Origin of the sequence: Sphaerisporangium aureirubrum, from assembly GCF_042658925.1 — a bacterium.
GTDB classification, from domain to species: Bacteria; Actinomycetota; Actinomycetes; order Streptosporangiales; family Streptosporangiaceae; genus Sphaerisporangium; species Sphaerisporangium aureirubrum.
In genome coordinates, this window is record NZ_JBHSRF010000011.1 from 117,084 (window position 1) to 160,047 (window position 42,964).

General features: G+C 71.4%; 38 protein-coding genes. 20 read left to right on the top strand and 18 right to left on the bottom strand.

The features are described 5' to 3' along the window. Positions 1-59 precede the first annotated feature (59 nt). On the bottom strand, positions 60-908 hold the full coding sequence (locus ACFP1K_RS11300) for a carbohydrate ABC transporter permease (RefSeq protein WP_380750407.1): 849 nt from the start codon (positions 906-908) through the stop codon (positions 60-62). A gap of 19 nt (positions 909-927) precedes the next feature. After that, positions 928-1,809: a carbohydrate ABC transporter permease gene (locus tag ACFP1K_RS11305; RefSeq protein ID WP_380750411.1), complete on the bottom strand. Its 882-nt coding sequence runs from the start codon at positions 1,807-1,809 to the stop codon at positions 928-930. A 417-nt stretch (positions 1,810-2,226) separates the two neighbouring features. Here ACFP1K_RS11305 and ACFP1K_RS11310 point away from each other — a divergent pair, with 417 nt between their 5' ends. From ACFP1K_RS11310 to ACFP1K_RS11320, 3 genes are all read left to right on the top strand, one after another. Beyond that, on the top strand, positions 2,227-3,324 hold the full coding sequence (locus ACFP1K_RS11310) for a LacI family DNA-binding transcriptional regulator (protein WP_380750278.1): 1,098 nt from the start codon (positions 2,227-2,229) through the stop codon (positions 3,322-3,324). 327 nt (positions 3,325-3,651) lie between these two features. Then, entirely contained in the window at positions 3,652-3,807 is a 156-nt protein-coding gene (locus ACFP1K_RS11315) for a hypothetical protein (RefSeq protein WP_380750281.1), read from the top strand. 34 nt (positions 3,808-3,841) lie between these two features. Continuing rightward, positions 3,842-5,182, top strand: coding sequence for a Gfo/Idh/MocA family protein (locus ACFP1K_RS11320; protein ID WP_380750284.1), 1,341 nt, complete (start codon positions 3,842-3,844; stop codon positions 5,180-5,182). Positions 5,183-5,319: 137 nt separating this feature from the next. Here the strand turns inward: ACFP1K_RS11320 and ACFP1K_RS11325 are convergent, their stop codons facing one another. Further along, positions 5,320-6,549, bottom strand: a complete 1,230-nt coding sequence (locus ACFP1K_RS11325) for an acyltransferase family protein (protein ID WP_380750287.1) — start codon at positions 6,547-6,549, stop codon at positions 5,320-5,322. A gap of 171 nt (positions 6,550-6,720) precedes the next feature. On the opposite strand from ACFP1K_RS11325, the gene ACFP1K_RS11330 reads away from it, so the two are divergent. Both ACFP1K_RS11330 and ACFP1K_RS11335 read left to right on the top strand, forming a co-directional pair. Then, the gene (locus ACFP1K_RS11330) at positions 6,721-7,707 is read left to right on the top strand and encodes an FAD-dependent oxidoreductase (RefSeq protein WP_380750290.1); all 987 of its coding nucleotides are present in this window, start codon (positions 6,721-6,723) and stop codon (positions 7,705-7,707) included. Between the two features lie 399 nt (positions 7,708-8,106). Continuing rightward, positions 8,107-8,550 (top strand): universal stress protein, encoded by a 444-nt coding sequence (locus tag ACFP1K_RS11335; RefSeq protein ID WP_380750293.1) that lies wholly within the window; start codon positions 8,107-8,109, stop codon positions 8,548-8,550. Positions 8,551-8,554: 4 nt separating this feature from the next. Here the strand turns inward: ACFP1K_RS11335 and ACFP1K_RS11340 are convergent, their stop codons facing one another. Continuing rightward, entirely contained in the window at positions 8,555-9,409 is an 855-nt protein-coding gene (locus tag ACFP1K_RS11340) for a universal stress protein (RefSeq protein ID WP_380750296.1), read from the bottom strand. Positions 9,410-9,510: 101 nt separating this feature from the next. After that, positions 9,511-10,335 (bottom strand): SAM-dependent methyltransferase, encoded by an 825-nt coding sequence (locus tag ACFP1K_RS11345; protein WP_380750299.1) that lies wholly within the window; start codon positions 10,333-10,335, stop codon positions 9,511-9,513. Positions 10,336-10,448: 113 nt separating this feature from the next. Here ACFP1K_RS11345 and ACFP1K_RS11350 point away from each other — a divergent pair, with 113 nt between their 5' ends. The 6 genes from ACFP1K_RS11350 (at position 10,449) to ACFP1K_RS11375 (ending at position 18,866) form a co-directional block, all read left to right on the top strand. Beyond that, positions 10,449-11,777 carry an MFS transporter gene (locus ACFP1K_RS11350; protein WP_380750302.1) on the top strand — a complete coding sequence of 443 codons (1,329 nt, stop codon included), beginning with the start codon at positions 10,449-10,451 and terminating at the stop codon, positions 11,775-11,777. 425 nt (positions 11,778-12,202) lie between these two features. Beyond that, positions 12,203-12,790, top strand: coding sequence for a GNAT family N-acetyltransferase (locus tag ACFP1K_RS11355; RefSeq protein ID WP_380750305.1), 588 nt, complete (start codon positions 12,203-12,205; stop codon positions 12,788-12,790). Continuing rightward, positions 12,787-13,809, top strand: a complete 1,023-nt coding sequence (locus ACFP1K_RS11360) for a sigma-70 family RNA polymerase sigma factor (protein WP_380750308.1) — start codon at positions 12,787-12,789, stop codon at positions 13,807-13,809. Before ACFP1K_RS11355 ends, ACFP1K_RS11360 begins: the two co-directional genes overlap by 4 nt. Before the next feature lie 75 nt (positions 13,810-13,884). After that, the gene (locus ACFP1K_RS11365) at positions 13,885-14,385 is read left to right on the top strand and encodes a GyrI-like domain-containing protein (RefSeq protein WP_380750311.1); all 501 of its coding nucleotides are present in this window, start codon (positions 13,885-13,887) and stop codon (positions 14,383-14,385) included. Between the two features lie 70 nt (positions 14,386-14,455). After that, positions 14,456-14,896, top strand: a complete 441-nt coding sequence (locus ACFP1K_RS11370) for a hypothetical protein (RefSeq protein WP_380750314.1) — start codon at positions 14,456-14,458, stop codon at positions 14,894-14,896. 40 nt (positions 14,897-14,936) lie between these two features. After that, positions 14,937-18,866 carry an nSTAND1 domain-containing NTPase gene (locus ACFP1K_RS11375; protein WP_380750317.1) on the top strand — a complete coding sequence of 1,310 codons (3,930 nt, stop codon included), beginning with the start codon at positions 14,937-14,939 and terminating at the stop codon, positions 18,864-18,866. Between the two features lie 19 nt (positions 18,867-18,885). Here ACFP1K_RS11375 and ACFP1K_RS11380 read toward each other — a convergent pair whose 3' ends face one another. From ACFP1K_RS11380 to ACFP1K_RS11400, 5 genes are all read right to left on the bottom strand, one after another. Continuing rightward, positions 18,886-19,875 carry a LacI family DNA-binding transcriptional regulator gene (locus tag ACFP1K_RS11380; protein WP_380750320.1) on the bottom strand — a complete coding sequence of 330 codons (990 nt, stop codon included), beginning with the start codon at positions 19,873-19,875 and terminating at the stop codon, positions 18,886-18,888. Next, a complete protein-coding gene (locus ACFP1K_RS11385) occupies positions 19,872-21,308 on the bottom strand; it encodes a GH1 family beta-glucosidase (RefSeq protein ID WP_380750414.1) in 1,437 nt (478 codons plus the stop codon). The genes ACFP1K_RS11380 and ACFP1K_RS11385 overlap by 4 nt, the downstream gene beginning before the upstream one ends. Positions 21,309-21,310: 2 nt before the next feature. Continuing rightward, the gene (locus ACFP1K_RS11390; RefSeq protein ID WP_380750323.1) at positions 21,311-22,141 is read right to left on the bottom strand and encodes a carbohydrate ABC transporter permease; all 831 of its coding nucleotides are present in this window, start codon (positions 22,139-22,141) and stop codon (positions 21,311-21,313) included. Next, positions 22,141-23,115 (bottom strand): carbohydrate ABC transporter permease, encoded by a 975-nt coding sequence (locus ACFP1K_RS11395; protein WP_380750326.1) that lies wholly within the window; start codon positions 23,113-23,115, stop codon positions 22,141-22,143. Before ACFP1K_RS11395 ends, ACFP1K_RS11390 begins: the two co-directional genes overlap by 1 nt. 75 nt (positions 23,116-23,190) lie before the next feature. Beyond that, the gene (locus ACFP1K_RS11400; RefSeq protein WP_380750329.1) at positions 23,191-24,489 is read right to left on the bottom strand and encodes an ABC transporter substrate-binding protein; all 1,299 of its coding nucleotides are present in this window, start codon (positions 24,487-24,489) and stop codon (positions 23,191-23,193) included. 488 nt (positions 24,490-24,977) lie between these two features. On the opposite strand from ACFP1K_RS11400, the gene ACFP1K_RS11405 reads away from it, so the two are divergent. Both ACFP1K_RS11405 and ACFP1K_RS11410 read left to right on the top strand, forming a co-directional pair. Next, the gene (locus ACFP1K_RS11405) at positions 24,978-26,750 is read left to right on the top strand and encodes a bifunctional metallophosphatase/5'-nucleotidase (protein ID WP_380750332.1); all 1,773 of its coding nucleotides are present in this window, start codon (positions 24,978-24,980) and stop codon (positions 26,748-26,750) included. 381 nt (positions 26,751-27,131) lie between these two features. Then, positions 27,132-27,590: a DUF5990 family protein gene (locus ACFP1K_RS11410; RefSeq protein WP_380750338.1), complete on the top strand. Its 459-nt coding sequence runs from the start codon at positions 27,132-27,134 to the stop codon at positions 27,588-27,590. A gap of 451 nt (positions 27,591-28,041) precedes the next feature. On the opposite strand, the gene ACFP1K_RS11415 is transcribed toward ACFP1K_RS11410, so the two are convergent. Further along, positions 28,042-28,464, bottom strand: a complete 423-nt coding sequence (locus ACFP1K_RS11415) for an ATP-binding protein (RefSeq protein WP_380750345.1) — start codon at positions 28,462-28,464, stop codon at positions 28,042-28,044. A gap of 462 nt (positions 28,465-28,926) precedes the next feature. On the opposite strand from ACFP1K_RS11415, the gene ACFP1K_RS11420 reads away from it, so the two are divergent. From ACFP1K_RS11420 to ACFP1K_RS11430, 3 genes are all read left to right on the top strand, one after another. Continuing rightward, positions 28,927-29,748, top strand: coding sequence for a helix-turn-helix domain-containing protein (locus tag ACFP1K_RS11420; RefSeq protein ID WP_380750350.1), 822 nt, complete (start codon positions 28,927-28,929; stop codon positions 29,746-29,748). Further along, positions 29,739-29,951, top strand: coding sequence for a DUF397 domain-containing protein (locus ACFP1K_RS11425; RefSeq protein WP_380750355.1), 213 nt, complete (start codon positions 29,739-29,741; stop codon positions 29,949-29,951). Before ACFP1K_RS11420 ends, ACFP1K_RS11425 begins: the two co-directional genes overlap by 10 nt. 119 nt (positions 29,952-30,070) lie before the next feature. Continuing rightward, complete coding sequence (locus ACFP1K_RS11430; RefSeq protein WP_380750359.1) at positions 30,071-30,616, top strand: GNAT family N-acetyltransferase; 546 nt, start codon at positions 30,071-30,073, stop codon at positions 30,614-30,616. A gap of 55 nt (positions 30,617-30,671) precedes the next feature. On the opposite strand, the gene ACFP1K_RS11435 is transcribed toward ACFP1K_RS11430, so the two are convergent. Beyond that, positions 30,672-31,619 (bottom strand): SDR family NAD(P)-dependent oxidoreductase, encoded by a 948-nt coding sequence (locus ACFP1K_RS11435; RefSeq protein WP_380750362.1) that lies wholly within the window; start codon positions 31,617-31,619, stop codon positions 30,672-30,674. A 110-nt stretch (positions 31,620-31,729) separates the two neighbouring features. Between ACFP1K_RS11435 and ACFP1K_RS11440 the strand changes: the two genes are divergently transcribed. After that, positions 31,730-32,395: a TetR/AcrR family transcriptional regulator gene (locus tag ACFP1K_RS11440; protein ID WP_380750365.1), complete on the top strand. Its 666-nt coding sequence runs from the start codon at positions 31,730-31,732 to the stop codon at positions 32,393-32,395. 32 nt (positions 32,396-32,427) lie between these two features. Here the strand turns inward: ACFP1K_RS11440 and ACFP1K_RS11445 are convergent, their stop codons facing one another. Next, entirely contained in the window at positions 32,428-33,174 is a 747-nt protein-coding gene (locus ACFP1K_RS11445) for a hemerythrin domain-containing protein (protein ID WP_380750370.1), read from the bottom strand. A 338-nt stretch (positions 33,175-33,512) separates the two neighbouring features. Here ACFP1K_RS11445 and ACFP1K_RS11450 point away from each other — a divergent pair, with 338 nt between their 5' ends. Both ACFP1K_RS11450 and ACFP1K_RS11455 read left to right on the top strand, forming a co-directional pair. Beyond that, on the top strand, positions 33,513-35,987 hold the full coding sequence (locus ACFP1K_RS11450) for a glycoside hydrolase family 3 C-terminal domain-containing protein (RefSeq protein ID WP_380750374.1): 2,475 nt from the start codon (positions 33,513-33,515) through the stop codon (positions 35,985-35,987). Between the two features lie 46 nt (positions 35,988-36,033). Beyond that, entirely contained in the window at positions 36,034-37,086 is a 1,053-nt protein-coding gene (locus ACFP1K_RS11455) for a LacI family DNA-binding transcriptional regulator (RefSeq protein WP_380750377.1), read from the top strand. 76 nt (positions 37,087-37,162) lie between these two features. Here the strand turns inward: ACFP1K_RS11455 and ACFP1K_RS11460 are convergent, their stop codons facing one another. The 4 genes from ACFP1K_RS11460 to ACFP1K_RS11475 form a co-directional block, all read right to left on the bottom strand. Beyond that, complete coding sequence (locus tag ACFP1K_RS11460; protein WP_380750380.1) at positions 37,163-38,002, bottom strand: carbohydrate ABC transporter permease; 840 nt, start codon at positions 38,000-38,002, stop codon at positions 37,163-37,165. Further along, on the bottom strand, positions 37,995-38,987 hold the full coding sequence (locus ACFP1K_RS11465) for a carbohydrate ABC transporter permease (RefSeq protein WP_380750383.1): 993 nt from the start codon (positions 38,985-38,987) through the stop codon (positions 37,995-37,997). The genes ACFP1K_RS11460 and ACFP1K_RS11465 overlap by 8 nt, the downstream gene beginning before the upstream one ends. A 102-nt stretch (positions 38,988-39,089) precedes the next feature. Then, a complete protein-coding gene (locus ACFP1K_RS11470) occupies positions 39,090-40,409 on the bottom strand; it encodes an ABC transporter substrate-binding protein (protein ID WP_380750386.1) in 1,320 nt (439 codons plus the stop codon). 210 nt (positions 40,410-40,619) lie between these two features. Further along, positions 40,620-41,351: a sulfotransferase family protein gene (locus ACFP1K_RS11475; RefSeq protein WP_380750389.1), complete on the bottom strand. Its 732-nt coding sequence runs from the start codon at positions 41,349-41,351 to the stop codon at positions 40,620-40,622. Between the two features lie 121 nt (positions 41,352-41,472). Here ACFP1K_RS11475 and ACFP1K_RS11480 point away from each other — a divergent pair, with 121 nt between their 5' ends. Further along, the gene (locus ACFP1K_RS11480) at positions 41,473-41,844 is read left to right on the top strand and encodes an STAS domain-containing protein (RefSeq protein ID WP_380750392.1); all 372 of its coding nucleotides are present in this window, start codon (positions 41,473-41,475) and stop codon (positions 41,842-41,844) included. Positions 41,845-41,864: 20 nt separating this feature from the next. Here the strand turns inward: ACFP1K_RS11480 and ACFP1K_RS11485 are convergent. Beyond that, positions 41,865-42,964 (bottom strand): cryptochrome/photolyase family protein (locus ACFP1K_RS11485; RefSeq protein WP_380750395.1); only part of this gene is annotated, 1,100 nt, incomplete at its 5' end.

Here is a 42,964-nt window from a genome sequence, read left to right on the forward strand (position 1 = left end):
AAACGTTTTAACCACAACTGCGCGAGCAAGACCGGCTCGTGCTTGTAACTCGGGGGGTGCTACTTGAAGCCGGTCGTCGCCACCCCTTGGGTCAGATAGCGCTGCCCTGCCAGGAAGAAGCCGAAGATGGGGACCAGTCCCACGATGGACATGGCGAACAACTGGCCCCACGCGGTCTCGCCCTGACCGTCCATGAACGACCGCAGCGCGACGGGCATGGTGTAGATGTCGGGATCGGTGAGGAAGATGAGCTGGCTGAAGAAGTCGTTCCAGGTCCAGATGAAGGTGAACAACGCGGAGGTCGCCAGCGCCGGCAGGGCCAGCGGCATGATGATCCGCGAGTAGATCCGGAAGTGGCCGCAGCCGTCGATCCTGGCCGCCTCGCCGAGCTCACGGGGCAGCGAACGGATGAACTGCACCATCAGGAAGATGAAGAACGCGTCGTGCGCGAGGAACTTCGGCACGATGAGCGGCAGGTCGGTGTTGATCCAGTCGAGCTGGGCGAACAGGATGTACTGCGGGATGATCAGCACCTGGATCGGCAGCATCAGCGTGGACAGCATCAGCGCGAAGAAGAGCTTGCGGCCGGGGAACTCCAGCCGGGCGAACGCGTACGCCGCCAGCGAGCAGGACAGCAGGTTGCCGATCACCGCCGCGACCGCGATCACCGCGGAGTTGAACAGGTAGAAGTGGAACGGGTGCCGCAGCGCCGTCCAGCCGTCCACGTAGTTGCGCAGGTCGAGCTCGGTCGGCCAGATGGACGGGTCGCGGAAGATGAGCTCGGTCGGCTTGACCGAGCTGGACACCATCCACAGCAGCGGGTAGAGCATCGCCACGCCGAACGCGATGAGCAGGACGTGCTTGCCCAGCCGCCGGGACCGGCCGCCGCCGTCCCGCTCCCGCGCCATCGCGCCGGTCGCCGTCGTCTCAGTCACCGTAGAACACCCACCGCTTGGCCAGGAGGAAGTTGAGCCCGGTCAGCAGGGCGATGACGGCGAGGAGGACCCAGGCCATCGCCGAGGCGTAACCCATGTCGAAGGACCGGAAGCCACGCTGGTAGAGGTACAGCGTGTAGAGCAGGGTGGAGTCGGCCGGGCCGCCTTCGCCGCCGCTCACCACGAACGCCTGCGTGAAGCTCTGGAAGGCGCCGATCATCTGCAGCACCAGGTTGAAGAAGATGATCGGGGTGAGCAGCGGGACGGTGATGTGGAAGAACTTGGACATCGTGCCCGCGCCGTCCACCTCGGCCGCCTCGTAGTAGGAGACCGGTATCTGTCTCAGGCCCGCCAGGAAGATCACCATGGGCGCGCCGAACGTCCAGGCGTTCAGCACGATCAGCGTGCCGAGCGCGAAGTCGGGGTGGGAGACCCAGCTGACCCCCTCGATGCCGATCAGGGCCAGGAACTGGTTGATCAGGCCGTCGGCGCCGAAGATCTGCCGCCACAGGATCGCGATGGAGACGCTCCCGGCGAGCAGCGACGGCAGGTAGTAGACGGAGCGGTAGAAGCTGAGCCCGCGCACGCCCCGGTTGAGGACGATCGCCAGCGCCAGCGCGAGGCCCAGCTGGACGGGCACCGAGACGAACACGTACTTGAAGGTGACCAGCAGCGACTGGTGCAGCCGCGGGTCCTCCAGCATGCGCCGGTAATTGTCCAGGCCTAACCAGACCGGCGGCTTCACCAGCGAATACTTCGTGAAAGAGAGATAGAGGGAGCCGAGGATCGGCCCGATGGTGAATACCGCCATCCCGATGAACCACGGGGCGAGGAACAGATACCCGGCCCGGCCCTCCCGCCGCACCACCGACATCCGCTCGCGCCGGGGGCGGCGCGCCGCCGCCGGCGGCCCGGACGGCCCGTCCGGGAGGGGGGTGATGGTGGTGACACCGGCCGTGGAGGGTGGCGGTACGCCGACGCGTTCGCTCATCAAGTCACCCTTCGCCGGACATGGATCTGACGTTCTTTTTCGTATCGCCGCAAGCCCCCGCCCGGCGGGTAACCAGTTTCTAACAGAGCCAACATCCACTGTCAACGATTCGTTAGCAAGACACTGAAGTGCGGAAATGTCCGGCGGGATTGCCGGGAACTGGTCCGAGAAACCGGTTGCCGAAACTTATCGGAAACCGGTATCTTCAGGGCGGCGACCGCCTGGGCCAGGCCCTGAGCAGCCACGGCGCCGCCCCACATTCCAACGCGAAGCGCACCTGACGTGCCGGGAGAGTCGAAGATGAGCCTGGGGACCGGAGACCGCGGCACTGGCGACGACGCGGCGCAGCCACTCGCGCGCCCGGTCCGCAGGCGCGGCGGGCGCCCCGACCACACCAAGGCCACCATCAGCAGGGTCGCCGACGCCGCCGGGGTCTCCCGGGCGACCGTCTCCCGCGTGATGAACGGCACCGCCACCGTCGCCCCCGAGCTGGCCGCCCGCGTGCGCGCCGCCGCCGAGGCCCTGAACTACGAGCCGAGCCCCGTGGCGCGCAGCCTCGCGCTCGGCCGCACCAGCGCCGTCTCGCTCGTCGTGCCGGACCTCGCCAACCCCATGTTCCAGGACGTGCTGCGGGGGCTGAGCCACGCCGCCGCCCTGGCGGGCCACCGGCTGCTGGTCGCCGAGTCCAACGAGATCGTCGAGGAGGAGTCCATCCTGGCGATCGAGGCGCGGCGCCGCTCCGACGGCCTGGTGCTGGCCTCGCCGAGGGTGCCGGAGCCGCAGCTGAGGGCCCTCGCCGAGCGGCTCGCGCCGCTGGTGCTGCTCAACCGGGAGATCCCCGGGTCCACCGTGCCGTCGCTGTCGGTCGACTACGCGGCCGGCATCCGCGAGATCGTGCACCACCTGCTCTCGCTGGGCCACCGCCACCTGGCGTACCTGTCGGGGCCGGGGGGCAGCGCGTCCAACCGGGACCGCCTGGCCGCGCTGCGCATCGCGGCGGCCACCGGGGCCGGGTTCACGCTGACCGAGCTGCCGTGCGGGGCGACCTTCGACGACGGCTACGCCGCGGCCCGCGCGGCGGTGGCGACCGGCGCGAGCGCCATCGTGGCGTACAACGACATGGTGGCCTTCGGGGCGCTGAGCGGCCTGCACGAGCTGGGTGTCGCCGTGCCGGGGGACGTCTCGGTCACCGGGTTCGACGACATACCGTTCGCGCGGTACACCCACCCGCCGCTGACCACCGCGTCCATCCCGCGCAACGAGCTCGGGCGGCAGGCGTGGGGCCGGCTGTGGGGCCTGATGAACGGCGAGCCCGGCGGGCACAACGTCCACTTCCAGCCGCGGCTTCTGGTCCGCGAGAGCACCGGCCCGGCGGCCGGGACCAGGAGGGTCCTTTGAGCGGGGGGTCGTGGATCGGCGTCCGCGGGGACCGGCTCACCGACGAGTCCGGCGCGGCGGTGACGCTCGCCGGGGTCGGCCTGGGCGGGTGGATGAACATGGAGAACTTCATCACCGGCTACCCCGGCACCGAGTCCGCGCACCGCGCGGCGCTGCGGGCGGTGCTCGGCGAGGAGGGGTACACCCGCTTCTTCGACCGGTTCCTCACCGACTTCTTCGACGCCGCCGACGCCCGCTACCTGGCCTCCCTCGGGCTGAACGTTCCCCGGCTTCGAGCCCTTCCCCTGGGGGCGGCGCGACTACGTCAACCTGCTGGTCCGGCACATCTTGCTGGCAGAGCCGCTGGTGCGGGACTTCGCCCGGTGCTTCGAAGGGGTCACCCCGGACGAGGCCGGACGGCTGGCGGGCGGTTTCGCGTTCGCCGAGTGCGCCCGCCGCGAAGGGCTCGCCGAGGTGCTGCGCGAGCACCTCGCCCAGGGCTAGCCGTCCCCCACACCCCCGTTCACAAGGAGGCAGCATGTCCAGCGGCTCACCGTCCCGGACGCGGTACGCCATCGTCGGCACCGGCGCGCGGGCCGAGATGTTCGTCCGGGCGCTCACCGGCGACCACGCCGACCACAGCGAGCTGGTGGCGCTGGCCGACACCAACCCGGCCCGCACGCGGTACCACAACGAGGCGCTGGCCGCCCGCGGGCTGCCCCCGGTGGCCGCCTACGACGCGGCGGACTTCCTGCGAATGCTGGACAAGGAGCGCGTCGACGTCGCCCTAGTCGCCACCGTCGACCGGACGCACGACGCGTACATCGTGGCGGCGCTGGACGCCGGGCGGGACGTCGTCACCGAGAAGCCGATGACCGTGGACGCCGAGCGCTGCCGCGCCATCCTGGACGCGGTGGAGCGCAGCGGGCGGCGGGTCACCGTGACGTTCAACTACCGCTACAACCCGGTGCACGAGGCGGTGCGCCGGGTGCTCGCGGGCGGCGAGATCGGCGAGGTCGGGTCGGTCCACTTCGAGTGGCTGCTCGACACCCGGCACGGCGCCGACTACTTCCGCCGCTGGCACCGCGACAAGGCCAACTCCGGCGGGCTGCTCGTGCACAAGGCGACCCACCACTTCGACCTGGTCAACTGGTGGCTCGGCGCGGTCCCCGAGCGGGTGTACGCCGAGGGGCGGCTGTTCTTCTACGGCGAGCAGGGACGGCGGCACGGCTACGCGCGCGACTACGACCGGGCGCACGGGTCGGCCGAGGCCGCGGGCGACCCGTTCGCGCTGCATCTCGCCGATGCCGAGGGGCTGCGGAAGCTGTACCTGGAGGCCGAGGAGCACGACGGCTACCACCGCGACCAGAACGTCTTCGCGCCGGGCGTCACCATCGAGGACGACCTGGCGGTGGTGGTGCGCTACTCCACCGGCGCCACCATGAGCTACCACCTGACGGCCTACTCCCCCTGGGAGGGCTACCGGGTGATGTTCAACGGCAGCAGGGGACGGCTGGAGCTGGAGGTCGTGGAGAACGACCACGTCGAGCCGCGCGACCACGGCCCGAAGGGCGCGTCGCTGCACGGCGCGGAGGCCGCCGCCGAGCAGGGCTGGGCGAAGCTGCGGGTGCACCCGTTCTGGCGGCAGGGATACGACGTCGACCTCGGCGACCAGACGCGCGACGGCCACGGTGGCGCCGACGGGCGGATGACGGCGGCGCTGTTCTCCCCCGTGACCGCGCCCGACCCGCTCGGGCGGGGCGCCACCGAGCGCGACGGGGCGCTGTCCCTGCTCACGGGCCTCGCGGCGAACGCGTCGCTGGCCACGGGGGCGGCCGTGCGGGTGCCGGACATCCTCGACCTCGGCGACCGCCTCTGAAGTGCTCCGGTCACCCGCGGGTTCCGGGCCGTCCCCACTCCTGACGGCCCGGGGCCACGCGGGTGACCGGTCATCCGGTCCCGGCGGCCGGTCTTCGGACGGCCCCGCCCCGGCTGTGCGGTCCCGTGGACGGCCGCCTATTCGGTCCCGGCCGTCACCGGTGACGGCACGGCCCGCGCGGCACGGCGGCGGGCGATCAGGCGGCGGCCGAGCGCCTGGCCGGGCAGTTCGACCAGCCGGTAGGTGACGGTGGCGGCCAGCAGGACGGCGGCGGTGAACAGTACGGCCGTCAGCACCTGGGTGGGCAGCGGCGCCCGGCGGAGGTCGCCGGTGATCTCGACGAAGTACTTCAGCAGCGGGTGGTGCACCAGGTAGAGCGAGTAGCTGATCGCCCCCAGCCACACCAGGACCCGGGGCAGGCGCCGCCGCCGCAGCGCCATGCCGCCCGCGAACGTCGCCGCCGCCAGGGCGATCGTGAGGATCCACACACCCGGCTGGACCCACCACCACCCGGCCTGGGGCGCGTTCACCGGCGCGAGCACCACCAGCGCGGCGCTCAGCGCGACCGGCCAGAGCCCGCCCCGCCCCTCCTCCCAGCGCCGCAGGGCCGTGCCGGTGAACATCACGGCCACCACCGCCAGCCCGAACCACGGCACCCTGCTGCTCAGCACCAGCAGCGCCAGCGCCATGAGCCCGAGCGCGTAGGCCGCCACCACCTGGAACCGGCCCGCGATCAGGCAGGCCAGCCCGGCGGCGAACACCGCGCCCGCCGCCCACGGCAGCCACGTGCCGGACAGCGGCGGCCCCGAAAGGACCAGCCCGGCCACGACGGCCGCGGCGGCGAACGGCACGGCCGGCGCGGGGAAGCGCCCGCCGGCGCGGCCCGGGGCGGCGTACAGCGCGGTGACCAGCAGGTAGAAGACCATCTCGTACGACAGCGTCCACATGGTGTCGGCCAGCCCGCCGACGCCGAGGACGTCCAGCAGCATCGTGGCGTGCGCGGGGACGGCGGAGGGGTCCGCCACCACGCTCGGCCGGGGCGGCACCCACGGTCCCACGGCGAGCACCAGGGCGCACACCGCGAGGTACAGCGGGTAGAGCCGCGACAGCCGCCCGATCCAGAAGGCGCCGGGGTCGGCGTGCCGTTCCAGCGAGGTCGGGATGATGTAGCCGCTGACCAGGAAGAACACCAGCACGCCGTAGATGCCGAGGCTGAACTGGTAGGACCGCAGGGAGGGGATCACCCAGGGGACGAGGTGCTCGGCGAACACCGCCATGGCACCCACCCCGCGCAGCGCGTCCAGCCACATCAGCCGCGCTCCGCCGGTGGTCACCCGCGCCGTCGCTCCACCCTCTTCACTCGGCACACGCGCCAATGTACTAGGGCCTCGCGCCGCTCCGCCGCCGGGCGGGACCGATCACGGCAGGGGGCTCGTAGGGGTACCCCTGGGCAGGCACGGGGGTGTTGAACCCGGGCGGCGGCGGCACGATGCTGGCGGGTGGGGCCCGCGCCGGGTGCCCCAGCGAGGAGGAGTCCCGTGACGCAGTGCCCGGACGTACTGGTCGTCGGTGCCGGGGTGACCGGGCTGACCACGGCGGTGTGCCTTGCCGAGCAGGGCCTGCCGGTGCTGGTGCGGGCGGCCGAGGCGCCGCGGGACACCACGTCCGCCGTCGCGCTGGCCGTGCTCATGGGGCCGTCGCTGGCCCCGCCGGAGGAGGCGGACAGCTGGCCGCCCATCGAGACGACGATGCGGTGGCACCGGGAGGGCGTGGCCGAGTTCACCGCCCTGGCGGGGCGTCCCGGCACCGGGGTGAGCGTCATGCCCGGCCGCTGGGCGAGCCACCGCGAGGGGGAGGACATCGCCTGGGCGCGCGACACCCCCGGGTACCGGCCGTGCACCCCCGAGGAGCACGCGGGTTTCGCCGCCGCGTTCTGGATGTCCGCCCCCGTGGTGGACATGCGCGCCTACCTGGACCATCTCGCCGCCCGGCTGGCCGCCGCCGGGGGCGTGCTGGAGATCGCCCGCGTCGCGTCCCTCGCCGAGGCAGCGGAGCAGGCCCCCGTGGTCGTCAACTGCACCGGCGCCGAGGCGCGGCACCTGGCGGACGACCCCGAGGTCCACGCCGTGCGCGGGCAGCACGTCGTGGTGGAGAACCCCGGGCTGGACAGCTACTTCTTCCAGTTCAGCCGGGCCAAGGCGATGACGATGTTCATGCCGCACGGCGACCGGCTGGTCCTCGGCGGCAACGCCGGGCGCGACGACTGGTCCCGTGAGCCCGATCCCGTGCAGACCGAGGAGATCATCGCCCGCTGCGCCGCGGTGGAGCCCCGCATCGCCGCCGCCCGCGTGCTCGGCGTGGAGGTCGGCTTCCGCGCCTCCCGCTCCGCCATCCGCCTCGCGGAGGAGCGGCTCGGCGACACCCGCGTCGTGCACAACTACGGCCACAGCGGCGCCGCCGTCGCCTTCTCCTGGCCCTGCGCCCGCGCGGTGGCACGTCAGGTCCTCCAGCCGGCCCGCGTCTAGGACGTCCGCCACAGGAGATCCCCGCCGGCGCCACCCGGCGGCCTCCCTGTCTCCACCCGGTGGCACCGGTCCCCGTCGGGGGGAGATCCCTGCCGGAGCCGTTCGGCGGCCCGCATGGCGCTGGCATATGACCGAATTAAGGGGAACTGTCCGGAAATAGCGGGGCAGTTAGCTGAGCATTCAACCGGTCTTGACGCGACTTATTTGGTTTTATCAGTACATGCCTCTTGCGGGACCTAGGGCCTTTCGGTTCCGGTCCTCCGCCCCTGGCTGCGAGTACGCCGTCCCGGCAATGTGATGGCCGTTCGCCGCCATGCGGGGAAATAGCCCCCGGCGTCCCGCCAGAAAACCTATATCACCCTGAACTCCCACATTTACCCCAGGAAACGGAGAGACCGCATGTCTCACCCCGAACACGTCGTCGTGGGGATGGACGACACCCCCCACGCCATCGCCGCCCTGCGCCGCGCCGCGGACGAGGCGCGGCTGCGGGCGGCCAGGCTCGACGTCGTCCGGGTGGCCAGGGAGGGCGAGCCGGTGACCGACGCGGCGCGCATCGCCCTGGACGACCTGGTGGCCTCGGTGCTCGGCGCCCCGACCGCCGGCCCCGTCCGCTGCCTGATCACGCCCGGGAGGCCGGGCGAGGTGCTCACCCGGCACGCGGCGGACGCCGGGCTGCTGGTGATCGGCGCGGGATACGGCGACCGGCCGCTGGAGGGCTCGACGGTCAGCACGGTGCTGCGCGACGCCACGTGCCCGGTGCTGGTGTGCACCGCCCCCGACCTGCCCGGCAGGATGTCCTACACCGTGCGCTTCCTCGCCCCCGCCCCGGCGGCGGTGTGATCCTTCATGCCTCCTCGGGCGGGCGCACGACGGCCACCGGGCAGTGCGCGTGATGCAGCACGCCGTGGCTCACCGAGCCGAGCAACGACGCCAGCGGGCCCTTGCCGCGCGAGCCGACCACGACCAGGTCCGCCTCGCGTGAGGCGTCGGTCAGGGCGGGGACGGGGTGGCCGATGACCACCTCGTCGAGGATCTCGACGTCCGGGAACTCGTCGCGCCAGTCGGCGACGCGCTCGCGCACGCGGTTCGCCTCGGCGTCGAACGCCTCCTGCACCAGGTCGCCGTAGGCGATGGCGTACGGCGGCATCGGCGGGGCCGGCCAGGCGAACACCACCCGCACCCTGGCCCCGCGCCCGGCCGCCTGCTCCAGGGCGAACCGCATGGCGGCCTCGGCGTGCGGAGACCCGTCGTACCCGGCCACGATCTCGCCGCGCCGCGCACCGGGCTCCCGGACCACCACGACCGGCCCGCGGGCGTGCCCGGCCAGGCCCATGCCGACCGAGCCGAGCAGCAGCTCGGCGAAGCCGCCCAGCCCCCGGCTGCCGATGACGACCATGGCCGCGGTCTCGGACTCCGCGCGCAGGCTCGCGACCACCGTGCCGTTGAGCAGGGCGGTGGTGACCTCGACGCCGGGCGCCCGCTTGCGCGCCACACCGGCAGCCTCGGCCAGCACGTCCGTGCTGGGCTCGTCGCCCCCGGCCGGGACGTCCCGGTGAGGCTCGTCCTCGCCGGTCCACGGCTCACGCACGTGCACGATGCGCAGCGGCAGTCCCTGACGGGCGGCCTCGTCGGCGGCCCACTCGGCAGCGGCGGCGGCCGGGGCGGAACCGTCGACCCCGGCCACGATGGATCTGGACATGATGACCTCCTCCGTCAAGTCCATCACATCGCGGCGCCCGGCCCCGCGCGCCGGGCGGAGGTCACCGGGACGCCGGACCTCGGTCCCGGCGGAACGTGGACCTACGACCCGGACGGCCGCTCGGGGACACGTCCGACCCCGCACAGGAAGTACGCCCCGACCTGCTCCAGGCGCGGGGTGAAGTGGTGGATGTCCGGCCGCCACTCGTGCAGGTTGACGACGCCGGGATCGGCCAGCTCCAGCCCGTCGAAGAACGGCGTGACCTGGTCCGACATCCGGGCCACGAACGGCGCCGAGGCGCTCTGGTAGACGCGCTCCACCCCGGGCGCGGCCTGCGGGCGCTCGTCGATCACCACGTGGGACAGGGCGATGTGGCTGCCCGGGACCAGCGAGTCCCTGATGCGCGCGATGATCCCCTTGGGGTCGTCGGAGTCGGGGATGAAGTGGACGATGGCGAGGAGCAGGACGGCGATCGGCTGGTCGAAGTCCAGGTGGCGGCGGATGTCGGGGTCCCGCATGATCTCCTCCGGCCGCCGCAGGTCGCCCTCGGCGACGAGCACCAGCGGGCTGTCCTGGAGCAGCGCGCGGGCGTGCGCGAGCACCTGCAGGTCGTTGTCGACGTACACGGTGCGGGCGCCGGGGGCGTACTCGGCGGCCACCTGGTGAACGTTGCGCTGCGTGGGCAGGCCGGCGCCGATGTCCAGGAACTGGCGGATGCCCTGGCCCGCGAGGTAGCGCACGGCCCGCTGGAGGAACCCGCGGTTCTCCCGGATGCCGATGGGGACCTCGGGCACGTAGCGGAGCACCTGCTGCGCGGCCTCCCGGTCAACTGGAAGGTTGTCCTTGCCACCAAGGAAATAGTCATACATCCGCGCCGCATTAGGGATATTGGGGTTGAAACCGCCCCCGATCGCGGCCGGATTCATCGTGTCCTCCAGGGTGTCAACGTCTTCCGGTCGGATCTTAGCCCGCGGTGGTGAAAAACCGTATCTGTCGGGAAAAGCGTTGCACTCTCCGTGCGGAATGTCATGATCCTCCCATGGCCGCAGACCGCACGCGCCGGGTACTCGGCGCGCAGCTCGCCGACGGGATCACCAAGGGAAACATGTGGGCGCTGCTGTCGATGGCGACGGCCGGCACCGCGGTGATCTCGTTCCTCCCGTCGACGCAACCGCACATCCTGACCACGATCCTCGGCGTGCCCGAGTCGGCGCAGGGCCGGGTGGTCGGGCTGCTCGGATTCGCCGCCGAGCTGGCGATGATCCTCAGCCTGGCCTGGTACGGCGCGCTCGCCGACCGGTTCGGCCGGCGGATCGTCGTGGTCGCCGGGCTGGCGCTGTGCGCGATCGGCGTCGCGCTGTTCCCGTTCGCGGGCAACACCGCCGTCCTGGTCGCGCTGCGCGTGGTGTTCGGCCTCGGCGTCGCCGCCGTCACCGCGATGTTGTCCACCGTCGCCATCGACTACGTGCGCACCCGCTCGCGCGGCAAGTCCTACGGCCTGGTCGGCGTGTTCGGCGGGCTCGGCGCGGTGGTGGCGGTACTGCTGCTGGCCCGGCTGCCGCAGATCATGGAGTCGCGCGGGCTGGCGCCGGTCGAGGCGACCCGGCTGTCGTTCCTGCTCATCGCCGCCGGGATCGTGGTCCTGGCCGGTCTGCTGTGGCTGACCCTGGCCAAGGCGGGCGCCGCGCCCGCCGCCGAGCACCCGCCGCTGACCCGCCTGGTGCGCGAGGGCGTCGTGCTGGCCCGCGACCCCGGGGTGGCGCTGTCGTACGCCGCGTCGTTCGTCGCGCGGGCGGACCTCGCGATCGTGGTGGGCTTCATGACGCTGTGGATCACCGACTTCGCGGTCGCCCAGCGCGGCATGTCCAGCGCCGAGGCGCTGGCCAGGGCGGGCTCGGTGGTCGCCATCTCGCAGACCGTGGCGCTGGTGTGCGCGCCGCTGTTCGGCTGGCTGGGCGACCGGATGCCGCGGCAGAACCTCGTCATCCTCGCCCAGGTGGTGGCCGCCGCCGCGTACCTGTCGACGCTGCTGGTGAGCGATCCGCTGGGGCCGGGCATGATGGTCGTCGCGGTGCTCATCGGGGTGGGCGAGATCGCGGGCATCACCACCGCCGGCCCCCTGCTGGCCCAGCAGGTGCCCGCCGCGGTGCGCGGCTCGGCGTTCGGGGTGCACACCCTGTGCGGCGCCGCCGGGATCATGATCGTCTCCGGGCTCGGCGGCGTGCTGTACGACGCGTGGCGCCCCGCCGGGCCGTTCGTGCTGTCGGGGGTGGCGGGGCTTCTGGTCGCGGCCTTCGGGCTCGCCGTACGGAGCCGGGTGCGCCCGCGGGCCGACGCCGACACCGTCCGCGAGTCCATGTCCGCATGAGCATATGCACGTGCACGGCTGAGTGATCAGAAACTATCTGATCTGGCCCCGAAAGTTTTTGCCCCCTCATCCGCACTGGACACCAGGGGTGATCAGGGGGAACGATCCATGTAGACGACATTAGGGTCTTGCGTGCCGAAACATTTCCACTAGAGTCTCTCAATGTTTCGACTGCACCAACCGCTTGCTCGTGCAACCGGATCCGAAGGAAGACTCATGCCCGAGGACTCCCCCGTACTCCGATGCCCCATGGTCGCCGTGAACGCCTCGCCCCGGGGCGCCGGCCGCGCGCGTGCCCGGCGGTCGCGGTGAGCGCCCCGCGCCGGGTCACCAGCGGCGCGCCGCTGCTGTCCTGCTCCGGCCGCACACGGGTTCCTACTGGGAACGACTGGGACCTGCCTCATGAAGTGGGCGATACTTCCCGGGTGCTGCTCTCGACGGCCCGGCTGACCATCCGCCGGTTCCACGCCCGCGACGCCGCCGCGCTCGCCGAGTACCGCTCGGACGTGGAGGTGGCCCGCTACCAGGCGTGGGACGCACCCTTCCCGCTGGAGCGCGCCCGCGTCCTGGTCGCGTCGTTCGCCTCCGGCGACCCCTGCGAGCCCGGCTGGTTCCAGTACGCCATCGACCTGAACGGGGCCCTGATCGGGGACATCGGCGTCAAGCTCCACCAGAACCGGCTCCAGGCGAAGATCGGCTACACCCTGGCGGCCCCCCACCAGGGCCGGGGCTACGCCACCGAGGCCCTGACCGCCTTCCTGCGGCACCTGTTCACCGAACGCCGCCTGCACCGCGTCTCCGCCGCCTGCGACAGCCGCAACCACCGGTCCGCCCGCCTGCTGGAACGCCTCGGCTTCCGGCGCGAGGGCCTGCGCCGCAAGCACATCTGGATCAAGGGCGAGTGGACCGACGACCTGCTCTACGGCCTCCTGTCCGCCGACTGGCGCCCGCCGCCCGCCCCGGACTCCGGCCCACCCGGCCACGACGGACACCACCAGGGCGAACCCGCGTGACCGTCCGCCCCGCCGCGCCCGCGACCCGGGACGCCGAGCCCGAGATCGCGCTGGAGGCGCACCGGGTGGAGCTCACCGGGTACTGCTATCGCATGCTCGGGTCGGCCGCGGACGCCGAGGACGCGGCGCAGGAGACGATGGTGCGGGCCTGGCGGGGCCGGGAGCGGTACGACGCGGGACGGGCGAGCGTGCGGACGTGGCTGTTCGCCATCGCCACCAACATCTGCACGGACATGCTGCGCGGCCGGGCGCGGCGGGCGATCGCCGTGGACCTCGGCCCGGCGGCGCGGCCCGGCACCCCGCTCGGGGAGCCGCTGCCGCCCGGGGCGTGGGTGACGCCGGTGCCCGACGACCGCGTGATCGCCACCGGGGGCGACCCCGCCGAGGTGGCGGTCGCGCGCGAGACGATCCGGCTGGCGTTCGTGGCCGCGCTCCAGCACCTGCCGCCCCGGCAGCGGGCCGTGCTGATCCTGCGCGACGTGCTCGCCTGGACGGCCGCCGAGGTCGCCGCCCTGCTCGGCACCACCGTCGTGTCGGTGAACAGCGCGCTGCGCCGCGCCCGCGCCACCCTGGACCAGCGCTCCCCCGCCGGGCCGCCGGGCCCGCTGGACGCCGCGCGGCGCGACCTCCTTTCCCGCTACGCCGCCGCCTTCGAGCGCTACGACGTCGCGGCGCTGGTCGCGCTGCTGCACGAGGACGCCACGACGTCCATGCCGCCGTTCCCGTGGTGGCTGCGCGGCCCGGCCGACATCGCGCGGTCGCTGAGCCATTCCGACTTCTGCCGCGGCTCCCGGCTCCTCCCCACCACCGCCAACGGCCGCCCCGCCTTCGGCCACTACATCCCCGCCGGCCGCGTCCCCGGCGACCCGGCGCCCGGCCCCGCGGGCACGCCGGGCGGGTACCGGCCGTGGGCGCTGATCGTGGTGGAACCGCGCGGGGACCGCATCGCCGCGCTCACCACCTTCCTGGACGCCGCCACCGACCTCCCCCGCTTCGGGCTGCCGGCCTTTCTTCCGTGACACCGGTGAGTTCCGGCCGCCTGTTTCGTATCCCTAGGCGAGAGACCGGCCTACCGATCCCGAGGTGATCGACACATGAACGTGAACCCTGTGCTGGAGGACCGCGCGGCGCGGCCGTACGCCGCCATCCCGATCAGCGCGCCGATGTCGCGGTGGGGCGAGGTCAACGCCCTGGTGCCCGAGATGTTCGCCTGGCTCGCCGGGCGAGGGATCCTCCCGGCGGGGCCGCCCTTCTACCGCTATTGGGTGGCGGGCGACTGGGAGCGGGAGTTCCGGCTGGAGGTGGGCGTCCCGGTCGCCGCGCCCGTCGAGGGGGACGGCCGGGTCGTGCCCGGGACGATCCCGGCGGGCCGGTACCTCGTCGCCGTGCACCAGGGCCATCCCGACCGGCTGATCCACACCATCCACGCGGTGGACAAGTGGGCGGCGGACCACGGCGTGCGGTGGGACACCCGGCTGGCGGACGGCGAGGAGGTCTGGCAGGGGCGCTTCGACTTCTGGCTGACCGACCCGGCCCACTCGCCCGACCCGGAGACCTGGTCCACCGAGCTGGCGTACCTCACCCGGTCCACCTGACCATGTGATCGCGTTTTTCCCTGGTGGTGATCGGGGTTCACGTTCTACCGTGTTCCAGGGCTAAAGGAATATGAGGGACGAGATGGATCCGATCGTGCTGGCCGCGGGATCGGCCCTGATCACCGCCATCGCCACGGACGCATGGGAGCAGGCCAGGACCGGGGTGGTCTCCCTGTGGCGCCGGGCCCGGCCGGAGGAGGCGCTCGCGGTGGAGCGGGAGCTGACCGAGGCGCGCGCCGAGATGCTGGCGTCCCGCGCGGAGGGCACCCCCGAGATCGAGGTGACGCTCGCCGAGGCCTGGCAGATACGCCTCCAGCGGCTCGTGCGCCAGGACCCCGCCCTCGCCGCCGAACTCCGCCGCCTGCTCGACGACGTGCTCGTCCCCGCGCCGCCCGCCGAGCCGCCCCCCGCCGCCCCCGCCACCACGATCGTGCTCAACGCCACCGCCACCGCCAGCGGCAACGCGAGGGTGTACCAGTCCGCCGGCGACCAGCACATCACCGAACGGTGACCCGCCGCACCCCACCCGTCTTACCCCTCGGTACGACCGGATGAGCACCCCCACCGGCCCGCCCACCCCGGACCCGGAACCCCCGCCCCCCACCACACCCGGGCCATCGGCACCCGAGCTCGACACCCCGGAGCGCGCCCCGGCGATCCCGCACGACCCCCGGGCGAGCGGTGCCGAGGAGGTCGAGCGGCAGGCCCCCGGACCGGCGGGGAGCGCCGGGCCGGAGGTGCGGCTGGAGGCGTACGCGTCCGGGGACGCGCGGATCCATCAGGCGGCCCGGGACCAGCACTTCCACTACGGGGAGGCGGGGGACGCGCGGCGGCGGGCCGCCGCGGGCGGGACGGTGGCGGAGTGCCCGTATCCGGGGCTGGCCGCGTTCGGGCCGGACCAGGCGCGGTGGTTCTTCGGGCGGGACGGGCTGATCGCCGACCTGGTCGCCCGGCTGGACCGGAGGCTGGGTGACGGCGGCATCCAGATGGTGGTGGCCCCGTCCGGCGCCGGGAAGTCGTCGCTGCTGCGGGCCGGGCTGCTCCCCCGGCTGGAACAGGGCACCCTGCCGGGGTCGCACCGCTGGCCCCGGATGCTGTTCACCCCCACCGCCACTCCCCTGCGCGCCCTCGCCGTCCAGCTCTGTGCCCTCACCCGCGACGACCCCGGCCAGGTGGCCGCCGAGCTCAGGACCGCGCCGGGCAGGGGGGCGGCCATGCTCCGCGCCAGGGCCACCGGCCCGGACGACAGGGTCGCGGTGGTGGTGGACCAGTTCGAGGAGCTGTTCACCCTGTGCGCCGACGACGAGGAGCGCCGCGCGTTCATCGACGCCCTCGCCCACCTGGCCGGCCCCGGCCAGGACGGCTCCGCCGAGCCCCCGCCCGCGGTGGTCGTGGCCGGGATCCGGGGCGACTTCTACAGCGCGTGCGCCGGATACCCGAGGATGCGCTCCGCGCTGGAGGGCGGCCCCCTGGTGTTCGGCGCGATGTCGGCGGCCGAGATCCGCGAGGCCATCACCCATCCCGCCCGGGACGTGGGCCTCGACATCGAGCCCGGCCTGGTCGAGCTGCTCCTGCGCGACCTCGGCGTGACGGGCGGCACCGGCGAGCGCGGCGCGGCGTACGAGGCGGGACGGCTGCCGCTGCTGGCGCACGCGCTGCGGGCCACCTGGCAGCAGCGGCACGGCTCCACCCTCACCGTGGAGGGCTACCGGCTCACCGGCGGCATCCAGCGGGCCGTCGCCACCACCGCCGACAGCGCCTTCAGCCTCCTGGACAGCACCGGGCAGCGGGTCGCCAGAGCGTCGTTCCTGCGCCTGGTCCGGATCGGCGAGGCCAGCGACGACACCCGCCGCCGCCTGTCCCGCGACGAACTGGTGGGAGCCAGCGCCGACCCCGCCACCGCCGCCGCGGTCGTCGACGCCTTCGCCCGCGCCCGGCTGCTCAGCCTCCACGAGGGCACCGTCGAGATCACCCACGAGGCCCTGCTGCGCAGCTGGCCCCGGCTGCGCCGCTGGATCGACGACGACCGCACCGGCAGGCTGACCCACCAGGACCTGGAGGACGCCGCACTGGACTGGGAGCGCGGCGGCCGCGACCCGTCCCTGCCGTTCCGAGGCAACCGCCTCGCGGTGACCAGGGCCTGGGCCGCGACCGCGCCGCCGGAGGAGCTGAGCCCGGCCGCGCGGGCGTTCCTCGCCGCGGGCGTCCACCAGGAGGGACGCGCCGCGCGGCTGCGCACCGGTGTGATCGCCGTGCTTACCGTGCTCGCCGTCGTCGCCGCCACCGGCGCGGTCTACGCCTTCCAGACCCGGGCTGAGGCCCTGCGCCAGCGCGACCTCGCGGTGTACAACCGCGTGCTGGCCGAGGCCGACCGGGCCGCCCCCGCCGACGTGTCGCTGGCCGCCCGGCTCACCCTGGTGGCACACCGGATGCGGCCCGGCGACGAGACCTACACCCGGCTGCTCGCCCTCGGGCAGGCCGCGCTGTCCACGACCCTGGACGAACCCACCGCCCCCGTCGCCTCGGTGGCCGTCAGCGCCCGCCGGGGCCTGCTCGCCGCCGTGGGAAAGGACGAGCGGCTGTGGCTGTGGGACATCGCCGACCCGGCCCGGCCGCGCCTCGCCGGCCAGGCGCCCACCGACACCGACCCCCGCACCTACGCGGAGCTGCGGACGGTGGCGTTCCGCCCCGACGGCCGCCTGCTGGCGGTCGCGGGTCACGACGCGGAGGTACGGCTGTGGGACGTCGCCGACCCCGCCAGGCCCGTCCCGCTGGAACGCCGCCTGCCCCAGGGCGACATCGTGCACGCGCTGGCGTTCAGCCCCGACGGGCACACTTTGGCCGTCGCGGGCAACGACGGGACGATCCCCCTGTGGGACCTGACCGACCCGGCCCGGCCCGAGCCCCTCGGCGCTCCCCTGCGGCACCCCGGCGCGGTCCTGTCGGTGGCGTTCCGCCCGGACGGCCGCCTGCTGGCCGGCGCGGGCAACGACGGCACGGTGCTGCTGTGGCACACCGCCGACCCGGCCCGGCCGGTCCTGGCGGGCCCGGGGGTCCGGCGGAACACCTCGATCACGTCGGTGGCGTTCAGCCCCGACGGGCGCACCCTGGCCGGGGGCGGCGCGGACCACGCGGTGCATCTGTGGGACGTCAAAGACCCCGGCCGGCCGTGGCCCGCCGCCCAGTCCTTCTCCGGCCACACCGACGGTGTCAACGCGGTGGCGTTCAGCCCCGACGGGCGCACCCTGGCCACCGCGTCCGGCGACCGCACCGTCCGGCTGTGGAACGTCGCCGAACCGTTCGACCCCTCGCTCGGGCAGCCGCTCACCGGCCACACCGACCACGTGTCCGGGCTCGCCTTCGGCGCCGACGGCCGCACCCTCGTCAGCGGCGGCGAGGACGGGACGGTGCGGCTGTGGAACCTGCCCTCCGCGCACGTGACCGGCGCCGACGCCAGGGCCGTGGCCTTCGCGCCGGACGGACGCGCGCTGGCCGTCGCGGCCGGCGGCGCGGTCGAGCTGTGGGACGCGGACGCGCCGGGCCGGGCGCCGCTCGGCCGGATCGCCGCGCCCGACGAGGTCACCGCCCTGGCGTTCGGCCCGGACCGGCGGACGCTGGCGGGCACCGGCGACGGGTCCACCGAGGGCAAGGAGTCGATGTGGCTGTGGGACGCCACCGATCCGGCCCGCCCCCGCGCCCTCAACCGGCCGCGGCTGAAGGGACTCAACGGCCATGGCTCCTACTACACGGTGGCGGTGCGGCCGGACGGGCGCGTCGCCGCCAACGCCGACGGCTACGGCCGGCTGTGGTTGTGGGACATCACCGACCCCGCCCGCCCGAAGGTGCTCGGCCGCCCGCTGAGCAACGGCGGCAGCACGGTCGCCTCGGTGGCGTTCAGCCCGGACGGGCACACCGTCGCCGCCGCCAACAGCGACGGCGTCCGCCTGTGGGACGTGCGCGACCCGGCCCGCGGCAGGCTGATCGGCCGGCCGTTCCGCGACACCGTCAACGCGGTGGCGTTCAGCCCGGACGGCCGCACGCTCGCCGGAGGCGGCCAGGAGCGGACGGTCATGCTGAGCGACGTCACCGACCCGGCCCGGCCGCGCGAGCTCGGCGAGCCGCTCACCGGCCACACCGGCTCCGTCGACGTCGTGGCGTTCGCCCCCGGCGGGCGCACCCTCGCCACCGGCGGCGGCGTCGGCGACGGCACGGTCCGACTGTGGGACCTCACCGACCGCGCCAAGGCCCGTCCGCTCGGCGGGCCCCTCACCGCGCACGCCGGTCCGGTGCTCGCCATGGCGTTCAGCCCCGGCGGGCGCGTCCTCGTCACCTCGGGCATGGAGGGGACGGTGCGGTTCTGGCCGCTGGACGAGCGGGTGTCCGTCCGGCGGATCTGCGCGGTCACCGGGTCCGCCCTCTCCAAGGCGGAGTGGCGGCGGCACGTCGGCGACGAGATCCCCTACAGCGCGCCGTGCCCCTGACCGGCGCGCCGTGCGAGGCTCAGGCGGACTCCCGGACGATCAAGCGGTGGGGCATGATCACCGGCGTGCCGGGGGCGCCGTTGAAGACGGACAGGAGGAGTTCGGCGGTGGCGGCGGCCTGGTCCTCCATGGGGCTGCGGACGGTGGTGAGCGGCGGGGCGGTGTAGAGCGCGGCCTCGATGTCGTCGAAGCCGACCACCGCCACGTCGTGCGGCACGCGGCGCCCGGCCTCGCGCAGGGCGCGCAGCGCGCCGATGGCCATCAGGTCGTTGGCGGCGAAGACGGCGTCCAGGGCGGGGTCGTCCTCCAGGAGCTGCCGCATGCCCTCGTAGCCGGAGATCCGGGTGAAGTCCCCGATCGCGACGATGGACCGGCGGCCGGTGTCGCGCAGGGTCTCGCGGTAGCCGGTGAGCCGGTCCTGTGAGGCGATCATGTCCAGCGGGCCCGTGATGGTGGCGATGCGCCGCCGTCCCTGGTCCAGCAGGTATTTCACCGCGACGGCGGCCCCGCCGGTGTTGTCGTTGTCGACGTACGGCAGGCCGCCGCTGGAACGGCCGAACGCCACCATCGGGAAGCCCATCCTCGCCAGCGAGGCGGGCAGCGGGTCGGCGCCGTGCATCGAGACGAGCATGACGCCGGCCACGTGCCCGGCCGCGACGAACTGCTCCGCCCGCAGGCGGCTCTCGGCCGACCCGGCGAGCATGAGGGTGACCTGCATGCCCGCCGACTCCAGCACCCGGCTCACCGTGCGGACCACCGCGGAGAACATCGGGTCGTCGGAGCTGAGCCCCTTCGGGGGGTCGGACACGATGACGGCGACCGCGTTGGTGCGCTGGGTGGCGAGGCTGCGCGCCGCGCCGTTCGGTACGTAGCCGAGCTCCCGCACCGCCCTGATCACCAGCTCGCGGATGGCGGGGGTGACCGTGGCCTCCCCGTTCACCACCCGCGACACGCTGGACTTGGATACTCCCGCCCGCGCGGCTACCGCCGCCAAGGTGGGTCGTTTCATGCCAATCCGTTCTCCCGCACGACGTCGCGATAGAAGAGGGCGCTGTCCTTGAGGGTCCGTCGCTGGGTGGCGAAGTCTATGTGCACGATGCCGAACCTGCGGTGGTACCCCTCGGCCCACTCGAAATTGTCCAGCAGGGACCACACCAGGTAGCCCCGCACGTCCGCGCCGGCCTCGACGGCGGCGTGCACGGCCCGCAGGTGCGAGTCGAGGTACGCGGTGCGTTCGGCGTCGTGCACCCGGGGCCCCGCCTCCCCCGCCGTGACGACGTCGTCGAACGCGGCGCCGTTCTCGGTGACCATCAGGCCCGTCTCGGGGTAGTCCTTGGACAGCCGCACCAGCAGCCGGGACAGGCCGGACGGCACGATGGGCCAGCCCATGGCGGTGGCGGGGCCTTCGGTGGCGACGAACTCGACGTCCTCGGTGCCGGGGAAGGCCGGGTTGGACGGCTGCCCGGGGCCGGACCGCACGACGCAGGGGTTGTAGTAGTTGACGCCGATCAGGTCGGCGGGCTGATGGATGTCGCGCAGGTCGGTGTCGTGGATGTGGCCGAGCCCGGCGTAGCGCTCGACGATCCGCAGCACCTCCTCGGGGTAGGCGCCGCGCTGCACGGGGTCCAGCATCTGCCGGTTGAGCAGGCAGTCCACGCGGTGCGCGGCCTCGGCGTCGGCCTCGGACGGCTCGGCGGCGGGGTCGGCGACCTGCTCGGGGGTCAGCACCGGCGAGGAGTTGATCACCAGCATGACCTCGCGGGCGCCCGCGGCGCGCAGCGCCTGGGTGGCGAGGCCGTGGCCGAGCAGGAAGTGGTGCGCGGCGCGCAGGGCCTGCGCCGGGTCGGTGCGGCCGGGGGCGTGCACGCCGGTGCCGTACCCGAGGAACGCCGCGACCCACGGCTCGTTCAGCGTGGTCCAGTGCGACACGCGGTCGCCGATGCGGGCGTACGCGGCGGCGGCGTACTCGGCGAAGCGGTACGCGGTGTCCCGTTCGGTCCACCCGCCCCGGTCCTCCAGGGCCTGCGGCAGGTCCCAGTGGTACAGGGTGGCGTACGGCGTGATGCCCGCCTCGGCGAGCCGGTCGACCAGCCGGTCGTAGAAGTCGAGCCCGCGCGGGTTGATCGGCCCGGTGCCGTCCGGCTGCACCCGGGGCCACGCGATGGAGAACCGGTAGGCGGCGAGCCCGAGGTCCGTCATCAGGCCCACGTCGTCGGAGTAGCGATGGTAGTGGTCACAGGCCACGTCGCCGGTGTGGCCGAACGCGACCTTGCCCGGCGTGTGCGAGAAGCTGTCCCAGATGGAGAGCCCGCGGCCGTCGTCCCGCGCCGCGCCCTCGATCTGGTAGGACGCCGTCGCGGCGCCCCACACGAAACCCTGGGGGAAGACCGCCGGCCCTTCCGTCAGATATGAAGGCAGGGTCCCCCGAGTGGTGACGGTCATGGTCATCCCTTCACAGCTCCTTGCATGATTCCTCCGATGACCTGCTTGCCGAGCAGGGCGAACACGAGCACCAGTGGCAGGGTGCCGAGGGCGGTGCCCGCCAGGCTGAGCGCGTAGTCGCTCACATATCCTGCCGCGAGCGTCGACAGCGCCACCTGCACGGTCGGGTTCTCCGGGGTGAGCGCGACGAGCGGCCAGAAGTAATCGTTCCACGCCGACATGAACGTGAGCATCCCGAGTACCGCGGCGGCCGGGCGCGCGACGGGCAGCACCACGTGCCAGAACAGGCCCCAGGTGGTGCAGCCGTCCACCCGGCCCGCCTCCAGCAGATCGGTCGGCAGGGCGCGCGACAGGTACTGCGTCATGAAGAACACGCCGAAGGCGTTGATCAGCGCGGGCACGATGAGGGCGTACATCGAGCCGGTCCACTCCAGCTTCACCATGAGCATGTACAGCGGGATGATGCCGAGCTGGGTCGGCACCATCATGGTCGCCACGGTGAGCAGCAGCAGGGCCTTGCTGCCCCGGAAGCGGAGCTTGGCGAAGGCGAACCCCGCCATGGTGGAGAAGAACATCACCGACAGCGCGATGGAGCCGGCGACGAACACCGAGTTCAGCAGCGCGAGCGCGAACGGCACGGTGTCGAACACGCGGCCGATGTTGGCGAAGAGGTTGCCGCCGGGGATCAGCGGGGGCGGCACGTCGGCAAGCGCCGCGTTGTCGCGGGAGGCGACCACCACGCTGTAGTACAGCGGGAGCGCCGAGAAGAACGCCACCGCCAGCAGGGTGAGGTACGTGAGCGTGCGGGCGGTGCCGGGACGCAGGCGCGGCATCACGACAGGCTTCCTCTCGTCCGGCGGGTCAGGAGGTAGTTGATCCCGGCGGCGACCACGATGAACAGGAACATCATCCAGGAGATCGCGGAGGCGTAGCCGAAGTCGAGCTTGGTGAAGTTCTCGTAGATGAACAGCGAGAGCGTCTGGTACTGCCGGTCGGGGCCGCCGGTGAGGCTGTAGACGCCGAACAGCAGGGGCTCGGCGAGCACCTGCATGGCCCCGATGGTCGAGGTGATCACCACGAACACGATGGTGGGCCGGATCATCGGGATGGTGATCTTGCGGAGCTGGGTGAAGCCGCCGGCGCCGTCGATGGTGGCGGCCTCGTACAGCTCGCGGGGCACCGCCTGCATCGCGGCGAGGAAGATCAGCGCGTTGTAGCCGGTCCAGCGCCACATGATCATGACGGAGATGGCCGCGTGCGAGGTGGCGGTGCCGGCGTTCCAGTCGATGGCGCCCGCGCCGAACCACGACAGCGTCCAGTTGATCAGGCCGAAGTCCCGGCCGAACAGCTGGCTGAAGATGACGACCACCGCGACCACGCTGGTGACGTTGGGCAGCAGCAGCGTGACCCGGAAGATCGTCTGCGCGCGCAGGGGCCGGTTCAGCAGGTGGGCCAGCCAGATGGCCAGCGCCAGCTGGGGCGCCGTGGACAGCACCCCGATGGACACGGTGTTGAACGTGGCGTTCCAGAAGTAGTCGTCGGCCAGCAGGGCGGTGAAGTTGTCCAGGCCGATGAAGGTGTGCACGTCGGACAGCAGCGTCCAGTCGTGCAGGCTGACCCACGCGGTGTACAGCAGGGGGAACAGTCCGAAGGCGCAGAACAGCACCAGGTACGGCGTGACGTAGGCGTACGGCGACGCCTTGACGTCCAGCCGGTGCGCGAGGTGGCGCAGTCGTGTGCGCTCCCTGCGCGGCACCGGCGGGCGGGACGGGGTCACCGCCAGGTGGTCGGGGGCACGGGTCGCCATGGCGACCTCCTTTCCGCGAGCCGTGGGCGTGGGACGCGGCCGGTCCGGGTCCGGCGGACCGGCCGCGCGCCGGGGCTACTTGATCCGGTCGAGATCCTTGAGCACCTGCTGCCACGCCTCCTCGGGCGACTGCTTGCCCTGCTCGATGCGCTGCAGGCCGTTGCCGAACGCGGTGAGGACGTCACCGGCCTTCGGGCCCACGTGCTGCGGCTTGAGCGCCTTGGCCGCGTCGGTGAAGATCTTGCCGGTCGGCGCGTCGCTGAAGAACGGGTTGACGAACGAGGTGATGGTCGGGTCGTCGTAGAGGGAGGGGATGGACGGCAGGGCCCCGGCGTCGGTGAACAGCTTCAGCTGGGTGTCCTTGTTGGTGAGGAGGTCGATCAGCTCGGCCGCCTCCTTGGGGTGCTTGCCCTGCTTGGGCGCCATGAGGTGGGTGCCGCCCTGGTTGCCGCCACCGCCGCCGGGCACCGCGGCCACGTCCCACTTGCCGGAGGTGGTGGGCGCGGCGTCCTTGATGCTGCCGGTCTTCCACGACGGGCAGATGATGGTGGCGAACGAGCCCTTGGTGAGGCCGGTGTTCCACGGCGGGCTGAACGCGGCCAGCTTGGCCGACTGGTCGGCCTGGATCATCGAGACCGAGAGGTCCCAGGCCTTGCGCACGTCGGGGTTGGTCCCGGCCACCAGGTTGTTCTGCTGGTCGTAGAACCCGACGGGCGCCTGGTCGACGATGGCGCGGAAGTTCTCACCCGGGCCGTCGAACCACTTGGCGCCGGCGACCTTGGCGGCGGTGAACTTCTTGCCCGCCTCCATGTACGCCTCCCACGTGGGCCACAGCTGGGAGACCTCGGCGCGGTCGGTGGGCAGACCGGCCTTCTTGAACAGGTCGGTGCGGTAGCACATGGCGAGGCCGCCGATGTCGGTGCCGAGGCCGAGCAGCTTGGTGCCGTCGGCGGACAGGCCCTGCTTCCACTTCCAGTCCAGGTAGTCGGCCTGGCGCTTGCCGAGGCCGAACTGGTTGAGGTCGTGGAACTTGTCGACGAGCGGGGTGAAGGTGGCGATGTAGCCGGCCTCCACCGCGATGACGTCCGCGGCGCCCGCGCCGGTGGCGAGCTGCGTGGTGAGGTTGGTGTGGTGGTCGTTGAACTGCGCGCGTCGCTCGGTGATCTCGACGCCCGGGTGCGTCTTCTTGAACTCCTCGTACAGCGGCGCGAAGTGGAAGTCGCTGAACAGAGCGACCGTGAGCTTGATCTTCTCGGCCGGCTGGGAGGCGCCCGGTGAGGCGCCGGCGTCCGTACCGCCTCCGCAAGCCGAGACGCCGAGGACGAGAACGGTGGCGAGCAGAGGGGTGACCAGCCCGGGGCGAAGCTTGCCCATAGACCCTCCCTGGGGGGCAATCATGATGATCATGGAGGGAGCGCTCCCCGAGAAGGGTCTTCCTCGTTGCGCCGACGTGTCAACAGGCCCTGCGGTAACGATCGCCGTTACCTGATCATCGCCGCGAGGGATTCCCAGGGAGCGGTCTCTTTGGTGCTCCCTCGTTTTACCTGGTCAAACGTGGCGGTTGATCGTCCCTGAGAGACAGTGAGAGCGCTCTCAAATTTTCCGGGAAATTGCGCGCCGATGTGCCGGCGGTTTCGCGCCGGTAAACCGAGGGCTTGACAGCGGGCCTCCCGGGAGCGCACTCTCAAGGCTCCGGGAGCGCTCTCTCACCCCTCTCCCGCATCCCGGACGGGAGGCGCCGCGGTCCGCCTGCACACCTTTGTCGGCGGCCCGCGACGCGCCTACGGCGGTCATCCGCGGTGTTTCAACACATAAGAAACCCGTGATGGCTGAGTAACCTTGACTCAGTAATGTCGCGGGTCATGAGTTCCAGAACCCGGCGCACGCTCATCGCCGGCGCGGCTCTCGCCGTCACCCTCGGCACGCTCGCGCCCACCGCCTCCGCCGCCACACCCCCCGGCCACCCCGTGAAGATCACCGTGATGGCAAGCTCCGACATCCACGGCAACGCCCTCAACTGGGACTACTTCAAGAACGCCGAGTACGACGACAGCACGCACAACGACGTCGGCCTGGCCAAAATCTCCACGCTCGTCAACCAGATCCGGGCCGACCGCGGGGCCGGGCACACGCTGCTGTTCGACTCCGGCGACACCATCCAGGGCACGCCGCTCGACTACTACTACGCCAAGGTCGAGCCGATCACCGAGACCCGCCGCACCCACCCGATGGCCAAGGCCATGAACGCCATCGGGTACGACGCGGTGACCCTCGGGAACCACGAGTTCAACTACGGGCTGCCGCTGCTCGCCACCTGGATCAAGCAGATGAAAGCCCCCGTGCTCGGCGCCAACGCCGTCTCCGCGCGGACCGGGCTGCCCGCGTACCAGCCGTTCGTCATCAAGACGATGAAGGTCAAGGGCGACAAGCCGGTCAAGGTCGGTGTGCTCGGGCTCACCAACCCCGGCATCGCGATCTGGGACAAGGGCAACGTCGAGGGCAAGCTGAAGTTCCTCGACCTGGTGGCCACCGCCAAGAAGTGGGTCCCGATCATCCGCGGCCTCGGCGCCGACGTCGTGCTCGTCACCGCGCACGCCGGGGACAACGGTATGTCGTCCTACGGCACGGAACTGCCCGTGGAGAACGCCTCCGCCCTGGTGGCCGAGCAGGTGCCCGGCATCGACGCGGTGCTGTTCGGGCACGCGCACAACGACGTGCCGCAGCGTTTCGTCACCAACAAGGTCACCGGCCAGCAGGTGCTGCTCACCGAGCCCGGCCGCTGGGGCCAGCGGCTGTCGGTGGTGGACTTCACCCTGGCCAAGCAGCACGGCAGGTGGCACGTCACCGCCAAGTCGTCGGCCACCCTCAACACCAACACCGTCGCCGAGGACCCCAAGATCGTGCGCCTGATGAAGGAACAGCACGACAAGACGGTCGGCTACGTCAACCAGGTCATCGCCCAGTCCAAGGAACAGCTCTCGGCCACCGAGTCGCCGTACAAGGACACCCCCATCCTGGACTACATCCAGAAGGTCCAGACCGACCTGGTGACCAAGGCCCTTGAGGGCACCCCCGACGCGTCCCTCCCCGTCCTCTCCATCGCCGCCCCCTTCAGCCGCACCGCCGTCTTCCCCGCCGGCCCGGTCAGCGTCCGCGACATGGCAGGCCTGTACGTCTACGACAACACCCTGCTGGCCGTGAAACTCACCGGCACCCAGCTCAAGGACTACCTGGAGTACTCCGCCAAGTACTTCACCCAGCTGGCCCCCGGCGCCCCCGTCGACCTCGCCACCCTCACCAACGCGGGCGGCACCCCCGACTACAACTACGACCAGCTGTCGGGCGTCACCTACGACATCGACATCTCCCAGCCCGTGGGTTCCCGCATCACCGCCCTCTCCTACCAGGGCACCCCCGTGACCCCCGACCAGCAGTTCGCCGTGGCCATCAACAACTACCGCCAATCCGGCGGCGGCGGCTTCCCCCACGTCGCCACGGCCCCCGTCCTCTACAACGCCCAGGTGGAAATCCGCCAGGCCTTGATCGAGTACGCCACCGCCACCGGCACCATCGACCCCACGACCTTCGCCGTGCCCAACTGGCGCCTCACCCGAGCCGGCACCCCCGTCTTCTAACCCCCAAGGGTGCCGCGCCCACGACCGGGCGCGGCACCCTCCCCCTCGCAATCGTCCGTCTATCTCCCTATGGATACTTCGACGCGGGCACCCGGCCGGGGTCCACGACAAACACGGAGAAACCCCAACCAGGCCGGCCGGGCCGAAATGGCCCACCCGTTGTCGTGTCCCCAGCTTGGCCGTCACCACCCACCCCAACCCCCGGCCCGGCTGGTGCCCAGGGATCTGATCGCCAAGACCTACGACCAAGTGCGTCAAGTACGCCACCGCGATCCGCACGGCCACCCACCTCCACCAAGGCGATCCCGCCGCGCCTCACCCCCACGCGCTCCGGCCACGTCACCGCTGGCCGGTGCCCCGGATCTTGGGCATGATGCTGGAGTGCAGATCCGTATCGAAGCGTCCGACCTACCCGGCAGGGACTGTGCGCAGGCGCCCGGATTTCCCGGCTACTCCAACATTCACGTAGCCCTGCAACGGCGACAGCCCCGCGACGAACTGCTCGGCATGACAGCAGGCGACGCCCCCTCGGCGGTCTGGAAACTCGAGGTGACCGCCACCCACATCGAATCCGGCTGGGATCTTCGCGGCCCCTTCGTGCAAGGCAGGCCAGGCGCCCGGTTCCTCTACCTGTCATGGGGGACACTGAACGGCGCCGGAACGTTCACAATGTTCCGCCGAGCCAAACTGTGGCTGGACACGATCCCCCCCGACCTACTGGACTCCGCCATCACCACTGGCCTCCTGGTAGCACACCTAGGCTTGACCGACCCCAAGGGCCAGCCGCTGTGCGCATCCGTCCGCCCGCCCCTGGTGAAGTGGTCCGTCCCCCCGAGCTGACGTCGTCCACAATCGGTCTCCCCGCGAGCGACCACAACCGCACCCTCCGCGACGAACTCGGCCAACCCCTAACCAGGCCAGGCAGAACTGGCCCACCCCTTGACGTCTCCCAAGCTTGGCCACCACAGCCCGCCCACCCCCGCGCTCCCCCACCGCACGCAAAGCGACAGCCGCGATCCACCACCTCCCGTGCCCCACACCCGACCAGAACCAGCCATACCCTTCGCGATGAACATGGGACAAACCCCTAACCAGGCCGGGTAGAAGTGGCCCACCCGTTGTCGCGTCCCAACCTTGACCATCACAGCCCGCCCACCCCTGCGCGACGGCACCATCCCCCGAACCCCTGATGGAATACGCCACCATCACCGTGCGCCATCAACCCCGTTCCACCGTCCGGAGATGCCCTGGGTACAAGGCGGGCTTCGCACCCTCCTTGTACCCAGGGCACTCAAGCCCGTCCGTCGGCGATGCGAGACAGATCCCATCTGCACCAGACCGTCTTGCCCTGACCGCCGGGAAGCCGGGTGACACCGGTGTCGTGGGCGAGGGCGGCGACGATGCTCAAGCCGCGACCGTGTGCGGCCTCGATGTCGAGGTCCAGGTGGCGAGGTAGTCCGGGGCCGTGGTCGGTGACGCGGACGCACAGGTCGGCGGCGCCGAGCCACAGGGACAACACGACCGGGGGCTCGCCGTAGACGATCGCGTTGGCGAGCAGTTCTCCCGCAGCGAGTACCACGTCGTCGGCGATCGAGGACAGCGCCCAGGCGGTGAGGACCTCTCGCACCATCACGCGAGTCTTGCCGACCATGGACAGGTCACCGGGCAGGTCCCAGCAGACGATACGCAGACCGCCGTCCTGTATCTCGGGCATCGGTGCTCCGTGAGGCGTCGGGTGGCTCAGGAGAGCAGGAGAAAGAGGGCGGCCCACCCCTCCGGCAGCTGGTGAGGCGGCGTGGCCCGGGCCGGGGCCGCAGGGAGTCGTTCGTTCGACCTCAGGCACCGGGTCGCGCGGTTCGCCGGCGGTGAACACCTGTAAGCGCAGAGGGTCGGACAACAGCCAGAGAGCGACAACCCGGTCAGCGGTGATCCGCATTTTGAACCTCCTTATCCGGACATAGGTTGTGATTTCGCTGATGAATTACTAGTGCTCAGGCGCGGATGTGACAGTGGGCTGCGTCGGTAGTCACCACATGCCTCAAAACTCTTCACAGGGTGCCCCCAACCCGCTACGTTCTGCATCTGAAAGGCACGCACACCGCTCGGACACTTTCGGTACGAGGTGCCGTTCCATGCGTGTGTGATCGTTGTATGACGACCTCCGAATGGAGGAAGAATGCCGGCACCTGCCGAGCTTCACCCCAGCGCCGGCCCCCTCGCGTTCTTCGGCGCCGAACTGCGCAGATATCGACAAAGAGTTGATTTGTCGCAAGGGGATCTAGCGGACCGGATCAACTTCAGTGCCAGCCTGGTCGGGTTCGTCGAGAGGGCGAAGCGTTTCCCGAGCCGCGACTTCGTGGAGCGCTGCGACGAAGCATTGGCTTTGAACGGCGACCTGGTCCGTCTGTGGCCACTGCTCACCAGGGAGGCAAGTCCACCGTGGTTCCATGGCTGGCTGGACGTGGAGCAGGAGGCACACACGCTCCGCACCTGGCAACCGCTGGTTGTTCCAGGCCTTCTTCAGACGGAGGAATATGCTCGGGCCGTGATCCGCGGTGAACCCCACATAACACAGGAAGAGGTGGCGAATAAGCTCCAAGCGCGAATGGAGCGTCAAGCGATCTTGGCTCGTACCACACCGCCCGTGTTCTGGGTCGTGATCGATGAGAGCGTTCTGCTGCGGCCGATCGGTGGCACGGCGGTCATACACCGGCAACTGGAGCGACTACTGGAAGCCGTGGAGTCTCCGCGCATCAGCATTCAGGTGGTGCCGATGAACCTCGGCGGTACCACCGGGATCTCTGGTGGCTTCGTCATCGCACAACTCAACGGACGATCCGACACGGTCTATATCGAATCCGCCACCCACGGGTACGTTACGAATCAGTCCGAAGATGTCCAAGCCATCCACCACAGATACGACACCATTCGAATGGACGCACACCCCCAGCACGTGTCCATCGACCGGATCAGAGAGGCGGCCAGGGCATGGAGTTGAGTGAGGAACTGCGGACGGCGATGTGGCGCAAGGCCACGAGAAGCGCGTCCAACGGCGGCGATTGCCTCGAGGTGGCTCCGTTGTCCGGAGGTCGCGTCGGGTTACGGGACACCGAGGCTCCGGGTGAGGCGCCGTTCGTCGTGAGTGCGAGCGTGTGGAACGCCTTCATCGACGGCGCGAAGAAGGGTGAGTTCGACTTCTGACGTCGTCTCCACCCCCAAGCAGCGACAGACACCGCGACCCACCACCCCCGTGGGCCACGGTGATTCGCGGGACTACCTGCGACGGGCGGCACCACAACGCGAACGGGAGTTGGTCGGTCATGGGAATTGAATACCGGCGGCTTGACGCGCGCGTGGCGGCTGAGCGATTGGACGAACTCACCGAGGTGTATCTGGAGGTTTACGGTGAGCCGCCGTACGGCTGGGGTGAGGAGCACGCCGGGCTGTTCCGCGACCGGTTCGACGTGCAGCGCCGGCAGGAGGGCTTCGATCTGGTGACGGCCCGCGAGGGCGGCCGGCTGGTGGGGTTCGGCTTCGGAGTGACGCTGCGGCCAGCAAGCCCGTGGTGGCAGAACCTATTGTCGCCGTTGTCCGAGGAGATGACGGCCGAACGGCCTGGTCGTACTTGGGCGCTGGTCGAGCTGGTGGTGCGGGCACCGTGGCGGCGGCGGCACGTGGCGGAGACCATCCATGACATGTTGCTGGGAGGCAGGACAGAGGAACGGGCCACACTGACGGTGTTGCCACAGGCGGCACCGGCGCTGGCCGCCTACCGCAAGTGGGGTTGGCAGCAGATCGGTGAGAAGCGGAACCCGTTGCCGGGGTCACCCGTGTTCGGAGTGATGGTGAGGGGGTTGGGGGTGTAGCTTCCCTCTGGCCTCCGCTCTCGCCGCGACGAGCCGGGCCTCCAGCCGGCGCGGGCTACATCGTGATGGCCGAACCGGAGGGAAACGCGTTCTGCTTGGCCGGAACGACGGGGAACTTCACGCCGGTGAGGTCTTCGGAGACGGCCCACAGCCGCTGCTGGACGGCTATCTCGTACGACTCCGGGCTGGAGGTGACCAGCCGGGGGTGGCCCATGACCTCGTTGCGTCCGCCGGGGCCGAAGTACTGGCCGCCGAGCGTGGCGGGGTCGGTGGCGGCGCGCAGGGTCGGCAGCGCGCCCATCGCCGGTGTCTGGGTGATCAGCGGCGCGAGCCAGGTGAGCGGAAGCCGGAGGGCCGCGGGGCTGTTGCGGGCGAGCTCGGTGCTCGACATGCCGGGGTGCGCGGCCACCGCGACGGTGGTGCCGTGCGTGGCGAGCCGGCGCTGCAGCTCGTACGTGAACATCAGGTTGGCCAGCTTGGACTGACCATAGGCCGCGACCCGGCTGTACGACCGCTCCCACTGCGGGTCGTCGAAGTGGATCGCGGCCCGGATGCGGTGGCCGATGCTGCTGACCGTCACCACGCGCGAGCCGGGCACCGGCAGCATCAGGTCCAGCAGCAGCCCGGTGAGCGCGAAGTGGCCGAGGTGGTTGGTGCCGAACTGCATCTCGAAGCCGTCTTTGGTGGTCTGCTTCGGGGTGTACATCACGCCGGCGTTGTTGATCAGCAGGTCGAGCCGGTCGAGCCGGGACCGCAGGGCCGCCGCCGCGGTCCGGACGGAGTCGAGCGAGGTCAGGTCCAGCGCCTGCACGGTCACGTCGCCGGTCATGCGAGCCGCGGCCTGCTCGCCCTTCTCGGCGTCGCGCACGGCGAGCACCACGGACGCCCCGCGCTCGGCGAGCGCCTTGGCGGTCTCGTATCCCAGTCCGGTGTTGGCCCCGGTCACCACGGCCACCCGCCCGCGCTGGTCTGGAATGTTCGCCGTCGTCCACTTCTCGCCCATGTCAGGCTCCCAATCAAGCTAACGTACCGAAGGTATCTTGTGTCGACGACGCTAAAGTACTTTCGGTACGTTGTCAACGTACCGCTGGTACCTAAGTTAGGCTGGCGGTCGTGACTTTCCAGCGGGCGCGAACCGAGGAGCAGCGGGAGATCCGCCGACGGGCGATCCTCGACATGGCGTCGGCGATGCTCGACGAGATGCCCGTGGCCGCGGTCACCCTGAACGAGCTCAGCCGCCGGGTAGGCCTGGCGAAGCCGAACGTGCTGCGCTACTTCGAGTCCCGCGAGGCGGTGCTGCTGGAACTGCTGGACCACTTCCTGCGGGAGTGGCTGACGGAACTGGCAGGCGAGCTGGCCGCCGGCGTCGACGAAAATCTCCCCATGGCCGAGCGGGCGGCGGCGGTGGCCGGGATCCTCAGCCGCTCACTCTCCGGCCGAGTGGTGCTGTGCGACCTCTTCGGCGCACAGGGCAGCGTCCTGGAACACAACGTCTCCGTCGAGGTCGTATCACGCTACAAGCGTGCCTTCCTGAATCGCCTGACGACCATGACCACCCTGATCCAGAAGTACCTGCCGGAGCTGGGCGAGAACGCGACACTGCTCAGCCTGCAAACCCTGGTCTTGGCCGGCGCGCTGTCGGCGTACAGCACCCCCCCACCCAGCCTGCTGGCGGCCTACCAGGCCGAGCCCGACCTGGCCCGCTTCCACCTGGACCTGAAGGACAACTTGAACCTGGCCCTGACCGCGACCCTCCTCGGCGTGCTACCCCGCCCCTGACCTGCGGTGCACCGGACAGGCTGAAAGCGGGGTCAGCGGGCCGAGGGTCGGCGGTGCCGGTGGCGGGAGGGTGTCTTCGCGGGGGTGAACCGGGACAGGTCGTGGATGTGCAGGGCCCTTTCTATGTCGGCGACCTTGTGGACCATCGTGGTGAAGCCGTGCTGGCCGAAGCGGCGGTGTTCCTCGGCTTCGAAGACCTCGGCCAGGCGGGCGAACTCGCCGGCGGGGGTCACCTTGCGGAAGACGGGGAAGACCACGGTGTCCTCGCGGGCCTCGTGGGGCTCGTACATGCGGATGAAGGCCGCCATGTCGGAGACCAGGGCCTGGCGCTGGTGGGCCGAGGCCCTGGGGTGGCGGGTGGCGGCCAGGATGCGGGCGGTGATCTCGCGGCCCCGCTTGTGCTGCTGACACAGGATGCCGACCGTGCGGTGGAGTCTGCCGGCTTCGCGCAGGCGCGGGAAGACGTACTTCTCCTCCAGGTGCTCATGGTGGCGCTCGATGTAGTCACGGATGACCTGCGCCGCGGCGTGCAGCGGCTGGCCGGGCACCTGTTCGCCGCGCTGGATCCGCCGGATCCCCTCCCTGTACACCAGCAGGACGCTCTTCAGCACCCCGTGCTCCCGCATGAGGTCCTCCGGAGGCGTCACCCCCGGCTTGTGGCCGTGCCCGTGGACCTGCTCTGCCGCGTGAGCCGGAGCGCCGGGTCCGGGGTAGACGGCGAGGGGCACCGCGCCGGCCAGTGCGACGGTGGACATGCCGAGCAGGTCACGGCGGCTCACCGCCGACGAGTGATGATCTTGCACAATATCTCCGTTTTTGCCCGGTTCTCAGGTTTCACCGCACGAACCCGTGTGTGCACGGGAGACTCCCCCGTCCTACCGAGCCCCACGCCGACACGTGGGTAAACGCTTGATCCGCGACATTGCCCCCGGCTTCTCCCGCCTCGCGCCATGTGATCCGCGGCCGTGACCGCACCGGGCGGGTGCCGCACCAGCCGTCCGCCTCTTCCTGGGCATCGGTGCTCCTTCAGGCACAGATCCCATTGACATACCGGCCCGGTACGGTGAACCTAGGGCGGGGACGGAGAGCGCTCTCCAAGGTTCGGGAGGATGACCGGGTGATCGACGACGAGCTCGACGACATGGTACGTAAGCTGGACCTCGACCAGAAGGTGCGGCTGCTGACCGGGGCGACCGCCTGGCGCACCCACGCCGAGCCGGACCTCGGGCTGCGCTCCATCGTCGTCTCCGACGGGCCCATCGGGGTGCGCGGCCAGGGCTGGGACGAGCGCAGCGTCTCCCTCACGCTGCCCTCCCCGAGCGCCCTCGCCGCCACCTGGGACACCGGCCTGGTGCGGCGCCTCGGCGAGCTGCTGGCCGGGGAGGCCCGCCGCAAGAGCGTGGACGTGCTGCTGGCGCCCACCATCAACCTGCACCGCTCGCCCCTCGGCGGCCGGCACTTCGAGTGCTACTCCGAGGACCCGCTGCTCACCGCGCGCATCGGCGTCGCGTACATCGAGGGCGTGCAGTCGCGCGGGGTCGCCGCCACGGCCAAGCACTACGTCGCCAACGACTCCGAGACCGAGCGCATGACCCTCGACGCGCACGTGGACGAGCGCACGCTGCGCGAGCTGTACATGGTGCCGTTCGAGGCCGCCGTCGCCGCCGGGGTGTGGGTGGTCATGGCCGCCTACAACGGCGTCAACGGCGCCACCATGACCGAGAACCCGCTGCTGGCCGACCCGCTGAAAGGCGAGTGGGGCTTCGACGGCCTGGTGATCTCCGACTGGGGCGCCGTGCGCTCCGCCGTCGCCGCCGGCCGCGCCCCCCAGGACCTCGCCATGCCCGGCCCGGACGGCGCCTGGGGCCCCGCCCTCGCCGCCGCCGTCCGCTCCGGCGACGTCCCCGAGGAGGCCGTGGACGAGAAGGTCCGCCGCCTCCTCGGCCTGGCCGCCCGCGTCGGCGCCCTCTCCCCCGGATCGTCCCCGGCCGTCCTCTCCCCCGCCGAGACCGGCGGGCTGGCCGGCGTGACGCCGATCACCGCCGAGGAGGTCGAGCGCGGCCGGGTCGTGCTGCGCGAGGCCGTCGCCGCGAGCGCCGTACTGCTGCGCAACGAGGGCGGCCTGCTGCCGCTGGCCCCCGGGCGGCTGCGCCGGGTCGCCGTCATCGGGCCCAACGCGGCCACGCCCCGGGTGCAGGGCGGGGGCAGCGCGGGCGTGTACCCCGTGTCGGTGGCCTCGCCGCTGGACGGGATCAGGGCGGCGCTGGACGGCCTGGCCGAGGTGACGCACGCGGTCGGCACGTACACCGACGGGCACCCCGCCCCGCTCGGGCTGGACAACGCCTGCGACCCGCGCGACGGCCGGCCGGGAGTGCTGGTCCGCCTGCTCGGCGCGGACGGCGCCGAGGTGCACGCCGAGCACCGGCTCACCGGGCAGATCCTGGAGCCCGCCCTGGTGCGGGGCATGCGCACCGTGGAGATCCGGGCCCGGCTGCGGCCCTCCGTCACGGGCCGCTGGCGCGTCGGGGTGTCCGGCTGGGGGCCGGTGTTCCTGGCCGCGGACGGCGTCACGCTGGTGGACGAGGACGTACCGCTGGACACCGACGACCCGGCGACCATCCACCTGCACCCGCCGTACCGCTTCGCCGAGCTGGACCTGACCGAGGGCGTGGAGGTCGAGCTGGTATCCCGGCGGCGCCTCAGCCGGGATAGCGGCCTGGCCTCGGCGCTCGCCGCCGACCCGCCCCGGCGCGGCGACGCCGACGAGCTCGCCGCGGCCGTCGAGCTGGCCCGGGACGCCGACGTGGCGATCGTGGTGGTCGGCTCCACCGACGAGAGCGAGAGCGAGGGCTACGACCGCACCGATCTCACCCTGCCCGGCGACCAGGACGCGCTGGTCCGCGCGGTGGTGGCCGCCAACCCGTCCACGGTGGTCGTGGTCAACACCGGCGGCCCGGTCGCGCTGCCCTGGCGGGACGAGGTGCCCGCGGTGCTGCTGAGCTGGTTCCCCGGCCAGGAGTACGGCCACGGCCTGGCCGACGTCCTGTTCGGCACCACCGAGCCCGGCGGCCGCCTCCCCACCACCTGGGCCGCCCGTTCCCTGGTGAGCACCACACCGGCCGGCGGCGTGCTGAAGTACGGCGAGGCCCTGGACATCGGCTACCGCGCCTGGCTGCGCGAACCCGAGCCGCCCGCGTACTGGTTCGGCCACGGCCTCGGCTACACCACCTGGGCCTACGAGGGGATCACCGTGGAGCCCGGCGCGAGCGCCGGGGCGGTCGTCCGTATCCTGCTGCGCAACACCGGCACGCGCGCGGGCGCCGAGGTGGCCCAGGTCTACCTGGCCCGTCCCGGGTCCGCCGTGTCCCGCCCGGAGCGCTGGCTCGCCGGGTACGCGCGGGTGACGGCCGGGCCGGGCGAGGCCGTGGAGGCGGTGGTCGAGCTGCCCGCGCGGGCGTTCCAGCACTGGTCGGTGGAACGGAAGGGCTGGGTGACCGAGCTGGGAGGCTTCGCCGTACTGGCGGGCCGGACCGCGGCGGACCTACCATTGGCCGCGAGCGTCACGGTGGGCGCCGAGAGCACGGGCGCGTGAGTACAGAGCGTTGGAGAGCGCTCTCCGAGCGTGCTATAAAGGCCCCATGAGCGAAGGCCGCCCCCCGGTTCCGGCATCCCCGACACTGGAGGACGTCGCTCGCGCGGCGGGCGTCTCCCGCGCCACCGTCTCCCGCGTCATCAACGGCATCCGCAACGTCGACCCCGCGATCCAGGAGACGGTGCGCCACGCCATCGCCGAGACCGGCTACGTGCCCAACCGGGCGGCCCGCTCCCTGGTGACCCGGCGCGCGGGCGCCGTCGCCCTGGTGGTCTCCGGCACGGGCGAGGAGAGCGTGGACGGCCCGTTCCACAGCAAGGTCTTCGCCGACCCGTTCTTCGGCCGGGTCGCGAGCGGCGTCGTCGGGTTCCTGCGCCCGCGCGGCGTCCACCCGATCCTGATGTTCGCCGAGGACGACGAGGCCCGTGCGCAGGTCATCGCGTACCTGCGCCAGGGCAACGCCGACGGCGCGGTCCTGGTCTCCACCAACGCGCTGGACCCGCTGCCCGGCCTGCTCACCGGCATGGGCCTGCCCGCCGTGCTGTTCGCCCGGCCGTCCCCGCCCATCCCCATCAGCTACGTGGACGTCGCGCACCGCACCGGCGCCAAGCTCGCCGCCGACCATCTGGTGGCCGTCGGCCGCCGCCGGGTGGCCACCGTCACCGGCCCGCTGGCGGTGCCGGCCGCGCAGGACCGGCTCAACGGCTTCCGGGACGCGATGGCCGCGCACGGCCACCCGTACGTGCCGTGCGCCGAGGGCGACTTCACCCAGGACAGCGGCGAGCACGCGATGGAGCGGCTGCTGGCCGAGCACCCGGAGCTGGACGGCGTGTTCGCCGCCAACGACCTGATGGCCAGGGGCGCCCTGCTGGCGCTGCGCCACCACGGCCGCCAGGTGCCCGGGGACGTCTCGGTGGTCGGCTTCGACGACAGCAGCGCCGCCACCGCGAGCCGTCCGCCGCTCACCACGATCCGGCACCCGGTGGAGGACATGGCGGCCGAGATGACCCGCCTGCTGCTGGAGCACGTCGACGACCCCGGCCGGCCGGTGACCTCGGTCATCTTCGAGCCGTCCCTGGTGGTGCGCGAGTCGGCCTGAGACGCCCTGGGAGCGTGGGACGGCCCCCGGCCCGCACGGACCCCTGACCCGCACGGACCGCCCGACCGCCGCTTCGCTACTTCACCGCCCCCGCCGTGAGCCCCTGCACGAGATACCGCTGGAGCAGCAGGAACCCCGCCACCACCGGCACGCTGACCACCAGCGACGCCGCCATCACCTGGTTCCAGTACACGTCGTTCTCGGTCGCGTAGCCCCGCAGCCCGACCGCCAGCGTGCGGGTGCCCTCGTCGGTCATCACCGACGCGAACAGCACCTCTCCCCACGCCGTCATGAACGCGTAGATGAGCACGGCCACGATCCCGGGCATCGCGGCGGGGATCACGACCCGTAGCAGGGCGCCGATCGGCCCGTTGCCGTCCACCTTGGCGGCCTCGTCCAGCGCGACCGGGATCGAGTCGAAGTACCCGACCAGCATCCAGATCGAGAACGGCAGCGAGAACGTCAGGTAGGTGATGATCAGGCCGGTGCGGGTGGCGTACAGCTCGATCCCGATGGCGTTGCCGAGGTTCACGAAGATCATGAACAGCGGCAGCAGGAACAGGATGCCCGGGAACATCTGGGTCGACAGCACGGTGACCGAGAAGATCCGCCGCCCGGGGAACCGGTAGCGGCTGATCGCGTACGCCGCGAAGATCGCGACGGTCACCGAGGCCACCGCCGCCACCGAGGACACCACCAGGCTGTTGACGAAGTAGCGGGCCAGCGGCACCGTGCGCCAGATGTCGGTGAACGGCCGCAGGGTGAACGTCGTCGGGATCCAGCTGAAGCCGTTCTGCACGTCGCGCAGCGGCTTGATCGCCGACGACGCCATCACGAACAGCGGCACGAGGGTGAACAAGGTGAGCAGCCCGAGGCCGATCCACCGGGCCCACGGCAGCCAGCGCGGCTCACGCATCGCTCCTCCTTCGCGAGGTCGCCGTCAGGTACACCGCGGTGACCAGCAGCAGGAACAGCAGGAGCAGCACGGACATCGCCGAGCCGGAGCCGAAGTTCCAGGTGACGAACGAGCTCTGGTAGATGTGCACCGAGATCAGGTCGGCCTCCTGCGGCGCGGCCCTGCCGAACAGCACGTACGGCGTGTTGAAGTCGTTGAAGGTCCACAGGAACAGCACCAGCACGAGCACCTGGTTGACCGGCCGCAGCATCGGCAGCGTGATGTTCCTCAGCTGCCGCCAGAAGCCCGCCCCGTCGATGGCCGACGCCTCGTACAGGTCGCCGGGGATGTTCTGCAGCCCGGCCATCAGCACGAGGAACGCGAACGGCCAGGTCCGCCAGACGCACACCACCACGACCGCGGCGAAGCTGTTCTGGCCGATCAGCCAGAACGGGCGCTCGCCGAACAGGTGGAGCTGGTCGACCAGCACGTGGTTGATCATGCCGGTGTCTCGCTGGAACATGAAGCTCCAGGTGATGACCCCCGCGTACACCGGCAGCGCGTACGGCACCAGGAACAACGTGCGCAGCAGGCCCCGGCCCCTGAACGAGCCCTGCATGAGCACGGCGCCCATGGTGCCGAGCAGCCACGACAACCCGACGGCGATCGCGGTGAACACCACGGTGACCGTGAACGAGTGCAGCAGCGAGCGCCCCACGGCCGAGTCGAAGTCGACCGCCACGCGGTAGTTGTCCAGGCCGGCGAACGGCGCCGCCGTCCAGTTCCTGATGAAGAACTGCGTGAGCTTCAGGAAGCTCATGCCCACGCCGACCAGCATCGGCACCACGTGGATGAGCAGTTCCAGCAGCACAGCGGGCAGGATTAGCAGGTACGGCAGCCCGCCCCGGCGCAGGCGTGCCCACACCGCCGGCCCTCTCGGGCGCGGTGGATCGTCCTTCGGTCGCGCGGCGTCCTGCCGCGCGGGGTGGGCGGTGCGAGCGACCATTCGTCCCTCTCGGTGTGTGGTTCCTGCCGGGGAGCCGGGACGCGTACGGCGCCGGGGCGGCGGTCAGGTCGCCGCTCCCGGGCGCCGCCCGGTGCCGAACGGTCAGCTACCGGGCTGTACCTGCTGGTTGGCCTGGGTGAGCTTGGACTTGACGTACTCCTCGGTGATCGGCTTTCCGCCGGCGGCGTCCGCCCACAGCTGGTTCATGGCGGTGCCGACGAGCGTCTCGAACTGGCTCTCCTCGGGCACCTGGGGCAGCGGCGCGGCGGTCTTGGCGAGGATCTCCTGGAAGGTCTTGATGGTGGGCGTCTGGAACGCGGGGTCGTCGTAGGCGTCCTGGACGACCGGCAGCGAGCCGTATGCCTTGTTGAGGACCTTCTGCTCGTCGGGGCTGGTCATGAACTTCGCGAACTGGACGGCCGCGTCCTTGTTCTTGGTGAAGTTGAAGATCGCCAGGTTGATGCCAGCGACCATGCCGTTCACCTGCTTGCCGCCCTGGGCGGGGTCGGGCAGCGGGATCGGCGCGAGCCCGTACTCGTCCTCGGTCATGCCCCCGGCCCGCAGCGACGCGGCGGCCGACTGCCACATCAGCATCGCGGCCTTGCGGTTGACGAAGTCCTGCACGGCCTCGGTGCCGTTGGAGTACTCGGCGTTGCTAGGGTTCACGATCTTGTGCACGGCCATCAGGTCCAGGTACTGCTTGATGGCCGCGGCCTCCTGCGGCGTGTCGAACTGCGGCTTGCCGTCCGCGCCGAACAGCTCGGCCCCGTGCTGCTGGCCGAAGATGAACGCGTGGTGGGCGTTCTCGCTCACGCTGGCGCCCTCGACGGCGAGGCCCCACTTGCCGCCCTTGGTGAGCTTCTTGCCCGCGGCGATCAGCTCGTCCCAGGTGGCCGGCGGCTTGTCGATGCCCGCCTCGGCGAACATCTTCTTGTTGTAGTAGAGGCCGTAGGTCATGCCGTAGATCGGGACGGCCGTCGGGGGCTTGCCCGGGGCACCGGTGGCGGCGAGGCTCGGGCCGAGGAAGCGGTCCTTGCCGCCGAGCTGGCCGAGGAGCGTGTCGTCGAACGGCACGAACGCGCCGGTGGCCTGGAGGGACGCCGACCAGGTGTTGCCGATGTTGAGCACGTCCGGGCCCTTGCCGGAGGTGGTGGCGGCCAGGATGCGGTTGAGCAGGTCGGCCCACGGCACGACTTCGAGGTTGACCTTGACACCGGTCTGCTTCTCGAACTTGTCCAGCTCGGGCTGGAGTACCTGCTTGTCGTTGTCGAGGCTGGTGCCCTGGTTGGACGCCCAGTACGTCAGGGTCTTGGGCGCCGCGGATCCACCGGCGTCGCCGCCGCCGTCCCCGCCCCCGCAGGCCACTGCCGCGGCCAGCAACATGCCCGCTACTGCGAAGTATCCGAGCTTTCGTGTACGCACAATCATCCTCTCACCGGGTGTTCATTGAGGTAGCGGACCCCGGAGAGCGCTCTCCAGTCAGAGAGTGTCCGGTGTACCCCGACTTGTCAACAGCCAGGCGTCAACGAAGTGGAAACGCGCTGCTCACCAGGGCGAAACACGTCGCGGGCAGCGCGGGGAAACGCTCTCCGCCGGGGCCCCGGCGAGGGCAGGCTCACTCGACGGGAGCGCTCACCCCTTGGCGAGAGCCTTGCGCGGGGCCGAACGGCGCCAGACCGCGTGCTTCCGGAACTCGCGGGTGCTCCGCCGGAAGTCGTCCCGGTCGTTCAGCCACGGGAAGGGCTCGTCGGGGACGGGCACGCCGAGGAACGCGCACAGCGGCTCCCAGCCCTGCTTGACCTCGTACACCAGCAGGCGATCGGCGGGAACGGTCTCCCGCACCTCGCGCACATGGGCGTGGAACGCCTTGATCAGCGTTTCCCTGTCCGTCGCCGAGCCGCCGAACACCTTCTCCGAGACCGCGACGCGAGTCATCCGGATGAAGGCGTACATGTCCGAACCGCGCAGACGGAGCAGGGTCGTGAACAGGCGGTTCCGCAGCCCCGGCCCGTGGTGGGCGCGGCTGAGGATGGTGGCCCGCATGCTCTCGTACCATCGCTCCGGATCCCGGACGGTGAGCAGGACCTTGGCGTCCGGGTAGTACTCGATCAGCTCGCGCCAGTACGCGGCCGCCGGCCAGTCGACGGTCGCCGCGTAGCCGTCGAACACGGCGTCGAAGTCGGTGGACCGGCCCTCGGCGATGTCCAGCCACTGGTAGATCATGGCGGGATGGTCGAGTACTTCCTTCATGTGATAGCAGGGTGCGAAGCCGAGCCGTTCCAATGCTGCTTTCAAGGAGAACGTGCCGGTACGGCCAAATCCAGCGCCGATTACCTGCATAACGGCGCCTCCGTTCTGCTTCATCGGAAATAAACCCGAATGTCCGTATCATGCCTGGCGCACCGGCCACTCCCGGCCTTGTGCGGGCACCAGCGGGCGCGCCACACTGGGCGGAGAAGGGGTGCCGCCGCCCCTGGAGGTGAGTATGCCGTTGACGGTGCACCGGGAACACCGAGATCAGTTCACCGTGATCACGATGATCGGTGAGCTGGACGCCAATGGTCTCGGGACCCTGGGCGAGGACCTCGATCTGGCCCTCTGTAAAGGCGCCCCCCGGCTCCTTTTCGACATGTCGGAGCTCAATTTCATAGATTCCAGCGGCCTACGCCTCCTGGTGAGCGCCTGCGCACAAGCCACCCGCCACGGCGGCACCTGCGCCCTCTGCTCCCTCCGCCCCATGCCCCGCACCATCATGAACGTCACAGGCCTAGGCGCCGTATTCGACATATACCCCACCAAAGCCGCCGCATTGGCAGGCGGCCCCCTGGAAAGCCCCGCCTCCCGCCGCCTCCCCTGATCCCTCGCACTACGGCCCGATCATGGCGGGTCGTCGCCTCGGGCCGATTCCTGGGCGCAGACCTCGTCGAGGTCGGGGAGGCGGCGCATGCCGTGGATGGCGCGGGACATGCGGGCGTTGCGGGACAGGAGGTCGGCGTTGCGGGACATGAACCACCAGTAGCCGGCGGTGAAGGGGCAGGCGTCGTCGCCGGTGCGGTGGGACGGGTGGTAGCGGCAGCCGGCGCAGAAGTCGCTCATCCGGTTGATGTAGGCGCCGCCGGCGGCGTAGGGCTTGGTGGCGAGCAGGCCGCCGTCGGCGTGCTGGGACATGCCGATCACGTTGGGCAGCATCACCCAGTCGTAGCCGTCCACGAAGCAGCGGTGGAACCAGTCGGTGAGCGCGGCGGGGTCGAAGCCTCGCTGGAGCGCGTAGTTCCCGAGCACCATCAGCCGCACGATGTGGTGGGTGAAGCCGGTGTCCCGCACCTGTTCCAGCGCCCACGACAGGCACCGCGCCTCCACGGCCCCCGCGTCCAGTTCGGCAAACCACTCGGGCAGCGGCGCACGAGCACCCAGCCGGTTCAGCTCCCGGTAGTGCTCCCCGAAATGCCAGTACAGATGCCACATGTAGTCCCGCCACCCGATGAGCTGCCGGATGAACCCCTCCGCGCTAGCCGCCGGCACCCGCCCGTCCCGGTACGCCGCCTCGGCGGCCCGCACGCACTCCATCGGATCCAGCAGCCCGAGGTTGAGCGCCGCCGACAACATGCTGTGCGCCATCGCCGGATCGCCGCTCAGCATCGCGTCCTGATACGGCCCGAACACCGGCAGCCGATGCCCGACGAACGTCCGCAACGCCGCCAGCGCCTCCCCCCGCGTGGCCGGAAAGACCCGAGGCCCGTCCCGCCCCACGAACGCGACCTCCCCGTCCCGTTCCCACCGATCGAGATCGTCCCGCACCCGCTCGTCGACCTCGTCCTCCTCCGCCCGCCACGGCGGCGCCACCCCCACTCCCCCACCAGGCGGCGGACACCGGTTCTCCGCGTCGAAGTTCCACCGCCCCCCGACCGGCTCCCCGCCGTCCATCAACACGTCCAGCCGCCGCCGCGCCCCCCGATAGAAGTCCTCCATGACCAGCC

Excerpts from the sequence above, each read along its gene's own strand:
- ACFP1K_RS11405 (WP_380750332.1), top strand. The coding sequence starts at position 24,978 with ATGAGTTCCAGAACCCGGCGCACGCTCATCGCCGGCGCGGCTCTCGCC.
- ACFP1K_RS11465 (WP_380750383.1), bottom strand. The coding sequence starts at position 38,987 with ATGGTCGCTCGCACCGCCCACCCCGCGCGGCAGGACGCCGCGCGACCG.
- ACFP1K_RS11385 (WP_380750414.1), bottom strand. The coding sequence starts at position 21,308 with ATGACCGTCACCACTCGGGGGACCCTGCCTTCATATCTGACGGAAGGG.
- ACFP1K_RS11335 (WP_380750293.1), top strand. The coding sequence starts at position 8,107 with ATGTCTCACCCCGAACACGTCGTCGTGGGGATGGACGACACCCCCCAC.
- ACFP1K_RS11390 (WP_380750323.1), bottom strand. The coding sequence starts at position 22,141 with ATGCCGCGCCTGCGTCCCGGCACCGCCCGCACGCTCACGTACCTCACC.
- ACFP1K_RS11460 (WP_380750380.1), bottom strand. The coding sequence starts at position 38,002 with ATGCGTGAGCCGCGCTGGCTGCCGTGGGCCCGGTGGATCGGCCTCGGG.
- ACFP1K_RS11305 (WP_380750411.1), bottom strand. The coding sequence starts at position 1,809 with ATGTCGGTGGTGCGGCGGGAGGGCCGGGCCGGGTATCTGTTCCTCGCC.
- ACFP1K_RS11480 (WP_380750392.1), top strand. The coding sequence starts at position 41,473 with ATGCCGTTGACGGTGCACCGGGAACACCGAGATCAGTTCACCGTGATC.
- ACFP1K_RS11320 (WP_380750284.1), top strand. The coding sequence starts at position 3,842 with ATGTCCAGCGGCTCACCGTCCCGGACGCGGTACGCCATCGTCGGCACC.
- ACFP1K_RS11340 (WP_380750296.1), bottom strand. The coding sequence starts at position 9,409 with ATGTCCAGATCCATCGTGGCCGGGGTCGACGGTTCCGCCCCGGCCGCC.
- ACFP1K_RS11365 (WP_380750311.1), top strand. The coding sequence starts at position 13,885 with ATGAACGTGAACCCTGTGCTGGAGGACCGCGCGGCGCGGCCGTACGCC.
- ACFP1K_RS11420 (WP_380750350.1), top strand. The coding sequence starts at position 28,927 with ATGCCGGCACCTGCCGAGCTTCACCCCAGCGCCGGCCCCCTCGCGTTC.
- ACFP1K_RS11435 (WP_380750362.1), bottom strand. The coding sequence starts at position 31,619 with ATGGGCGAGAAGTGGACGACGGCGAACATTCCAGACCAGCGCGGGCGG.
- ACFP1K_RS11300 (WP_380750407.1), bottom strand. The coding sequence starts at position 908 with ATGGCGCGGGAGCGGGACGGCGGCGGCCGGTCCCGGCGGCTGGGCAAG.
- ACFP1K_RS11310 (WP_380750278.1), top strand. The coding sequence starts at position 2,227 with ATGAGCCTGGGGACCGGAGACCGCGGCACTGGCGACGACGCGGCGCAG.
- ACFP1K_RS11425 (WP_380750355.1), top strand. The coding sequence starts at position 29,739 with ATGGAGTTGAGTGAGGAACTGCGGACGGCGATGTGGCGCAAGGCCACG.
- ACFP1K_RS11380 (WP_380750320.1), bottom strand. The coding sequence starts at position 19,875 with ATGAAACGACCCACCTTGGCGGCGGTAGCCGCGCGGGCGGGAGTATCC.
- ACFP1K_RS11430 (WP_380750359.1), top strand. The coding sequence starts at position 30,071 with ATGGGAATTGAATACCGGCGGCTTGACGCGCGCGTGGCGGCTGAGCGA.
- ACFP1K_RS11395 (WP_380750326.1), bottom strand. The coding sequence starts at position 23,115 with ATGGCGACCCGTGCCCCCGACCACCTGGCGGTGACCCCGTCCCGCCCG.
- ACFP1K_RS11400 (WP_380750329.1), bottom strand. The coding sequence starts at position 24,489 with ATGGGCAAGCTTCGCCCCGGGCTGGTCACCCCTCTGCTCGCCACCGTT.
- ACFP1K_RS11415 (WP_380750345.1), bottom strand. The coding sequence starts at position 28,464 with ATGCCCGAGATACAGGACGGCGGTCTGCGTATCGTCTGCTGGGACCTG.
- ACFP1K_RS11345 (WP_380750299.1), bottom strand. The coding sequence starts at position 10,335 with ATGAATCCGGCCGCGATCGGGGGCGGTTTCAACCCCAATATCCCTAAT.
- ACFP1K_RS11370 (WP_380750314.1), top strand. The coding sequence starts at position 14,456 with ATGAGGGACGAGATGGATCCGATCGTGCTGGCCGCGGGATCGGCCCTG.
- ACFP1K_RS11455 (WP_380750377.1), top strand. The coding sequence starts at position 36,034 with ATGAGCGAAGGCCGCCCCCCGGTTCCGGCATCCCCGACACTGGAGGAC.
- ACFP1K_RS11350 (WP_380750302.1), top strand. The coding sequence starts at position 10,449 with ATGGCCGCAGACCGCACGCGCCGGGTACTCGGCGCGCAGCTCGCCGAC.
- ACFP1K_RS11375 (WP_380750317.1), top strand. The coding sequence starts at position 14,937 with ATGAGCACCCCCACCGGCCCGCCCACCCCGGACCCGGAACCCCCGCCC.
- ACFP1K_RS11475 (WP_380750389.1), bottom strand. The coding sequence starts at position 41,351 with ATGAAGCAGAACGGAGGCGCCGTTATGCAGGTAATCGGCGCTGGATTT.